Origin of the sequence: Streptosporangium roseum DSM 43021, from assembly GCF_000024865.1 — a bacterium.
In the GTDB taxonomy this organism is placed as follows: domain Bacteria; phylum Actinomycetota; class Actinomycetes; order Streptosporangiales; family Streptosporangiaceae; genus Streptosporangium; species Streptosporangium roseum.
Genome location: NC_013595.1, coordinates 8456159 through 8512868, shown reverse-complemented (window position 1 = coordinate 8512868; position 56710 = coordinate 8456159). Strand labels below are relative to the sequence as shown.

Genomic DNA, 56710 nt, shown 5'->3' with positions numbered 1-56710 from the left:
CAGCGCGCCGGTCTGCTCGGCGCCGTCGTTGAGATCGCTGGCTATCGTCAGGCCGTCGACGCTGCACGCGATGCATCCGTCCACGTCCGGGATGCGCTCCCGCAGCAACGCCATCTCCCGGCGCACCTCGTCACGTAGTTCCACTGGCATCCTCCTTCCGATCAGCTTCAGCGTCCGCAGCCTCATCGGCGCCGGACCAAGCTCACGAGAGTGCCTCCAATGCGTTTCTGAGCCGGATGAGCAGGTTCACGTCGGTGGGGTCGCCCGTCATCGGGGGGAGCGGCGCGGATGGCCCGGAGGTCTCCGTCGCGACGGCCGCGAGGCTCCTGGAGTCGTCGGTGCCGCCCTTCGTCCGCCTGGGCAGCGCCTCGGGCTCGTCGGGCCCCGCCGCGGAGGTGCGGATCAGCCCGGCCGCGGCGAGCTGCCGTACGGCGAGCAGCACCGAGTAGGCCGGGCGGCCGAGCTTGCGCGCCAGGTCACCGGGGGTCGCCGCCGAGTCGGCGCCGACCAGCACCTCCCACTGGAGCGAGGTCAGCACCACCCGCTGGCAGGGGACGCGTCCCACCGGGACGACCGGAAGCGTGTCCAGTTCGGCGGACGGCCAGGCCTGGTCCAACTGCGTCCTCCTTCGCCTGCACTCCCGGAGCAGTCCGGTCACGTCGAAGTACCACTGGGGGCCGAGCCAGTGCCGGTCGCCCGGCCGGAACCTCGGCCGGTGCCCGGTGGCGTCGAACAGGAAGTAGACGGCGTCGAGCACCGCGCTCAGCACGCAGAACTCCAGCTCGCCCCGGGTGAGCACGCCCTGGGAGACCAGCAGCTCGCCGCCCCGCCGGTCCTCGCCGGCGGACTGCCTGGCCTGCCGTACGGCGTGGGCGGAGACCCTCCGGCCGGCGGTCAGCAGATCCTCCAGCCGCGGGGCGGCCGCGCTCTCGGCGTAGGTCACCCGGCCGCCGGTGAGGTAGAACATCCCGGCCTTGCCCAGCCGCAGCGCGCCCGTGGCGCGATCGTCCGCCAGCCCGCTGAGTACGCTCTCCACGGTCGCCATGGCTTCACGTCGTTATAAGTCGGCCGGAAAGGGCCTGAAGGCGATGGCGGGCCAGAGCCAGATTCGAGCGCTCCAGATCGAGCCGTACATAAATCACCAGAGGGCCGTCGAAAACCGTTTCCAGCGGCCTTAATAAATGATGTCCGTTATCCGTTGTTATGATCATGTCGCTGATCCGGATCGTTCCGCCGGGAGAGGTCGTGGCGAGTCCGTCCAGCGTCGCCCGCAGGGTCTCGCTCAACCCCGCGGCCGACTTCTCCGTGTCGACGTGGCGGCTCCCGCCGCCGACGGCCACGGCCGTCCCGCTGGTCTGATCGATCAGGATCGCGTCCAGGGCGCCGGGGATGGCCATGACCTCAGCCAGGCAGTCTTCGATTCCGAGCACGGGCTCTCCCTCGCCAACGACTTTCGTGACGTCGCCCGGTCAGCGTAGGGATATCACCTGGAACCCAAACTGTCCTGATTGCATGTGATACACGGGGAGATAGAAGAAAAGATAACCAGGTATAAGGATCTATAACCCGAGGAGTAAAACGTCCGTCAGTCCTCGGTAATGAGCGCCTGCTCGTCCGGCTTGAAGACAAGAACGTTCTTCACATAGGAATCCACGGCGGCGGGGAGGCCGACGTCGTTGCCGGCCGCCTCGGACATGAACCAGCGGTGGTCGAGCATCTCGTGGAAGAGCTGGGCCGGTTCCAGCTTGTGCCGCAGTTCCTGCGGGACGGTCTCCACCGTGGGGTGGAAAACCTCCGCCAGCCACCGGTGGGCCACGATCGCCTCGTCCTCGTGGCGCAGGCCGTACGACACCCGGAACGAGTCGAGGTCGTTCAGCAGCCGCCTGGCCTGGTTCTCCTCCACGTCCAGACCGGTGAGCCTGAGGAGCCTGCGCTGGTGGTGGCCGGCGTCCACGACCTTGGGGCGGACGATCAGCCGGCCGGTGCCGGCCTTGCGGCGGACCATCATCTCGGCGACGTCGAAGCCGAGGGTGTTCAGCCGGCGGATCCGCTGGTCGATCATGTGCCAGTCCACCTCGTCGATGATCTCGTCGGAGGTGAGCTCGCTCCAGAGCCCGCGATAGCGCGCGCAGACCGAGTCGGCGACCTGCTCGGGGTCGATGGAGGAGTGGAGCAGGCCACCCGCCTCCAGGTCGAGCATCTCGCCGAAGATGTTGGTGTGCGCGACGTCGATGTCGTACAGCCGCTGGCCCTCGCTGATCATGGGGTGGAGCTCCCCGGTCTCGGCGTCGACCAGGTAGGCGGCGAAGGAGCCCGCGTCCCGGCGGAACAGCACGTTCGACAGCGAGCAGTCCCCCCAGTAGAAACCGGTCAGGTGCAGCCGGACCAGCAGTACGGCCAGCGCGTCGAGCAGCCGGTTGAGCGTCTCGGGCCGGACCGTGCCCGACATGACCGCCCGGTAGGGCAGGGAGAACTGCAGGTGCTGGGTGATCAGCGCGGAGTCGAGCGGCTGCCCGTCCGCGCCGGTCCGCCCGGTGACCACGGCCACCGGCTCCACCGACGGGGTGTCCAGCCGGTTCAGGTCCCACAGCAGGCGGTATTCCCGCTTGGCGTAGTACTCGCTGATCTCCTTGATCGCGTAGACCCTGCCGGAGAGCCGGGCGAAGCGCACCACGTGCCGGGAGATGCCGCGTGGCAGCGAGACCAGGTGGTGTTCGGGCCACTGCTCCAGCGGGACGTCCCAGGGGAGGCGGATCAGATCCGGGTCGCCAGGGGCGCCGGTGAGCTGGAGGGGCATGGGATCAGTCCTCGCGACGGGGGAAACGGGGAGGGGAGAAGGCGCGCTGGACCACCGCGGAGAGCTGTTCCTCGGTGAGCACCCGGGGCTCGCCGACGGACTTGGCCCGCACGTAGACCTCGCAGAGCCATTCCAGCAGCCGGGTCGCCTCGAAGGCCTTGTGCAGGTCGTCGCCGACGGTCACCCCGCCGTGGTTGGCCAGCAGCGCGGCCCGCCTGTCCTTCAGGGCGGCCCTGACGTTGGCGGCCAGCTCGGGGGTGCCGAAGGTGGCGTAGTCGGCGACCCTGACGGTCCCGCCGAGCAGCAGCGTGTTGTAGTGGATCGGCGGCAGCTCGGTCATGGTCGTGGCGACCACGGTGCCGAAGGTGGAGTGGGTGTGCACCACGGCCCGCGCGTCGGTGGTCGTATAGACCGCCAGGTGCATGGGCGTCTCGGAGGACGGCTGCAGCTCTCCCTCGACCAGGTGGCCCTCGACGTCGATCACCGGGCAGGCCTCGGGTTCCAGCCGGTCCAGGGAGACCCCGCTGGGCGTCACCGCGATCAGATCGCCGGCGCGCGCGCTCAGGTTTCCGGCAGTGCCGACCACGAGTCCGGTCTCCGCGGCCCTGCGGCCGTATTCACACAGCAGACGACGCTGCTCCGCCAGCAACATGTCAGCAAAAGTAGGGGCTTGCGGTGGTGGGCGGCAAACCATCATTATCTGGTCTAGACCGGTTGCCGCTCATGGGCCGCCGGAAGGCGTGCATCCCTTACTCTCCCGCAAGTCCCGGAGTCAATGGTCTTGCTGGGGTTATGGGGTACTGTGTGCCGATCTGTCAGGGGAATGTCCTCCTTTGACGTTTGCTTTCTACCGGAAATGTCGCGAGGACATTACGGCTCGGTCTAGACCGGCTGCGACCTCTTGACGGTGGACTCCAGGGGTACGTACCTTCGGGCAAACGTTTAGGAAACTTTCCTAATTGATCCCCCGTCCAGGAGGGTTACATGTCCAATTCGGTCGGTACGCCCGGAGATATCACCCGGCGGCAGATGCTCCGCCGGATCGGCCTGACCGCTCTGGTGGCCGGTCCCGGCGCCGGGCTCCTCAGCGCCTGTGCCACCGGTGGCGGCTCCAGCCCCGCGGCGACCACCTCCGCGGCCCCGTCCGCGGGTGGCGCGGTCTCCGCGGCCAACCCGTTCGGCGTCGCCGCCGACGCTCCGCTCGAAGTCGTCATCTTCAAGGGCGGTCTCGGCGACAGCTACGCGACCGAGGTCCACGAGCCGCTGTACAAGAAGGCCTTCCCCAAGGCCACGGTCAAGCACGTCGCCACGCAGCAGATCGCGCAGACCCTGCAGCCCCGCTTCGCCGGCGGCGACGTCCCGGACATGATCGCCAACTCGGGCACCGACCTGATGGACAACGGCGCGCTGCAGCAGGAGGGCCAGCTGCTGGAGCTCACCGAGCTGTGGGACGCCCCCTCCATCGACGACCCCGCCAAGAAGGTGCGCGACACGGTCGCGCCGGGCACCGTCGAGTCGGGTCTCATCGACAACAAGCCGTACCTGATGAACTACGTCTTCTCGGCCTACGGCCTCTGGTACGACTCGGTCCTGTTCGAGAAGAACGGCTGGACCCCGCCGAAGACCTTCGAGGAGTTCAAGGCCTTCTGTGAGAAGGCCAAGGCCGCCGGGATCACCCCCTTCGCGTACGCGGGCAAGAACGCCTCCTACTACGCCTACTGGATGATCCTCATCTCCGCCGCGAAGATCGAGGGCAACCAGCTCCTGATCGACATCGACAACCTCGTCGACGGCGTCTGGAAGCGCGACTCGGTCAAGCAGTCCGCCGCCGCCTGGGCCGAGATCGGCAAGTACATGGACAAGTCCTTCGAGGGCCTGATCCACACCGACGTGCAGACCCGGCAGAACCAGGGCAAGATCGCCCTCTACCCGACCGGCTCCTGGCTGGAGAACGAGCAGAAGAGCCAGACGCCCAAGGAGTTCAAGTACGCCCTGACGCCCACCCCGAGCGTCACCGCGGCCGACAAGCTGCCGTTCGAGGCCATCCGCGCCGCCGCCGGCGAGGCCTACATCGTCCCCGCCAAGTCCAAGAACCCCAAGGGCGGCCTGGAGTACCTGCGCATCATGCTCTCCAAGGAGGGCGCCCGCGGCTTCACCGAGAAGTCCGGCAACATCACCGTCGTCACCGGTGCCGCCGACGGCCTGGACCTGTCGCCCGGCAACGCGAGCCTCAGCGCCGCGCAGACCGCGGCCGGCTCGAACATCGTCACCCGCAGCGACTTCGAGAACTGGTACAAGGAGCTTGAGACCGACCTGCGCAAGCACACCAACGCGCTGATGTTCGGCCGCATCTCCGCCGACGAGTTCTGCGAGAAGATGCAGAAGGCCGCCGACAAGACCAAGGCCGACTCGTCCATCACCAAGCAGAACCGGACGGTGTAGGCACCAATGCAGCATGGCAGGTATCGGTTCATCGTCGGCTTCCTCGCCGCGCCGGTGCTCCTCTACGTGGTCTTCGTGATCAGCCCGTACGTCCAGGCTTTCTACATCGCGCTGACCAACTGGAAGGGCGTCTCGGCAAACCCTCAGTTCATCGGCCTGGAGAACTTCTCCCGGCTCCTGGACGACGAGGTCTTCTGGGCCGCGGTGCGTCACCACGGTGTTCTGCTGCTTGTCATGCCGCTGGTCACCATCGTGATCGCCCTGTTCTTCTCCTTCCTGCTCAACCTGAGCGGCGGGCAGAAGGGCGGTCAGATGAGCGGGATCTGGGGCTCGAAGGTCTATCGGGTGATCTTCTTCCTGCCCCAGGTCCTGGCCGTGGCCATCGTCGGCGTCCTCTTCCAGACGATCTACCGTCCGGACGAGACCGGCGTCATCAACGGCCTGCTGGGCAAGGTCGGCATCGACCCGGTCGGCTGGCTCATCGATCCGAACATCGCCCTGCTGGCGATCATCGGTGTGATGGTCTGGCAGGCGGTCGGCTTCTACGTGGTCCTGTTCTCGGCCGGCATGTCCTCCATCCCGAAGGACGTGTTCGAGGCCGCCGCCCTGGACGGGGCGGGCCGCTACACCCTCTTCTTCAAGATCACGCTCCCGCTGCTGTGGGACACCATGCAGGTCGCCTGGGTCTACCTGGGCATCGCCGCCTTCGACGCCTTCGCCCTGGTCCAGGTGCTCTCGGTCGACCGGGGCGGACCCGACAACTCCACGACGGTGCTGCCGCTGGAGATCTGGCGTACGGCGTTCAACTTCTCCAAGTTCGGCTACGCGTCGGCGATGGGTGTGGCGCTGTTCTTCATGACCATCACGTTCGCGGCACTCACTCTGCGCGTGACCCGGCGCGAGAGGATCGAGTTCTGATGGCCACGGACACGCGTTACAAGCCGTCCTCCCGGTCGGGCGCCTCCCACGGCAGGCCCAGGAAGCGGAAGAACCCGCTGGGCGTCTTCGGGGCGATGTCCCACATCGCGCTGGTGATCTGGGCGATCCTGATCATCGGCCCGATCCTGTGGACCTTCCTGGCCTCCTTCAAGAACAACACCGAGATCTTCGGCGACCCCATCACGCTCCCGTCCTCCTTCGGATGGGACGCCTGGGGCCGGGCCTGGGAGAAGGCCCACATCGGCCAGTACATGATCAACACCGTCTTCGTGGTGGTGTGCAGCACGGCCGCGACCATGCTGCTGGGCTCGATGGCCGCCTACGTGCTGTCGCGCTACACCTTCCCCGGCAACCGGGCGATCTACTTCCTGTTCGTCTCGGGCATGACCTTCCCGGTCTTCCTCGCCCTGGTCCCGCTGTTCTTCGTGGTGAAGAACCTCGGCCTGATCGACACCCACCTCGGCGTGATCCTGGTCTACACCGCCTACTCGCTCCCCTTCACGGTCTTCTTCCTGTCGGCGTTCTTCAAAACGCTGCCGACCTCGGTGGCCGAGGCGGCGATGATGGACGGCTGCTCCCATACCAGGACGTTCTTCCAGATCATGGTGCCGATGGCCAAGCCCGGCCTGGTCAGCATCACGATCTTCAACATCCTGGGCCAGTGGAACCAGTACCTCCTGCCGATCGTGCTGCTGTCCGGCAACGTCGAGGACAAGTGGCTGATCACCCAGGGTGTCGCGAACATCTCCACCAACGCCGGCTACGAGGCCGACTGGCCGGGCATGTTCGCCGCGCTGAGCATGACCATCATCCCCGTCATGATCATCTACATCATCTTCCAGCGTCAGATCCAGTCGGGTCTCACCTCCGGCGCCGTCAAATAAAGGTGCCCGGCCGGTAATCCCCCGGGGGGCCTCGGGAGTCGTCCTTAGTCGGAACGGACCCCTGCGCCCCTCGGAGACCTCTGTATGGCAGACCACGAACAGGCCTTCCCCTTCCCGTTCTTCGGGGCGGGGGAGGCCAACTACTACATGTGGGCCGAAGTCCACGTGCGCTTCGCCCGCGAGCCCACGAGCTCCCAGCGCGCGGCCATCGCCGACGCTGTGCCGGTCCCGCTGCGGGGAGCGGTCGACTGGTGCGAGGGACGCCAGCTCATGGTGGCCAGCGGCCTGTTCCTGCACGGCGCGGTGGTCCGCGCCTATCCCGCCGCCGCGGGCGAGCCCGACCGGATCGGCGAGGACGGCTGGCTCTACGCCGCCCCCTCCCGGATCGCGGCCCTCAACGCCGACATCGAGGCGTGGCTCCGCCGGATCCACGGCGAGTGCCCGGTGCTGGCCGCCTACCGTGCCGAGGACCCCGACAGCGGCGGCACCCGCCTGTCCGCGTGGCACGACTGGAGCCTCGCCCGGCTGCCCGGCCTCCTCCCGGAGCTTGAGCGGGTCCTCGACCACAGCGGCCACGCCACGTCCATGGCGCGGGGCATCATGGCCATGGCCCGGCGCGCGAGCAGGCTGCCCCGGCTTGGCGTGTTCGCCGGGGACGTGATGTCCTGGACCGATGGACCTGCTTGATGACTCCGCGGTGGACCAGAGGCTGACCGGCGTGCCCGAGTGGCGGCGCGAGGGCGACGAGATCCGCCGGACGATCAAGGCCCCCGACTTCCCGACGGCGATCCGCATCGTCGACGAGGTCGCCGTCGAGGCCGAGAAGCTCAACCACCATCCCGACATCGACATCCGCTGGCGCACCCTCCACCTGGCCCTGTCCACCCACGACGCCGGCGGCCTGACCGAGATGGACTTCACCCTCGCCGCCCGCATCGACGCCATCGCCGCATCCCACACCTGAGGCGGGCGCGGGCGCGGACACGCGGGGCCGGAACGGCCAATACCCTATGTGATCAGTTGATTACTCGTTAGAGTGGGTGCCTGTCCTGCCGTTCCTCCTCAAGGAGATGTCGGATGCGCGTCCTCGTGGCTCTCGTCGCCGTCGGTCTGCTGAGCGTGGCCTGTGGCGCGCCGGAGGCCGTCCCCCAGCCGGCCGCGCCCACCCCGGGTGCCCCGGGCGCCGCCGGGGTCCGGCTCTCCGGGGGCGGCACGCTCGCCGCGCCGGCGCCGAAGGCCTCGGCCGTCGCCTACAACGTCAGGCTGGCACCCCCCGGCGCCTCGGCCAGGCTCACGGCCGAGTCGGGGGCGGTGCTGGCCACCTCCACGCTCACGGTCGGGGGCCTGCTGCCCGAACGGACCTATGGCGCGCACCTGCACGTCAACCCGTGCGGAGCCAAGCCCGAAGACGCGGGCCCGCACTACCAGCACGCCCACAGCCACGCGAGCGCCGACAACGAGGTGTGGCTGGACTTCACCACCGACGCCCGGGGGGCGGCCACCGCCACCGCCAAGCAGGACTGGGCGTTCGTCCCCACCCGGCTGCCCCGCTCCCTGGTGATCCACGCGAAGCCGACCACCAAGACCGGGGCCGACGCGGGCACCGCCGGTCCCCGTGTCGCCTGCGTCACCCTCGCCGAGCGTTAGCCGTATCCGGCCGGCACGGTGACGCGGGCAACTGGCCGGTGGACGGGCGCCGGGGCCGCCGTGACGACACCGGGCGCCGTGGCGCCCCACCCCCGATCCCCCCTCCCGGAGGCGTGGGTCAGGGGATGCGGGACATCATCCGCTCCATGCCGTTGACCCAGTTGTCCCTCAGGGCCGCCGCCGCGCCCTCCAGGTCGCCGTCGATCAGGCGCTCGGCCACCCGGCAGTGCTCCTCGGCGGCGCGTTCCATCGGGGTGCTCTCCCCGGTCATCAGGTGGGCGTAGCGGCGCATGCCCGCCTTGACACTGGTGATCAGATCGAGCAGCCGCTCGTTGCCGCACCCGCTGAGCAGCAGGTCGTGCCACTCGTCGTCGTGGCTTTCGATGTCCTGCCGCTCGGCGATGTTGTCGGAGAAGTCCTGGGCGAGCCCGAGCAGCTCCGGGGCGATCTTCTTCAGGTAGGCCGGGTCCGAGCTCTCCAGGGCGAGCGCCTCCAGTGCCGCCACGATGGCGCACAGCTCCCGGAACTCCTTACGGCTGACCGGCGCGAACCGGAACCCTCTGCCCTGGTTGCTCTCCAGCACGCCCTCACCCGCGAGCGTGATCAGTGCCTCGCGCAGCGGGGTGCGGCTGACGCCGAGCTCCCCGGCGAGGGCGGCCTCGTTGATGTCGGTCCCCGCCGCGAAGTCTCCCCGGTCGAGCCGGAGCATGAGCTCCTCGCGGATCTGCTCGCGGAGAGGGCGCCGCTCGATCGGCATGGCACTCCTTGGATTGATCTTGTGCCAAGCGTACCCACTTGACGTGATGCAAAATACTGCACTATGAATTCTGCATACAAAATATTACATGTCATAGATCGGAGTTACGGGTGGGTCTGACCAGGGTTTCCGGTCTGCTGTTCGGTGGTGACTACAACCCCGAGCAGTGGCCGGAGCACGTCTGGGACGAGGACGTCAGGCTGATGTCCGAAGCCGGGGTCACCATGGCGACCGTCGCGGTCTTCTCCTGGTCCCGTCTCGAACCGCGCCCGGGGGAGTACGACTTCGGCTGGCTGGACCGGGTCCTGGACCTCCTCCACGAGCACGGCGTCGCCGCCGACCTGGCCACCGCCACCGCCACCCCGCCGCCCTGGCTGGTGCGCGAGCACCCGGAGGTGCTCCCGGTGGACGCCGCGGGGACCCGCCTCGACTTCGGCTCCCGCCAGAGCTACTGCCCCAGCTCGCCGGTCTTCCGCGAGGCCACGGTACGGCTGGCGCGGACGATGGCCGAGCGCTACGCCGGCCACCCGGCGCTGGCCATGTGGCACATCGGCAACGAGTACGCCGACCACACCCTCGAATGCTTCTGCGAGGAGTCCGCCCGCCACTTCCGGCGCTGGCTGCGGGACCGCCACGGGTCGGTCGACGGCCTGAACGCCGCCTGGGGCACCTCCTGCTGGGGTCAGCACTACACCGCGTTCGACCAGGTCAACCCGCCGCGCAAGGCGCCGGGCCCGGTGAACCCCGCCCAGGTCCTCGACTGGCGCCGCTTCAGCTCCGACGCGCTGCTGGAGTGCTTCGAGCTGGAGAAGGCCGTGCTGCGCGAGGTCACCCCGGACGTCCCGGTGACCACCAACTTCATGAGCATCCTGCACGGCCTGGACTACTGGAAGTGGGCCGCGGCCGAGGACGTCGTCAGCGACGACGCCTACCCCGACCCTGCCGACCCCTCCTCGCACGTGGCCGTCGCGCTCAGCTACGACCTGATGCGCTCGCTGAAGCAGCGGCCGTGGATCCTGCTGGAGCAGGCGTCGAGCGCGGTGAGCTGGCGCGAGGTCAACGCTCCCAAACCGCCGGGGATGATGCGCCTGCACAGCCTCCAGGCGCTGGCCCACGGCGCGGACGGCGCGATGTTCTTCCAGTGGCGGCAGGCCAAGTACGGTCCGGAGAAGTTCCACTCCGCGCTGCTCCCGCACGGCGGCACCGCCTCGCGCGGCTGGCAGGACACGGTACGGCTCGGCGCCGACCTCAGGCGTCTCGCCGAGATCGCCGGGTCCGGGACGCACGCCGACGTCGCGCTGGTCCTCGACTGGGACAGCTGGTGGGGCCTGGAGGCTCCCGAGTCGATGCCGTCCGACCGGCTCAGGCTCAAGGAGCTCCTGCAGGCCTGGTACGCGCCGATGCACGCCCGCGGCATCGCGGTGGACCTCGTCCCGGCGGGCCGCGACCTGTCCGGCTACCGCGTGGTGATCGCCCCCAACCTCTACATGTGCACCGAGGAGCAGGCCGGTCACCTGGCCGCCTTCGACGGGCACCTCGTCGTCGGCCCGTTCAGCGGCGTCGTCGACCCGGCCGACCAGGTCCACGACGGCGGCGCCCCCGGCCCGCTGCGCGAGCTGCTCGGCCTGACGGTGGACGAGTTCTGGCCGCTCCCCGACGGCCTGACCCAGCGGGTACGGCTCGCGCCGGGGCTGCGGGGGGACGGGCCGCCGGCCGTACCGGCGCGGACCTGGGCCGAATGGCTCCGCGTCGAGGACGCCGAGGTGCTCGCCCGTTACGAGGGCGGCGACCTGGACGGGCAGGCGGCGATCACCCGGCGCGGGAACGCCACCTACCTGAGCTGCCTGCTCGACGACGTCACCCCCGTCCTGACCGAGGTCCTGGCGGCCGCGGGCGTCCGGCCGGTGGCCGACGTGCCCGAGGGCGTGGAGGCCACCCGCCGGGGCCGCTACCTCTTCCTGCTCAACCACGCGACGACCCCCGCCCGGGTGGACCTCCGGGAGCCGGGGACCGACCTGCTCACCGGCCGCGACCTGCGGGGCCGGATCGACATCCCGCCCCGCGACGCCGTGGTGCTCCGCACCGGAGCCGAGCCAACCGAAGGAGAACGGTGACACACCCCTACATCCCGAACGCCGAACCGGGCGTGCGGGCCGAGATGCTCGCCGCCATCGGCGCCGCGAGCGTCGAGGAGTTCTACGCGGCCATCCCGGCGGGCCTCCGCCTGGACCGCCCGCTGGACCTGCCCGCGCCGATGGCGTCCGAGCATGAGCTGGTCACGCACATGCGCGGGCTGCTGGCACGCAACACCGACACCACCGAGGCGCTCAGCTTCCTGGGCCACGGCTGCTACCCGCACCACGTCCCGGCCGTCTGCGACGAGGTCAACGGGCGCAGCGAGTTCCTCACCGCCTACGCGGGCGAGCCGTACGAGGACCACGGCCGCTTCCAGGCCATGTTCGAGTACGTCAGCATGATGGCCGAACTGCTGGAGATGGACGTCGTCAACGTCCCGACCTACGACGGCTACCAGGCGTCCGGGACCGCCATCCGGATGGCGGCCCGCTACACCGGCCGCTCGAAGGTGCTGGTCAGCGGGGCCGTCAGCGCGGACAAGATGAGCAAGCTCCGCGACTTCCTCGCCCACGACATCGAGATCGTCGTCGCCCCGGTCGGGGCGGGCGGCGAGATCGGCGACGTGGAGATCGACGAGACCTTCGCCGCGATCTACCTGGAGACCCCGAACGTCTACGGGGTCGTGGAGACGCGGGGCCGCGAGCTCGCCGACCTGGCGCACGGCGCCGGCGCGCTCCTGGTCGTCTCGGCCGACCCGATCTCGCTGGGCGTGCTCGCCCCGCCCGCCGCCTACGGCGCGGACATCGCCTGCGGCGACATCCAGTCGCTCGGCATGCACCAGAGCTACGGCGGCGGCCACGCCGGCTACATCGCCACCCGCGACGAGGAGCGCCTGGTCGCCGAGTTCCCCTCGCGGCTGTTCGGCATCGCGCCCACCGCGGTCCCCGGCGAGTACGGCTTCGGCGACGTCTTCTACGACCGGACCTCCTTCGCCCACCGCGAGGAGGGCAAGGAATGGGTGGGCACCGCCGCCGCCCTGTGGGGCATCACGGCCGGGGTCTACCTCGCGCTGATGGGCCCCGAGGGCATGCGCGAGCTCGGCGAGACGGTCCTGGCCCGCACCCGCTACGCGATGGACCGGCTCGCCGCCGCCGGAGCCCGGGTGCTGCACCCGGGCGCCGTCCACTTCCGCGAGTTCGCGATCGAGGTGCCCTCGGCCGACGATCTCCTGGCCGCGCTGCGCGGGCACGGCATTTTCGGCGGCGTCCGGCTGGACGACCGCACGCTGCTGGTCTGCGTGACCGAGCGGCACTCCAAGGACGACATCGACCGGCTGGCGGCAGCCGTACAGGAGGAACTGTCGTGAGTGGGCACTCAGGAGAGTCGTTCGCCGAGCTGCCGGTCGCGCCCAAGCCGCCGCTGCGCCGGTTCCACCAGGCCCGCTGGGACGAGCCGATCATCTTCGAGCAGTCGCGTCCCGGCCGCCGGGGCATCGCCGTACCGGCCGCGGGGGTGCCCGCGGTGGAACTGCCCGAGTCGGTACGGCGGGCCGAGCCGCCCAAGCTGCCCGAGATGGCGCAGCTCCACGTGCTGCGGCACTACGTCCGGCTGTCGCAGGAGAACCTGGGCGTCGACCAGGCCATCGCGGTCGGCCAGGGCACCTGCACCATGAAGTACAGCCCCAAGGTCAACGACCGCTTCGTCAGCGACCCCAAGGTGGCCGAGCTCCACCCGCTCCAGCCCGACGACACCGTGCAGGGCGTCCTGGAGGTCTACTGGCGGATGGAGAGGATGCTGGCCGAGATCTCCGGCATGCACCGGGTCTCGCTCCAGCCCGCCTCCGGGTCGGCCGCGATCTACGCCAACATCGCGATGATCCGCGCCTACCACGCCTCGCGCGGCGAGGGGCGGCAGCGCGACCAGGTCATCACCACGATGTTCTCCCACCCCTCCAACGCGGCCTGCGCCAAGACCGCCGGGTACGAGGTCATCACGTTGATGCCGGACGAGAACGGCTACCCCGACATCGAGGCACTGCGCGCCGCCGTCGGTCCCCGCACCGCGGCCCTGATGATCACCAACCCCGAGGACACGGGCATCTTCAACCCGCGCATCGAGGAGTTCGTCTCGCTGGTGCACGAGGCCGGGGGGCTGGCCTGCTACGACCAGGCCAACGCCAACGGCCTCCTGGGCATCACCCGCGCCGCCGACGCCGGGTTCGACCTGTGCCACTTCAACCTGCACAAGACCTTCTCCACCCCGCACATGTGCGGCGGCCCGGCCGGGGGCGCCAGCTGCGTCTCCGAGGCGCTCGCCCCCTTCCTGCCGGGCCCGGTCGTCGAGTTCGACGGAGAGAGGTACCACCTCGACGCCGACAGGCCGCTGTCGGTCGGCAAGACGCGCCCCTTCCTCGGCGTCACCCCGAACGTGGTCCGCGCCTACGCCTGGGTCATGGCGCTGGGCGCCGAGGGCCTGCGCGAGGTCGCCGAGACCGCGGTGCTCAACAACAACTACCTGATGCACAGGATCCTCCAGATCCCCGGCGCCTCCGCCCACTGGGGCGGGGGCCGCCTGGAGCAGGTCCGCTACTCCTGGCAGGGCCTGTTCGAGGAGACGGGCGTGCACTCGGAGGAGATCGGCGTCCGAGCCGCCGACTTCGGCGTGCACTACTGGACCAGCCACCACCCCTATCTGGTCCCCGAGCCCTTCACCCTGGAGCCGACCGAGTCCTACTCCCAGGAGGACCTCGACGAGTACGCCGCGATCCTCGCCCACGTCGCCGACGAGGCCCGCCGCGATCCCGAGTACGTCAGGGGCGCTCCTTACAACCAGACGGTCCACAAGATCGATCAGACGTCGCTGGACGACCCCAAGCAGTGGTCGCCCACCTGGCGCGCCTACACCCGCAAGCACCTGGCGTGACCACCGACCGGCCGGCCGCTCCCGCCACGTCCCCGACCCCCTCGGCGCCGGCGGCCTCCGCCACGCCCCCGGCGTCCGTGCCCCCGGGCGGCGGGGACCTCCTGGTCGGGCTGATCGTCAACCCGGTCGCGGGCATCGGCGGCCCGGCCGGTCTCAAGGGCAGCGACGGCCCCGACGTCCAGCGGGAGGCCCTGGCCAGAGGGGCCTCCCCCCGGGCCGGGGACCGCGCGGCGCAGGCCGTGCGGACCCTGATGGCCCGGCGTCCCGGCACGAGGATCCTCACCGTCGCCGGTCCGATGGGCGAGCACAGCGCGCGGGCGGCCGGGGCCGTCCCGGAGCTCCTGCGGCTCCCGCCCGGCGACCCGTCGTCCCCGCGGGACACGACGGCGGCCGTCGCGGCCATGAAGGACGTCGACCTGCTGCTGTTCGCCGGGGGAGACGGCACCGCCAGGGACGTGCTCGACGGCTCGCCGTCCTGCCCGGTGCTCGGCGTCCCGGCGGGGGTGAAGGTCTACTCCGGATGCTTCGCGGTCAGCCCCGCCACGGCGGGGGACATGGCCGCCGGGTTCGGCCGGGACGTCGCCGGGACGGTCGAGGCCGAGGTGGTGGACCTCGACGAGGAGGCCTACCGGCGGGGCCGGGTCGGTCCCCGGCTCTACGGCACCCTGCGCGTGCCCGCCGCCCGGACACGACTGTCGGGCCGCAAGGTCGGCTCGTCCTCGGCCGCCCCCGGATCGGCCGAGGGCATCGCCCGGGAGGTCGTGGCCCGGATGCGGCCCGGCGCCCGCTACGTCCTCGGCCCCGGCGCCACCACCATGGCCGTCGGCCGGCGGCTCGGCCTGGCCACCACGCTGCTCGGCGTGGACGTGGTCCAGGACGGTGAGCTGGTCGCCGCCGACGTCACCGAGCGGCAGCTCGCCGATCTCGTCGACGGGTGCGAGAGCCACGCCGTCGTCTCGGTGATCGGCGGGCAGGGGTTCGTGCTCGGCCGGGGCAACCAGCAGATCAGCCCGGCCGTACTGAAAAAGATCATGGCCTCCGGAGGGCTGGTCGTCCTGGCCACCCAGCAGAAGCTCGCCGGCCTCGGCGGGCGGCCGCTGCTGGCCGACACCGGAGACCCGGAGGCGGACGCCCTCGTCGGCGGCCACGTCTCCGTCATCACCGGATATCGCGAGAGCGCGATGTACCGGATCCGTTCCGCGATCGAGGAGTTCCCCGCATGACCACCCTGACTGACAAGGTCGCCATCGTCACCGGCGGCGCGTCCGGCATCGGCCGGGCCACCGCGCTGCTCTTCGCCCGCCAGGGCGCGGCCGTCGTGGTCGCCGACCTCGACGCCCCCGGTGCCGCGAAGGTGGTCGGGGAGATCGAGGCCGAGGGCGGCAGGGCCGTGGCGGTCAGGACCGACGTGGCCTCCGAGGCCGACTGCGAGCGGGCCGTACGGACCGCCGTGGAGACCTTCGGCGGGCTGCACGTGCTGTTCAACAACGCCGGGATCATCCGCCGGACCACCGCCCTGGACATCACGGCCGACGAGTGGGACCGGGTCATGGCGGTCAACGTCCGCTCGGTCTTCCTCATGTGCAAGCACGCGATCCCCGCCATGAAGGACGGCGGCTCGATCGTGAACACCGGCTCCGGCTGGGGTCTCAAGGGCGGCGGCAACGCCATCTCCTACTGCGCCTCCAAGGCCGCCGTGGTCAACATGACCCGCGCCCTGGCCATCGACCACGCCAAGGCCGGCATCCGCGTCAACTCGGTCAACCCGGGTGACACCGACACCCCCATGCTCCGCGAGGAGGCCCGCCAGCTCTCGGAGGACTGGGCCGCCTTCGCCGCCGACGCCGCCGACCGCCCGATGGGCCGCGCGGGCAGTCCCGACGAGATCGCCCAGGCCGTCCTCTTCCTGGCGAGCGACGCCGCCAGCTACGTCACCGGCGCGGCCCTGGTCGTCGACGGTGGCGGACTCGCCTAACCCACCCCCCCGAAAATCACACCCCCAGGAGGCACACCGTGTCTTTCCCCATCTCCAAAAAAGCCCTGGCCGCAGCGGCCCTGGCCCTGACCGCCACCGTCACCGCCGCGTGCAGCGGCAGCGGCGGCGGCACGACCAGCGGCGGCGCGTCCGCCGGCGGAAAGGTCACCATCCGGTGGTCGACCTGGGGCTCGGCCGAGGACGTCGCGCTCTACAAGGGCTTCAACGACGACTTCATGAAGCGCCACCCGAACATCGTGCTGAAGATGGAGACGGTCCCCAAGTACGAGGAGTACCACCCCAAGCTCCTCACCCAGCTCACCTCCAAGACCGCGCCCGACGTCTTCTTCGTCGGAGACGACAACGTCGGCAAGTTCGTCGCCGCCGGGGTGCTCGCCCCGCTCAACGACAAGCTCGCCGGCCCGGACAGCAAGAGCAAGCCCGAGGACTACTTCGAGGGCATCTACGGCGGGGCCAAGAAGGACGGCCAGATCTACGGCATCCCGAACGACACCAGCCCCGAGGTCCTCTGGTACGGCAAGAAGGCGCTCAAGGAGGCCGGGATCACCGAGGACCCGGCCGAGCTGAACGCGGCCGGCAAGTGGACCATGGCCAAATACCTGGAGATGAACGCCAAGCTCAAGGCCGCGGGCAAGGCCGGCTCCCTCTTCTGGAACTGGTACGGCTCGACCTACAGCATGATCGGCGGCTTCGGCGGCAAGGTCTGGGACGGCGGCAAGTTCGTCGCCACCACCGACCCCAAGTCCCGTAAGGCCCTGGAGACCCTCGCCAAGGGGTACGCGGACAAGACCTTCCTGTCGGTCGACGTGCTGCCCGCCAGCAACGGCGCCAACACCCAGTTCCTGCGGGGCAAGGCCGGCTTCTACGCCGGCGGCCGGTGGGTGATCGACGTGGTCAAGAAGGGCGGCGACCTGCCCAACTACGACATCGTGCCGTTCCCGTCGGAGACCGGCCAGCCGATGCCCGGCGCGGTCGCGGCCTCCTACCTCGCGCTGAACAAGGACTCCAAGAACGCCAAGGAGGCCTTCACCTTCCTGACCGAGTTCGTCAGCAAGGAGGGGCAGCTCCAGCGGCTCAAGGGCGGCGGCGCGGTCCCCTCGGTCAAGGGCGCCGAGCAGATCGTGCTGGAGGACAACTACCCGGCGCACGCCCAGACGCTCCTGGACGTCCGTGACACCGGCTTCGCCAACTACCCCGAGGAGGTCGCCGTGCCGGGTCTCACCAAGGACATCAACGACCACCTGCTGAAGGTCTGGACCGGCAAGGTCGCCTTCGAGCAGGGCATGACCGAGCTCCAGGCCATCGTCGACGGCAAGATCGGTTAGCGGCGGTGGGCGTCGTCACCCCGGCGCGCCCCGCCGCGAAGACCCGGTCCGCACGCGCGGCGACGCGCGTGCGGAACCGGGACGGCTGGTGGGCCACGCTGTTCCTCGCTCCGCAGGTCCTCGGCCTGCTGGCGTTCCTGGTCTTCCCGCTCGGGTTCGCGGTCGTGCTCGCGTTCATGAAGTGGGACGGGCTCGGCGAGAAGTCCTGGGCCGGCTTCGACAACTTCGCCGCCCAGCTCTCCGACCCCGCCTTCGGCACGGCCGTCTGGAACACCGTCAAGCTCGCCTTCCTGACGGTCCCGGTCGGCCTGGCGCTCGCGCTGCTCATCGCCCTCGCGCTGAACCAGGTCAGGGGCAAGACCTTCTACCGGGTCGTCTATTTCCTGCCGGTGGTCACCAGCTCGGTGGCGGTGGCCGTGATGTGGCAGGTCATCCTGGCCAGCGGCGACTACGGCGTCCTCAACAGGACCGTGCACGACTGGTTCGGGATCGCGCTGCCCGACTGGCTTGAGGACCCGGGCTGGGTCATCGTGGCCATCGCGGTCGTGACCATCTGGTCCTCGCTCGGCCTCAACGTCGTGATCTTCCTGGCCGGGCTGCAGACCATCCCGCCCGCCCTGATGGAGGCCGCCCGCATCGACGGGGCGGGCCCGATCCGCATCTTCCGCTCGGTGACACTGCCCATGATCTCCCCGACCGTCTTCTTCTCCACCGTGGTCGCGGTGATCAGCTCGTTCCAGGCGTTCGACCAGATCTACGTGCTGGTCGACCCCGACCACAACGACGGCGCCCGCACGATCGTCTACCAGATCTACGACCTGGGCTTCAAGAACTTCGAGTTCGGCATGAGCAGCGCCGCCGCGCTGATCCTGCTCGCACTGACGCTGCTCGTCACCCTCGTCCAGTTCGGAGTGCAGAAGCGCTTCGTCCACTACGACTCCTAAGGGGACCGTCGATGGCTGTGATCCCCGGGTCCCCCGGCACCCCCGCCTCCCGCCGCCTGGGCCGGATCGCCCTGCACGCCGTGCTCATCGCCGGCGGGCTGGCGATGCTGTTCCCGTTCGTCTGGATGCTGCTGACGTCGTTCAAGGGCGCGCGCCAGATGCTCAACGCGCCGCTGGACTGGCTGCCCAACCCCTGGCGGGCGCAGAACTACCCCGACGCGTTCGGCGCGCTGCCCTTCGCCCAGGCGTACTGGAACAGCTTCTACATCGCGGTCCTCAACGTGGTCCTCACCCTGAGCACCTCCGCCATGGCCGCCTACGCCTTCGCGAGAATTCGCTTCCGCGGCTCGGGCCTGCTGTTCGGCCTGTTCCTGGCGACCCAGATGGTGCCGGCGCAGGTGACCGTCGTCCCGCTCTACCTGATGCTGGCGGAGCTGGGCTGGATCGACTCCCACCTGGCGCTGATCGTGCCCGGCTTCGTCAATCCCTTCGCGGTCTTCCTGCTGCGCCAGTTCATCCGGGCGGTCCCGATCGAGCTGGAGGAGGCGGCCCGCCTCGACGGCGCCAACCGCTGGACGATCTTCTGGCGGGTCGTGCTGCCCAACGTCCGGCCCGGCATGGGCGCGCTGGGCATCATCGTCTTCCTGGCGAGCTGGAACAGCTTCTTCTTCCCGCTGATCTTCCTGAATTCGCCGGAGCTGGCCACCGTGCCGCTGCTGGTCAGCCAGTTCGCCGGGCAGCACGGCGCCACCGACTACGGTCTCACCCTCGCCGCCTCGGCCATCTCGGTCGTCCCGATGATGATCGCCTTCCTGATCGGCCAGCGGCGCATTCTCAACAGCATGGCCATGTCCGGCCTGGGAGGACGCTGACGATGTTCGAACTGCGTGACCTTCGGACGACTCCCTTCACCGAGCGGGGTTCCCGGCTGCTGGTGATGGCCGCCGAGGACGGCTCGCTCTGGATCGCCCGCGCCGAGTACGAGACCCGGCTGTCGGAGACGACCGTCCTGACCGGCCTGCGGCTGTTCCGCGGCGACGCCGAGCTGCCCGTACGGCATGCGCGCCCCGACCGGATCTCCTTCGAGGGAGGCGTGGACCTGGTCTTCGCCGACGCCGGGACGCTGGTGCTGACCGGCTCGGCGGCGCGGGCGGTCTGGGACGGCGGCGCCGGCGACGTCGACGGGACCCTCGTGCTGGTGGGGGAGGCGCGCCCGTACGACGGCGCGGCACTGCTGGAGGCGGCCGCGCGGCGCCGTCAGGAGTGGGCCGATCGGATGCCGGCCGTGCCGGAGGGGCTGCGGGAGCGGGCCGAGCAGGCATGGTGGACGCTGGGCGTGAACCTGCTGCCCATCGCGTTCGCGGGCGGCCGGGAGGGCGTCGTCCCCTCCAAGTTCGGATATGTCGGCATCTGGAACTGGGATGCGTACTTCCACGCCGTCGGCCTGCGCCATGCCGACCCCGGCCTCGCCCGCGACCAGATCCGCATCCTCCTGGACCACCAGCGCCCCGACGGCCTCATCCCCGACGTGGTCCACGACCTGGGCGTGCTCGCCGAGACCACCGACCTGCCCCGCTCCGACCACGCCCGCCTGGCCCAGCACGTCGGCCAGGCCGGCGGAACGGAGCGGGGGGCCGGCTCCCCGGAGGAGGGGCCGATCGGCGGCGTCGTCCCGGTGACCAAGCCCCCGCTCGCCGCGTGGGCCGTCTGGAAGATCCACGAGGTCGCCCCGGACCCGGGGTTCCTCGAGGAGGTGTACGAGCCGATCGCCCGCTCGCACGAGTGGTGGCTGACCGTCTCCGACCCCGACGGGGACGGGCTCGCCGAGTATCTCCACCCGTACTCGTCCGGCCTGGACGACAGCCCGATCTGGGACCACGGCCCTCGCGCCGAGCCCCCGGACCTCAACTCCTACCTGGCCCTGCAGGCCGACCGGCTGGGCGACATCGCCGAGGCGCTGGGCCGTACCGAGGAGGCGGCGGCCTGGCGGAAGCGGGCGGCCGAGCACGTGGAGCTGCTGGTGGCCGGGCGCTGGAACGGCAGGCGGTTCGTCACCCTGGCCAAGTCCGCATCCGGCCCCTCGGGCCCGGCCGGCGCCGTGACCGAGGTGGCGACCCGGACCCCGCTGGAGCTGCTGCCGCTGCTCACCGGCCGCCTCCCCGGGGAGATCGCCGGGCGCCTGGTGGCCGACCTGCTCTCCCCGTCCTTCTGGGGCGAGCGGCCGGTGCCCACGGTCGCCTTCGACGACCCGGACTTCGACCCCGACGCCATGTGGCGCGGCCCGGTCTGGCTCAACGTCAACTACCTGCTGATCGAGGGCCTGCGCCGCTCCGGCTACGCCGAGGTGGCCGACGAGCTGACCCGGCGGACCCTGGACATGGTGAACGCCGGTGGCGGCCTGTACGAATACTGGAACCCGCTCACCGGCGCCCGCGCGGCCCGAGCGACCAGCGGCTTCGGCTGGTCGTCCGCGCTCTTCCTCGATCTGGCCTCAGGTCAGGCGTGACCGGCCGTGTAAGACAGTTCGTGTTACATTGACGGCATGACGACGGTGACGGTGCGTCTTGACGAGAAGACGCGCAAAGAACTTGAGCAGGTCGCCGAGGAGATGGGCGAATCGATCTCGGAGGTCGTTCGCAAGGCCATCCACCTCGCGTGGTTCACCACCATGCAAGAGCGGATGCGGAAGGAGTCGGCCGAGATCGCCAGCGATCCGGCCGAGCGGGAAGAGGCCGAGCGGATCAGGGAGTGGGCCCGCTACCTTGCTTCGTAAGGGGTCCGTCTTCCATGTGACTCTCCCCGCCCGTTCCTCGGACCACACACAGCAGGGGCGGCGATACGCCGTCGTGGTGACCGCCACGAGCTTCATCGGATCGGTTGTGACGGTGGCGCCTACGTCGACCTCCGCCCGGGCGAGCTTGACCCGCCCGGAGGCGGAGATCGACGGCCGCAAATGCCGGATCCTGCTTGAGCAGATGCTCGCGGTGGACATCGCCAAGCTCACGCAGTGGGTCGGAATCCTGGAGGACGACGAGCTGGACGCACTGGATGACGCGCTGAGGCTGTATCACGGCCTCCTGTGATCCGTGCTCGTGCCTCCTCCTCGATCTGGCCTCAGGTCAGGCGTGACCGGCCGGGATGGTGCCGAGGCGGCCGGCCTGGTAGTCCTCGAACGCCTTGGCGAGCTCCTCCTGGGTGTTCATCACGAACGGGCCGTAGTGCGCGACCGGCTCGCCGATCGGGCGGCCGCCCAGCACGATGACCTCCAGGTTGGGGCTGCGGCTCTCCTGGCTCCCGGAGGCCCAGAGGGTGAGGCCCTCCCCCTCGGTGCCGAGGCCGGGGACGGCGCCGAAGCCGTCGAAGACCGCCAGCTGGCCCGACTCGATCGGCTGCCTGTCGGCGCCGACCCCGCCCCGCCCGGAGAGGACGTAGGCGAGCGCGTTGAAGTCCTTGCGCCAGGGCAGCGTGAGACGGGAGCCGGGGCTGAGAGAGGCGTGCAGCAGGGTGATCGGGGTCCTCGTGCTGCCGGGGCCGGTGAACCCGGCGACCTCGCCCGCGATCAGGCGGACCAGCGCTCCGCCGTCGTGGCTGCTGAGCAGGACGACGTTGGACCTGCCGATGTCCTGGTAGTTGGGCGCGACCATCTTCTGGCTGCCCGGCAGGTTGACCCAGAGCTGGATGCCGTGGAACAGGCCGCCCTTCTGGACCAGCCACTCCGGGGGAGCCTCCTTGTGCAGGATGCCTCCGCCGGCGGTCATCCACTGCGTGTCGCCGTCGGAGATCGTGCCGCCGCCGCCGTGGGAGTCGGCGTGGTCCATCACGCCGTCGATCATGTAGGTGACGGTCTCGAAGCCCCGGTGCGGGTGCCAGGGGGTGCCCTTGGGCTCGCCCGGCGCGTAGTCCACCTCGCCCATCTGGTCCATCATGATGAACGGGTCGAGGTACTGGGGCTTGATCGTCGCCAGGGCCTTCCGCACGGGGAAGCCCTCGCCCTCGAATCCGCTGGGCGCGGTCGTCACGGCCAGCACCTCGCGCTCGCGCACCGCGCCGAGAGGCTGGGGCAGCCGGGGCAGGGTCAACGGGTTCTCTACGGTCACGGCGGGCATTTCGGACTCCTTCCTGCGGGGTTCGCTGGTACCAACTCAGTTGATTGTTCAACTATTCCGCAGTGGCCGAGGCCGTGGCGCGGGGAGCGCCACGGCCTCGGAACCGCCCGGGCCGCATCCCCGGGCCTATCGGGTCATCCGGCCTTGACCAGGGCGAACGCGCCCCGGCTCAGGGAGATGAGCTCGGGGACGGTCGTGGCCTCGTTGAGCGCCGTCCGGGGGTCGTTGGTCAGGGCGGTGACCACGTAGGTCTTCCCGCCGGCCTTCCGGGTGGAGCCGGCGAGGTAGCTCAGGTCCAGGACGCCGGGCTCGGAGCCGCCCTTGAACCAGGGGGCCTTCCACTTCGCCGGGTCGAGCTGCAGGCCGCCGGCATTGGCCGACATCGCCTCGTGCAGCCGCCTGGAGTTCAGTGCGGCCAGGCCCGCGTAGGCGCGGCAGACGTCACGCGGGGAGCCGAACCACTCCAGCGTGCCGATCTCCCGGGGCCTGTCCCAGAACTCGATGTCCGACAGCGACTGCCTGGCGACCGTGCCGTCCAGGTAGGCGCGCTTCTTCGCGGGGCCGAGCGCGAGGTAGGACCGGGCCTGCTCGGGATAGTTCACGCCCTTGAGCAGGAACAGCTCGCGCGTGGTGAGGAAGGGGATGTTCCGCTCGGCGTGGCCGGACCACTGGCGCACCTTGGCCTCGACGGCCTTGCGCCCGACCGTGTGGAGGAGGATGTCGGCGGCGGTGTTGTCGCTGATCGAGATCATCAGCTTCGCGGCCTCGTGGACCGTCGTGGTGCTGTTGTCGGGGCGGTCCGCCAGGCCGCCCGCGCCGAGGCTCTTCCACTCGGGCTTGACGGTGAGCTCGGTGTTCCAGCTCAGTCCGCCGTCGTGGATCTTCTGGGCCACCGCGCCCAGCACGTAGAGCTTGAAGATCGAGCCCAGCGGCCGCGGTCTGTCCGGCGCCACGGCATGAATGATCTTGCACTGGCCCCGGGAGCCGATCTCGGCGGCGAGGAAGCCGACCTCGGGTGCGACCTTGCGGAGCCGGCCGTCGAGCTCGTTCCAGCTCCCGGGCGCCGGCGGCACGGGCACCTCCGGAGGGGCCACGCGCAGTGTGTCGATCTTTCCGTCGCCGTCCACGGAGATCGTGAGGACGAAGCCCTGCCCGGCGATCGTCACCTGGCCGACCAGGAGATCGGGCTTGACGGTGGTCAGCTTCTCCAGCGTCATCCCCTTGAGCTGCCCGGTGAAGGCGTTGAGGTCGTCGGCGGGGATCGAGGTGAGGAAGTCCGTACTGAAGTGCTCCTTGAGCTCGCTCTCGGCGATGGGCACCCTGGGCACGGCGTCGAGATACCAGCTCAGCTGCCTGCCGGCCGGGCTGTCGGGGATGACCGGGGCGGCCGTGACCGCCGGAGCGGCGGAGGCGGCCGCCGCCTGCCCGCCGCCCGCGAGCGTCGTCAGCGGGACGGTCGCGGTGACGAGCGCGAGGGCCAGGACGCGTGCCTGTCTGAACGGAAGTCGCACGGGAAACTCCTTGTCGGACTGCGGATCGCCGCCGCCTCTCCGGCGGCTCTGGTCCCAAAACTAGGTAGGGGCGCACCGCCGCGACACCCGGCCACCCTCCGTCCCGCGGGGTGCGGCAAACTGCAGCGGATGTGCGGACAACCCCATAGACGGCGGCTTCCGCGGCAGGTCACGCTGCGTTTCATGACTGGCGTACCCTCCTCCCGCGTGCTCGCCGCGTCGCTGGCCGCGGTGGCCGCGGCCGGGATCGTCGCGGGCGCGCTGCTGGAGACCGGCCTGCCCGCGCCGTTCAGCCAGTGGCTGTTCATCGCGGTGTGCCTGACCGTGCCCGCGATCGGCTGGCTCATCGCGGCCAGGCGCCCCGACAACGTGTACGGCTGGCTGCTGCTGGCCGCCGCCGGCTGCCTGGGCTCCGGCGCACTCGGCACCGCCCTCCTGCTGAGGGAGACCGTTCACGGCCCGCTCGCCGGCGTCGCCACCGTGCTCGCCTCGCTGTTCACCGTCTTCTACGGCCTGTCCTGGGTCTTCATCCCTCTGCTGTTCCCCGACGGGCGGCTGCCCTCGCGCCGCTGGCGTGCCGGGGCCTGGATCGCGGGGACGGCGATCACCGCTCACTGGGCGGGCGTCCTGCTCAGCCCCGACGAGCTCTACAGCATCTTCCCCTCCGGCAACCCCTTCGGCCTCAGCGGGACGGCCGGGCTGGTCGTCGCGGGCGTGGGCGGGCTGGGGCAGGTCGTGACCTTCCTGGTGGCGCTGGCGGTGCTGGTCTCCCTCATCCGGCGCCGGCGGCGGAGCGACCCCGCCGAGCGCCGCCGGCTCCGCTGGATGATCGCCGGGGCCGTGGGCACCCTGGGCGGCTTCGTGCTGATGGGTTTCTCCGATCCCCTGAGTCCCAATCCGGGGCTCTGGGGCGGGGGCCTCATCGCCCTGGCCTCGCTGCCCGTGGTGATCGCGGCCGTCGTTTTCCGGCACAACCTCCTCGACGTCAGGGTGGGGATCCGGGGCTCCCGGCTCTTCCTCGTCTTCGACCTGCGGCCCACGGTGGACGAGCTGCTGACGGAGCTCGGCCCGGCGCTGGAGGAGGCGGAGCCGGCGGAGCAGCTCGGCAGGCTGGCCGGAGCCGTACGGGCCGGGCTGGAGACCAGGTGGGCCGCCGTCGCGCTCGCGGACGGCACCCGGGTGGTGGCGGGCAGGGAGGACGGTCCGGCCGTGCTCACCGTGCCCGCCGGGCTGGGACACATCGCGTGCGGACCCAGGACGGCAGGGCGCTTCACCACCGAGGACCGCCGCCTGCTCGGGGCGCTGGCGGTGCCGATCGGACTGGCGATCCAGAGCGCGGGGCTGGCGGCCCGGCTGGTCAACGCGGAGGAGGCCGAGCGGCGGCGGATCGAGCGCAACATCCACGACGGGGTCCAGCAGCAGCTCGTGGCGCTGATCGCGGGGCTGGAACTGGCCCGGGCGACGGGCGGCGGCCCCGAGGGTCTGGCACTCCTGCGCGAGCAGGCCCGGCAGACGCTCACCGACCTGCGGGAGCTCGCGGCGGGCATCCACCCGTCCGTGCTCAGCCAGGGCGGGCTGGTGGAGGCGGTCGAGGAGCGCTGCTCACGACTGCCGGTGACCACGACCGTGGCGGCCGACGCGGAGCTGCGGGCACGGCGCTTCTCCGACGAGATCGAGGGCGCGCTGTACTTCACGGTGAGCGAGGCGATCGCCAACGCGCTCAAGCACGCCGCGGCCTCCCGGATCGAGGTACGGCTGACGCACGCCGGCGGGCGGCTCCAGGCGGCGGTCTCGGACGACGGGAAGGGCTTCGACCCGGCGGCTGCCGGACGGGGCGGGCTGGGCCCGCTGGCCGACCGGATGACCGCCCTCGGCGGGGGACTGGAGCTGGCCGGCGGGCCGGGGGAGGGGACGCGCCTGCGGGCCTGGGTGCCCGTCCCCGCCTGAAGGCGTCCAGGCGGAGGGGACGCCGGACGGCCCGGCCCGCGGGCGGCGGTCACTCCCGGGGCTTGCCCCTCTGGACCGAGCCGACCATGAGCTTGCTGATCAGCTGGTTCAACGTGGGCGCCAGATCCGTCCCGTCCTTGCCGCTCATCGCGTTGTTCGCGACGGTGTAGGCGTTCGATCCGATGTAGAACGAGGCGAAGTCCCCCAGGTCGTTGTCGAGCTTCTTGCCCAGGGGGCCGACCCGGGTGATGTCCCAGACGCCGAAGAAGACCAGGCAGGAGGCGAAGTCCTTCAGGGTCATCACCGCGTTGTCCTTGAACGAGCCGGGACCGTCACCGTAGGCCGCCTTGGCGCCGATCGCCAGGGTCGTGTCGGCGAGCGCGAAGAAGGCGCTGCCGGCCATGTACTCCGCCATCTTCTTGCGCAGGATCTCGGAGACGTATCTCTGCAGCAGCATCATCAGGTAGTCGATCTGGTACTGCCTGCGCAGCTTCTCCGCCGCCCATTTGATGGCGGCGGCGCCGGGGCCGCCGACCCACGGCCAGGCGCCGGCGAACGCCAGCTGCGCCATGCTGGTCGTCGCGATGACCATGAGCGCGTGCCGGGCCGCCTCGACCACCTCGGCGTACTCCTCGCACGCCTCCGCCACGCGCTCGGCGTGGGCGGACACCGCCTCGGCGTAGTCGGCGAACGAGAAGCTCGGGTTCGGGCCCTGGACGCCGGCCGGCATGGCACTGAAGAGGCCGCCCGACCAGAAGGCGCGGAAGGCCTCGCTGCCCGCGCTGGGGTGGTCCCGCCACACCCGCATGGCCACCGGCTGGATGTTCCCGGAGGAGGTGCTCACCAGCGCGCCGACCGACCTCCAGACGGCGGCGGCGTCGCGCGCCTTGTCCGGGTCGCCCTTGGGCCAGCGCTGGTAGACGTCGTAGAGGACGTATCCCATCAGGCCCGTCATGCCCACTCCGGCCAGCGCGCCCCGCGCTCCGGCACCGAGGTTCAAGGAGGCCATCACTCGGGGACCCTGGGCATCTCGCCGATGGTGCGCCACTCGGCGACCTCCACGTTCCTCCCCATGTCGTAGAGGCGGTCCCCCACCTGGACGTAGAAGAGCGAGATGGCGCTCGCCTCTGTCGCGACCCCCTCGACCATGGAGGCGTAACCGGGGAGGTCGGCGTCGCCGTTGTAGAACTTCGCGCCCGTGCTGTCGTCGCCCCAGAAGTTGCCCACCGCGAGGAGCTCGTTCATCTTCGCCACGAGGGCCCTGCCCAGCTCGCCGCCCTCGGTGTCGAAGGCCCTGGAGATGGTCGACTTGAGGTCGTCCGGGGCCACGTCCATCTGGCCGAGGGGCCCCTGCCAGGAGCGAGGAGCGGCGGCCGGACCCCGACCGGACGCGGGCGGAAAACCGTCGGAAGAATCTTGGGACATGCACCCTCCCGTGCTGTGAGCCATGGACACGGACCGCCGGTGACGGCTGCCGGAGCGACAGATAACAGTGTTTACCGGTCGGAAATACCAAGATTACACCGTCCGGGCCGCGGGGCGATCACCGGCCGGCGGCCGGGGGCCGTCCGGTCAGCCGAAGACTCCCGGCGGCGGGACGGGGACGACGACGGCGTCGCCGTCGTTGAGCGGCGGAGCTCCGGCGACGAACCTGGTCAGGTCCTCGCCGTACACGCACCGGGCCTGCGTGATGCCGCCGGCGGCCCGCCGGGTCAGGCCGGTGAGGGGCAGGCCGGCGCGGGAGGCGGCGACGATGAGGTTGCCGAAGCGGCGCCCCCGCATGACGCCGGGGTCGGCGAGCAGCGCCATGTGGGGGAAGGTGCCGCCGACGGTGGCGAGCACCCGACGGGCGAAGGCCAGGCCCTTGCCGTCGGCGATGTTGATCAGCAGGGTCCCGTCCGGGCGCAGGACGCGGGCGACGTCGCCCATGTACTCGGAGGTGGCCAGGTCGAGCGGCATCGCGGCACCGCTGAAGGCGTCCAGCACGATCAGGTCGGCCGAGACGTCCTGGAGTCCGGCGGTCGCCGTACGGCCGTCGAGGATCTTCACCTTGAGCCGGGGCACCGACTTCAGCCTGAGCTGGTCCCTGACGAGCTGGACGAGGCCCCCGTCCGGCTCGGCGACGATCTGCCGGGACCCCGGGCGGGTCGCCGCCACATAGCGGGGGAGAGTGCAGGCGCAGCCCCCCACGTGCACGGCGTCCAAGGGGCCCTCGTCGAGCAGGTCGATCACGGCGGCCATCAGCTGGACGTATTCGAAGTCGAGATAGGTCGGATCCTCCAGATCCACATAGGACTGGGGCACGCCGTCCTTGGAGATCACCCAGCCGGAGGGACGGTCCAGATCCCCGAGGAGCTCGACCTCGCCGAAGGTCACCGGATAACGGCCCGGCATCGGCCCCCTCGGTTCCCGCCTGACCATCACCTTTGATCCTCTTTCCTCTGATATACAACCCGGGGGACACCCTTGGGAGAAACCGTATGCGCAGTCGAGCGGTCCTCACACTCATCATCGTCGTTCTCGCCGTCATCGGCGCCGGGCTCTACGTGCTGGTGCGCCCCACGGGGGCGGAGAGCCGGCCGGTGGCCGGTCCCGGGGAGACGGCGACGGCCTATCTGGCGGCCTGGGAGGGCAGCGACCTCGGTGCGATGAGCCGCCTGGTCGCCGACGCGCCCGACGACTTCGCCGAGCGGCATCTCGCCTTCTCCCGCGACCTGGACATCGAGTCGCTGGACCTCATCCCGGGCACGCTGAGGCGGCACGGGGGACAGTTGGCCGAGCTGCCGTTCCAGGGGGTCAGGAAGATCAGGGACCTCGGGGCGTGGCCGTTCGCCTCGACGCTGCGGCTGGTCCTGCGGGACGGGCGCTGGAAGGTGCTCTGGGCGCCGGAGACGCTCCATCCGGCGCTGAAGGACGGTGGGCGGATCCGGCTGAAGGAGGTCCCGGGGCCCGCGGCCGAGCCGGTCACCCGCTCCGGCACGCGGTTCCCGCGCGACAGCGGGGCCGAGAGCTACTTCGGCATGCTCGGTGCCGACCTGGAGGGGGACGGCAGCGGCTACGCCCTGGAGGCGGTCCGGACGGACGGGACGGCCCGGGAGCTGGTGGCGTTCGCGCCGCCGTCCGCCAAGAAGATCCGTACCACCTTCTCCCGGCCGGTCCAGGCCGCGGCGGCCCGCGCGCTGGACGGCGTGGACAGCCCCGCGGCGATCGTCGCGGTCAAGGCCGACACCGGCGAGGTGCTCGCGCTCGCCGACCGGCTGGGCGGGGAACTGGGCGGGCAGGGCGCCATCCGCGGCCTCTACCCGCCGGGTTCGACGTTCAAGGTGGTCACCGCCGCCGCCCTGCTCTCCCGGGGCCTGACCCCGGACTCGCGGGTGTCCTGCCCCGCGACCTACACGCCTCCGAACGGCCGTCCGTTCACCAACGCCGGGGGACACGCCGCCCCCGGAACCACCACGCTGACCGGTGCCTTCGCGGTCTCCTGCAACACGACCTTCGTCGAGCGGTCGGTCCGGATGCTGTCGGCCGGCGGCCTGGTGGGCGCCGCCGAACTGTTCGGGTTCAACAAGGACATCGAGGGCCCGGGGGTCTGCGGCACCGTGAAGCCCCACGGGAGCGCCGACGAGCTGGGCGCCGACGCCATCGGCCAGAACTCGGTGGTGGCCAGCCCGCTCTGCATGGCCCTGGTCGCCGCCGCCGTGCAGGACGGTTCCTGGCACCAGCCGGTCATGACGGGACGGCCGGGTAAGGGCGGGAGGGGGGCCGCCCTGCCGCGGGACGTCGTCGCGGGCCTGCGCGCGATGATGCGGGCGGTCGTGTCGACCGGCACCGCCTCGTCCGCCGGTTTCCCCCCGGGTACGGCGGGCAAGACGGGGACCGCCGAAACGGGCGGGGGGCGGGAGCACGCGTGGTTCATCGGATACCACGGCAAGGTCGCCTTCGCCGTCCTGGTGAAGAACGGCGGGAGCGGCGCGGAGGCGGCGGTGCCCATCGCGTCGCGCTTCCTGCGGGCGCTCTGAAGGCGTCTCCGGGTCCATGGCGGATCGCCCGGCAGTGCTGAAGGCGTCTCCGGGTCCATGGCGGATCGCCCGGCGCTGACGGAGGCGTCCCCGGGCCACGGTGGATCGGCCGGCCCTGTCCGAGGACACCCCCCGGCCGGCGGCGGATCGCCCGGTTCTGTAGGGCAGATCACAACCTACGCTGTCGTAAGTTACGGTAGCGTAGGTTCATGACCACGACCGCTGCCGAGAGGTTCACGCTCCCGGAGTCGATCAAGCCTCGCCTCCGGGGCTGGCTGCACGCCGGAGCCCTGCCTGTCGCACTCATCGCCGGATTCGTCCTCGTGGCCCTGGGGCCTACGCTGCAGGCGCGGCTCGCCGCCGCGATCTACGCGATCACCTCCGGCCTCCTGTTCGGCATCTCGGCCACCTACCATCGGGGCACGCTCTCGCCGCGCCTGGAAGAGGTGTTGCGCCGTCTCGACCACGCCAACATCTACCTGATCATCGCGGGGACCTACACGCCGTTCGCGATGCTCGCCCTGGACGGGCCGGCCAGAGCGGTGGTGCTCGGCGTGATCTGGACCGGCGCGGTCGCCGGGGTGCTGTTCCGGGTGCTGTGGACCGGCGCTCCCCGCTGGCTGTCCACCGCCCTCTACATCGGCCTCGGCTGGACGGCCGTCTTCGTGCTGCCCCAGCTGCTGGAGGGCGCGGGGGCGGCCGCGGTGGCCCTGGTCTTCGTGGGCGGGCTGCTCTACACGGCGGGCGGGGTCGTCTACGGCCTGCGCCGCCCCGATCCCTCACCCCGCTGGTTCGGCTTCCACGAGGTCTTCCACGCCTTCACCGTCGCCGCCTACCTGGTCCAGTACGTAGCGGTGTCGCTGGTGGTCTACGCGGCGGCGTAATGTGCCGGGCATGACGACGATCGAGGATCTGAGCGCCGAGCAGTACGTCTGCCTGACGACGTTCAGGAAGAACGGGACGGCGGTCCCGACGCCGGTGTGGGCGGCGGCCGACGGCGATGCCCTGGTGGTCTGGACCCAGGCGGAGTCGGGCAAGGTGAAGCGGATCCGCGGCAACCCCGGGGTCGTCGTGGCGGCCTGTGACATGCGGGGGAACACGCGCGGCGAGCAGGTCGAGGGCCGCGCGCGGGAGCTGTCCGCCGGGGAGACCGAGCGGGTCCGCCGCCTGATCGTGAAGAAGTACGGCCTGACCGCCAGGGCGCTCATACTCGGCAGCAGGCTCCGCCGGGGCAGGGACGGCACCGTGGCCATCCGGATCGCCCCGGCGGGCTGAGCGCCCCGGGCCGGGGTCAGCCCGGGACGGGCCTCGGGGTTGGGCCGGGCCGGATCAGCTCGGGGCGGGCCTCGGGGTTGGGTCGGGCCGGATCAGCTCGGGGCGGGCCTCCGGGCCGGGTCAGTCCGGGGTGGGCCTCGGGCCGAGGCCGGGCCGGGTCAGTTCGGGGCGAGGCCGAGACGGCGTACCGCCAGCTCCGCGTAGAGCGCGGCGCCGTCGGGCAGCACGGCGTCGTCGAACCGCGCCCCGGGGGCGTGGTTGTAGGCGGCCTTGCCCGGGTCGGCGTCCGGCGGGCACGCGCCGAGCGCCACGAACGCCGACGGCACCTGGTCGGAGACGAACGAGAAGTCCTCCGAGCCGGTGAACGGCTGGGGGGCCTTGATGAACCGCTGCTCGCCGTACACCTCGCGGACGGTCGCGCCGACGAACTCGGCCTCGGTGCCGTTGTTGACCGTCACCGGGTAGTTGACCTGGTAGTCGGCCTCCACGTCCAGCCCGTAGGCGGCCGCGATGCCCTTGACCAGGGTCACCGCCCGCTCCTGGATCCGCGTGTGGGAGGACTTGGAGAACGACCGGATCGTCGCCTCGAACCGGGCCTCCTCCGGGATCACGTTGTCGGCGGTGCCGGCGTGGAAGCTGCCGACGGTGACGACCACCGGGTCGAACACGTCGAACCCCCGCGTCACCATGGTCTGCAGCGCGGTGACCATCTCGCACGCGACGGGGATCGGGTCCTTGGCCCGGTGCGGCGCCGAGCCGTGGCCGCCGGCGCCGCGCACGGTCACGACGAGCTTGTCGGCGGCGGCCATCATCGGGCCGCCTTTGGTGATGAACACCCCCCGGGGGAGCACCGCGCTGATCACGTGCAGGGCGTAGGCCGCGACCGGGCGCTCGCCCGCCGCGTCCAGCACCCCCTCGTCGATCATGATCTTCGCGCCGCCCTGCCCCTCCTCGCCCGGCTGGAACATGAAGATCACGTTCCCGACGAGCTGGTCCCGTCTGGCCGCCAGCAGGTGTGCCGCCCCGGCCAGCATGGTGGTGTGCAGGTCGTGGCCGCACGCGTGCATCCGGCCCTCCACCTGCGAGGTGACCTCCGCGCCGCTGTGCTCGGAGACCGGCAGGGCGTCCATGTCACCGCGGAGCAGCACGGTCGGGCCCGGCTGGGCGCCTCTCAGTACGGCCGTGACCGAGCTCAGCCGCTCGCCGAGCCGTATCTCCAGGGGAAGGCCCGCCAGCGCCGCCAGCACCTTCTCCTGGGTCCGTGGCAGATCGAGGCCGAGCTCGGGCTGCCGGTGCAGGGCGTGGCGGAGACGGGTCAGCTCGTCCCGCATGTCGGCGGCGGATTCGCGAAGGGACACGGGCACTCCTCCTGGCGATTGTGGGGCCTGGACGCACGATAGCCCTGATTTGACCGATTTGTGGTCTCGTGTTGGCGATCTTCTGGAAAGGAACCGATCACACGAGGAGGGCACATGGAAGAGCTGTCTCGGACCTGGTGGGTGTATCTGATCCGTGGGCTGTGCGCGATCCTGTTCGGCCTGCTGGCGATCGTCTGGCCGGGGATAACAATCTACGCGCTGGTCATCGTCTTCGGCGCCTATGCCGTCGTCAACGGGGTGTTCGCGCTGTTCAGCACGGGGCGCGGCGGCTCCCGGCTGTGGATGATCGTCTACGGCGTCATCAGCATCCTGGCCGGAATCCTGGCCTTCGTCTGGCCGAATATAACCGCGCTCGCCCTGCTGTTCCTCATCGCGGGCTGGGCGGTCGTCACCGGCATCGCCGAGATCGTGGCGGCGATCCGGCTGCGCAAGGCCATGGAGGGGGAGTGGATGTTCATCGTCAGCGGCGTGCTGTCGGTGCTGTTCGGCATCCTGCTGTTCGTCTGGCCCAGCTCGGGTGCGCTGGCCGTCGTCTGGCTCATCGGCACCATGGCCATCGTGTACGGCATCGCGCTGCTGGGGCTGGCCTTCAAGGTCAAGGCACTCGGCGCCCACCGGCCGGGGCCGGGGACCAGCCCGCGTGTCGCGTGACCAGCGCAGATCCATCACGCGACCATCGGGAAGCATCACGTAGCCACCGGAGAATCTTCACAAAAATCGGTCTGTATACGTAATGTCTCCATATGGATGCCTCGTTGACGGGGAATCATCTGTCCGACTCACTGTGGAGGGGACATGGACGTGCACGGCCGTCTCGCTCGCCATCTGCTCGTCGACGGCTACCGGCTGGAGCTGGACCTCGAACGGAGCCGGGGTTCCCGGCTCGTCGACGCCCGCACCGGCCGGAGCTACCTGGACTTCTACACCTTCTTCGCCTCGGCGCCACTGGGTGTGAACCCGTTCGACGACGACCCGGACTTCCTCGCCCTGCTCGGCCGGATCGCCGCGAACAAGCCCGCCAACTCCGACCTCTACACCAGCCACCTCGCCGACTTCATCGAGACGTTCAACCGGGTCCTCGGTGACCCCGAACTGCCGCACCTGTTCTTCGTGGAGGGCGGCGCGCTCGCCGTCGAGAACGCCCTGAAGTGCGCGTTCGACTGGAAGAGCCGGCACAACGAGATCAACGGCCGTTCCCCGGAGCTCGGCACCAAAGTGCTCCACCTCACCCGCGCCTTCCATGGCCGCAGCGGCTACACCCTCTCGCTGACCAACACCGACCCGGTCAAGACCGATCGCTACCCGACGTTCGGCTGGCCCCGGATCGAGGTGCCCGCCATTCATCTCGGCGACGTCGAGGCGGCCGAGGAACGGGCACTGGCCCAGGCGCGGGCGGCCTTCGAGCGCCACCCGCACGACATCGCCTGCTTCATCGCCGAGCCCATCCAGGGCGAGGGCGGCGACAACCACATGCGGGCCGAGTTCCTGCAGGCCATGGAGGCGCTCTGCCACGAGCACGACGCGCTGCTCGTCATGGACGAGGTCCAGACCGGCGCCGGGATCACGGGCACCCCATGGGCGCACCAGCAGCTCGGCCTCCGTCCCGACCTGGTGGCATTCGCCAAGAAGGTCCAGGTCGGCGGGGTCATGGCGGGCCGCAGGGTCGACCTGGTGCCGGACAACGTCTTCCAGGTCAGCGGCCGGATCAACTCCACCTGGGGCGGCGGTCTGGTCGACATGGTCCGCTCCCGCCGGATGCTGGAGATCGTGGAACGCGACGGCCTGATCCCGCGCGCCGGGGAGCTCGGCCACGGACTCCTCACCATGCTGCTGAAGATCCAGGCCCAGTTCCCGGAAGCGGTGGAGAACGTCCGGGGCCGCGGCCTCATGTGCGCCTTCGACCTGCCGGATCCGGCCGAGCGCGACCGCATGGTGTCCGGGCTCAGGTGCGACGAGGGCGTGCTCGTCCTGCCCTGCGGTGAGCGGTCGGTACGGCTCCGCCCGGCCCTGTCGGTCACTCCGGAGGAACTGGAGGAGGGCGCGGCCGCCATCGGGCGGGCGCTGGCGGCCTCCCGGGACCTGCGGCTGTCGGCCTAGAGGCGTCTCTCCCGCCTCACAGGCGCGGAGGATCCTCACGGGTGGCCCGTTCCAGCCAGAGGCCGATCGCGGTCACCCGTGAGTCCACGCCGAGCTTGGCGTAGATCCGGTTCACGTGGTTCTTCACGGTCTTCTCGCTGAGAAAAAGGTGCTGGGCTATCTGCCCGTTGGAGCGACCCGTGGCGATCAGCTCCATGACCTCGGTCTCGCGCCTGCTCAGGCCCGTCTCGACTCTGGGCTGTGCGTCGAACGGGGCATCGTCGACTCTCATACGGCCTCCGCGGCAGCAACACGGTCAGGTCGCCGAAACCCCCGGTCTTACGGCGTAGCGATAGCAGCGAGCATAACCCGCAATATCCATTTTTGGTGGGTAAGTCGAAAGTGAGGAAAAACAGAACGGCCGGTCCCGCAGGACCGGCCGTTCTTCTGGGGTGAGCGAGGGGACTTGAACCCCCGGCATCTAGGACCACAACCTAGCGCTCTGCCAACTGAGCTACGCCCACCATGTCTGCCGCAGCAGCACATGAAAAGTGTAGCGGTTTCTGGGAGTCGTTTCGCACCAGGTTTCCGGCGGCGGATCAGGTGGCGCGGGTGGACACTCCCTCGGCCAGCTTCCGGGCGGTGGCGGAATCCGGGCCGGGCTGGGCCACGAAGACCGCCGCGCGGTAGTAGCGCAGCTCACGGATGCTCTCGGTGATGTCGGCCAGAGCCCGATGACCGCCCTGCTTCTCGGGCGAGGCGAAGTAGACCCGTGGATACCACCGGCGGGCGAGCTCCTTCACCGAGGACACGTCGATCATGCGGTAGTGCAGGAACATGTCCACGGCCGGCATGTCGCGCGCGATGAACGAGCGGTCGGTGGAGATGGAGTTGCCGCACAGCGGCGCCTTCTTCGGCTCCGGGATGTGGCCCTTGATGTATTCGAGCACCAGTGCCTCGGCCTCGGCCAACGTGACACCGCCGCCCAGCACCTCCAGCAGGCCGGAGGCGGTGTGCATCTCCCGGACCACCTCCGACATCTGCTCCAGCGCCTCGGGCGGAGGCTTGATGACCACGTCCACACCCTCGTCAAGCTGGTTCAGCTCGCCGTCGGTGACCACGCAGGCCACCTCGACAAGCGCGTCCCGGCCGAGGTCGAGCCCGGTCATCTCACAGTCGATCCAGACCAGCAGGTCACTCATAGCCTTCAGGGTAGTACTCCCTTCAGGAGAGCTTGAGCGAGTCGAGCACTCGGTCGACCACTGAGACGTCCAGGTTGTCGGGCACGGACACGTACACCAGCCCCGGGCGCGCGCCCGCCCCCCGGTCCACGATCACGAAGGCGCCCCGCTCCTTCTTCCACTTCCAGCCGTTGGCCTTGGACTCCTTGGAGAAGTCCAGGTCGAACATCAACAGCCACGCGTCCTTGCCGTCCACCTTGATGGCCTTGTCCTGCACGATCTTCCGCCCGTGGGTGGGACTGTAGAAGGACTCCTCGGTGGCGTGCAGCAGTGTCGCGGCGGTCGCCCGCATGCTCGGGATCCCGTCGTAGCCGAACTTGTCGGGCAGCTCGCCGACGAAGACGTTGCCGCTCCAGTTGTTGCCCTGGCCGTCGTAGTTCTCCTGGGAGGTCGCCAGGGCCGCGCTGGTCCACATGAACTCGAGCGGACCGCCGCCGACGCTCTCGGGCACCCTCCACGGGGCCCCCGGGAATTCGTAGGACAGGCCGGTCACGGGGTCCTTGAGACGCCCGCCCTCCGGCTGCGGCAGGCCGGTGGCGCGGTCCGGCTGCTCGGGGGACGGCGAAGCCGGCGGATCGGGCGTCGGCTGGGAGGTCGGTTCCTGCGTCGTCGCCTCCGGGGCGGGGGTGGGGTCGCCGGCGACCAGCCGGCCCCGGGGATCGAACAGGAACATCGCGGCGACCACGACCCCGATGATCGCGATCACCACTGCGCCGCCGCCCAGGATCCAGGGCCAGGGGCTGCTCCTGCGCGGAGGCGCCCCGGCCGGCAGGCCGTACCCGCCCGCGGGCATCTGCATCGTGGTCCCGTGCGGGGGAACGGAACCCCACTGCGGCTGCTCCACCTGGGCCGCCCCCGGCCCTTGGTGCTGGACGGAAGGCTGGTTCCACGGACCTGTGGACCCGGACGGCTGGGATGACGGACCCGTCTGCCCGGAAGGCTGGTTCCACGGACCCGTCCCCCCGGACGGCGGCCCGGACGGCTGGTTCCACGGACCTGTGGACCCGGACGGCTGGGATGACGGACCCGTCTGCCCGGAAGGCTGGTTCCACGGACCCGTCCCCCCGGACGGCGGCCCGGCCTGCTGGGGTGACGGCCCGGTCTGCGGCGTCTGGTGCGTGCCCTGTCCGGCGGGGGCGTCCGCCGGGTGGGTGGCGTCAGTCCACTGGTTGCCGTCCCACCATCGCAACTGTGGCGAACCGTAGGGGTCGGGATACCAGCCGGAGGGGGTCTGCGTGGTCATGGCCGCCAGAGTAGTAAGAACCGGTTTGCCGTGCATTGTGGACCTTGATGGCGATATATCAACACTTAAAGTTAAAAGTCGCCTTGTCCTGGAGCTTCTTGCCCTCAGGCAGCGGAGAGAGCAGCCGGAGAGTCGCCGTTCCCTTGAAGCTCCCCTCCCCCTTGACCGACCACTGGAGGATCACCTCGTGCGAGGTCTTCCCGGACGCCACGGTGTCGGTCTGCTCGATGGTGTCCTTGCGGTCGCTCCGCTTCCACTGGTAGCGGATCTCTCCGGCCGAGCCGTTGGTGGTGAGCAGGCCCTTGATCTTGACGGTCGCGCCGCACCCCTGTGTCTTCTTCGGCGCGACCACGTCCAGCCCCGTCACCGCCAGCGGGACCGCCGAGGAGCGGAGCAGCCAGGCCACCAGGGCGGCCACCACCATCAGCGCGAGGATCGCCGAGGAGACGGCCGCACGGCGACGGCGCCGCCGGGCCGGGGCGCCCAGCACCCGGAGCCTGTCGGAGGGGGGCTCGGTCTGCTGCTGGTCCCGGCCTGCCCGCCAGAGCTGGGCGGCGGTGGTCTCCACGGGCACACCGGGACCGAACCGCATGACCACGTCCTCGGTCCGGCTCTCGCCGCTCCTCGGCACGTGCAGCAGCGTGACGATGTCGCCCTCGTCCGGAGCGGGCAACGCCGGTGCCGGCGGCGGTGCCGACGCCTGCCGCCCGTCCCGGGCCCGCACGTCGTGTGCCGCCCACAGGTGCAGGGTCTCCAGCAGCCTGTCCCGGGTGTCGAACCCCGGCGGCAGCAGGTCGCGCCCGGTGATCAGGACGTCGCGGGCCGGGGCGAGCCCGTGCGTGGAGGCCGTCGCCGCCGCCCGTTCGAACAGCCCGGCCGCCCCCGGTGAGGACGCGGCCCAGCTCGCGGCCAGGCCCCTGGAGAGCGAGGACCAGGCCGCGACGTCACGTTCCGGCGCGGGGGGACGGCCGTGTATCGCGTCGGCCAGCCCGCGTTCGACGAGCCGGGCGGAACCGTCCGCGGCGATCACGACGGTGCCGGGGTGCAGCGCCCCGTGGGCGAGCCCGGCGGCGTGCACCGCCAGCAGCGTCTGCGCGATCTCCACCAGGACGCCGGCCGCGCTGCCCGCGTCGGGCCGGGGGACGCCGGGCGTCTCGGACAGCAGGTCGGCCACGGTCGGGTTGACCGGCTCCGCGGTGAGCAGCCAGACCTCGCCCTGCGCGGCGATCAGGTCGGCGATCGGGACCAGCCCGGTCACGCCGGCCTGGGCCAGCCCGCGGTCGGCGATCACGGCCCCGGCCAGGCGCTCACGTGTCGCGGGATCGGCGATCAGCCGTGGGTCGAAGCTGAGCGCGCCCGCCGGCCGGCCGTCGGCGGCGACCGCCGACGACCAGGTTCCCAGCTCGTCGGTCCAGGTCCGGTGGGTCAGCCGGAATCCGGCCAGACCTCCCCGGTCGGTGTTCACGATGGTTCCCGTCCCGCCATCTACCGCCGCCTCCGGTGCCGTCCGGCCACTCCCCGCTTCACCGCAAGTGTGAACGGGACCGCGCCGCTCGTCACCAGCCCGAAGGCGAGGAGCGCCGACGGAACCGTCTCGATCGGAGGCGTGGGCGAGGAGGTCAGGCTCGGCGACCCCCCATCGGTGGGGGTCTGCCCGCCGCCGCTCCCCGTCGGCTCCGGTCCGTTGGTGGTGGTCGGTGTCTCGGAGGGGGAGGTCGTGTTCGTCGGTCGCGTCGTCTGCGTCGGCCTGGTCGTCTGGGTCGGGGCGGCCGTCTGGGTGGGGGTGGGCTTCGGCGACGGGCTCTTCGACGGAGGATCGTCCGCGCTGTCGAGAGTGGAGCTCTCCTCGGTCGAGGGGGTCGGTGAGGACGACGCGGTCGGCTTCCTCGTCGGCGCTCTCGTCGGCTTCCTGGAGCGCGACGGCGACGGCTTGGGGGTCGCGGTCGGCTCCCGGGTGGGCGCGGCCGTCGGCGGGCCTGCGGTGGGGCTCGCGGTCTGCGTCGGCTCGGCGGTGGGCTCCGCCGACGGCTCCTGCGACGGTTCTCCGGTGGGCTCGTCGGTCTCGTCGGCCGGGATGACCGACTCCACCGGGTCCGAGGAGGCTGTCGGGGTCTGCGTGGTGACCGAGCCCGCCCGGATCGGGGTGCTGTCGCCGGAGTTGACCAGCACCGCGCTCACGCCGCTGATCACCGCGATGCACCCGATGCCGATCAGGACCTTGACGCCCGTCTTGCCCAGCAGGGACGTCTTGTTGATCGTGGACCTGGCGGCGCGCCCGCCGATCTCCGTCTCGGCCAGGGAGGTGCTGGTCTCGGGCTTCTGCATCTCCAGGGGGAGCAGCGAGGCCATGATCCCGATGAGGCCGGCCAGACGGCGGCGGCCGCGCTCCTGCCAGTCGGGGCCGTAGGCGTCGGCGGCGACCGCCTCCAGCTCGGTGAGGAAGGCGGTGGCGGTCGGCGGCCGGTCCGCCGGATGCTTGGCCATGCCCCGCTCGACCAGCCCCTGCAGCGCCGGCGGCACCTCCTCGACGGGCGGGGGCATGGCCTGGTGCTGCCTGGCCAGCGCGGCGATGTTCGTCGCGCGGAAGGGCCTGGTGCCCGTCAGGCACTCGAAGAACACGATGGTGGCGGCGTAGACGTCGGTGGACGGCCCCGCCGGGGAGCCGGTCCACTGCTCGGGGGCCATGTAGGGCGGCGTGCCCGCGGGGGTGTCCCCGTCGCCGGAGCGGACCGCGATGCCGAAGTCGACGAGCCTGCTCGTGCCGTCGGCCTCGACCATCACGTTCTCTGGCTTGAAGTCGCGGTGCACGATGCCCGCCGTGTGCGCGGTCGCCAGCCCGAGGAGGGCGCCCTTGAGCACGAGCAGCGCGGCCTCGGGGCCGGTCGGTCCCTCCGAGCGGAGGATCGCGCGCAGGGCGACGCCGTCCACCAGCTCCATGACGATGGCCGCGCCCTCGCCGGTCTCGACGTAGTCGTACAGCCGGACGGCATGAGGGCTGTCCAGGGTGTTGAGCACCCGTGCCTCGTGCCGGAACCGCGCCACGAACCCGACGTCGCTCCTGAGCTCGTCGGACAGATATTTGATCGCTACCAGGATGTCATCGGCGTCATGCCGTGCCATCACCACGCGCCCGGCGGCGCCCGCACCCAACTCGCGAATCTCGGTATACCCGGGGACTCGCCAGGCTGATGGCGTGCCGTACATAACGGTCTCCTCAGATGTCTGGGCCCCCACCCATAACAGACGGACCGTAGCTTAGCGATAGATCATCAATTTCTGCTCATCAATCGCTAAACGGTCTAATGCAGTCGGAATAATCAGTTGTCGTCCGATGGGGCCGGCCCCTCGGCGTCCTCCGTGGACGGGTCGGGGCTCTCTCCCGGAGCGGGGTCCGCAGGAGGGGCCGGCCGTACCGTCCGGGTCGTTCCGGGGGGCGGCTGGACGGTCTCCGACGGTTCCTCCGGCTCCCGGGTCGGTCCGGGGCCCTCCCTCGTGGCCGTCGGGCTGGGGGTCTCCGCCGGGCCGGGAGGCTCCGTCGGGCCGGGGGTCCGTGTCGGACCGGGCGTCGGCTCGGGACACGGGGCGGTTCTGCCGCTCGCGCGGGCGGCGCCGCCCGGCGGGGCGCTCGTCGCCGTCACGCTCCAGGTCGACCCGCAGGGCACCCTCGGGAAGGTGAACCTGACCGTCCGCGTGTAGCTCGTCCCGCCGGACAGCGGCACGGTCACCTGCCGTGCCGCCCGGCCCACCCGGAAGACCACGCGGATGCGCACCTGCCGGGGATCGCCGGTGTCCACCGCGACCGTGGCCGCGGCCGCACCGCGCGCGTTGACGCCGGCCCGCAGCATCTCCACCCGCCGCACCTCCGGCGCGGGCGGAGTGGGCGTGGGAGTCGGAGTGGGGGTGGGGGTGCGCGGCGGACTGGGCGTGGGAGTCGGAGTCGGAGTGGGAGTGGGGGTGCGCGGGGGTGTGGGAGTCGGGGTGGGGGTGCGCGGCGGTGTGGAGGTGGGCGTCGGCTCCGGGGACGGTGCGGGGGAGGGGGGCCGGGTGGTCGTGAGGGTGGGCTTGGGGGTCCTGACCGGCGGCTCGGCGGGCGTGGCGGAGGGAGGCGCGGGAGGGGGCTCGACGACCTCGGGGGAGACCGAGGGCGACGCGGAGGGCGACGGCGGCGGTGAGAAGGCCGCCGGGCCGGACGGCTCGGGGGAGGGCGACGCGGACGGTTCGGCGGCGGCGATCTCGATCCGCTGGACCTCCGGCGCCCGCTCACCGGCCAGCACGTACACGCTGACGCCGCCCGCGATCACCACCAGCCCCGCCCCGGCCGCGACCCCCGCGGCCTTCCTGCGCAGCGTGCCGAGGACGGTGCGGAACAGCGTGGTCCCGGCCGTCGGATCGGGGCCGCGGAGCCGGAACAGCAGCGGCAGCAGCGCGGCCAGCGCGACCAGCTTGCTCCTGCCCCGCTCCTCCCAGTCCCGGCCGTAACCGGCGACGGCCGCGGCCTCCAGTTCGGCCACGAACCCGGCGGCGGTGGCCGGCCGGTCCATCGGGTCCTTGGCCAGCCCCCTGGCCACCAGATCCCTGAGCGGCTCCGGAACCTCTCCCACCGGGATCGGCGCACGGTGGTGCTGGTGCCGCAGCACGGCCGGATCGATCGCCCGGTACGGCCGGCGCCCGGTCAGGCACTCGAAGAAAACCGCCGTCGCGGCGTACACGTCCGTGGCCGGTGACGCGGGGCCGCCGGCCCACTGCTCGGGCGCCATGTAGGGAGGGGTGCCCGCGGGACGGTCCACCGCTCCCGCCGGTACGGCGATGCCGAAGTCGACCAGTTTGCTGGTGCCGTCCGCCTGGACGAGCACGTTCTCCGGCTTGTAGTCCCGGTGCACCAGGCCGGTCAGATGGGCGGCGGACAGGCCCATGAGCGAGCCCTTGAGCACGACGAGGGCCGCCTCGGGCCCGGTCGAGCCGTGCTCGCGGAGCAGTTCCCGCAGGGAGACGGCGTCGATGGCCTCCATGACGATGGCGGCGCCCCCGGCCGCCTCGACGTATTCGTAGAGCCGGACCACGTTGTCGTCGGCCAGCTCCACCAGGAGCCTGGCCTCGGCCCGGAACCGGGCGAGGAAGTCCGGATCCCGCCTGAGCCGCTCGGAAAGGTATTTGATCGCGACCTGGACGCCCGACCCGTCGTGCCGGGCGAGGACCACCCGGCCGCCGCCGCCCGCGCCGAGATCCCTCAGCTCGGTGTAGCCGGGGAGGTGCCATCCACTGACCGTCATCGCCGCCCTCCAGGGTTCCGGGTGAAGGTCCTCCCCATGAGACGTGCGTTCCGCGGTCCGGGTTGGCCGGACGGGGCTTACCGAATAGGTATGGTTCGGGTGGCGATGTGCGGGGGGACGTCCAGATCCACGATCGAGGCGGGGTCTGCCTCGGGGGCGCCCCAGGACGAACGGAGCGGCAGGACCCCCGCCCAGACGGGCAGGGCGTAGTCCTCCTCCTCGTCGACCGGCGGCCCCTGCCGCACCTTCACCGACGCCTCGGCCAGGGAGAGGGCGAGCACGGCGGTCGCGGCGAGTTCCTTCCTGTTCGGCGGGCGCGCGGCGCTCCACTGGCCCGGGGCGAGCTGCTCGGTGATCGCGCGCAGGCCGGCCAGGCGCTCCTCGTCATCCTCGACGAGGCGGGGGCGGCCGTAGATCATGGCGGAGCGGTAGTTGACCGAGTGGTGGAAGACCGAGCGGGCCAGCACGACGCCGTCCACGTGGGTCACCGTGACGCAGACCTCGCCGGTGCCGCGCAGGGAGGTGGAGCCGGTGGACCCGTGCAGGTAGAGGGTGTCGCCGATCCGGCCGTAGCCGGTGGGGACCACCATCGGGGAACCGCCGGCCATGACGCCCAGGTGGCAGATGAGCCCGGCGTCCAGCACCGCGTACAGGTCCTCGCGGTCGGTCCGGCCCCGTTCCTTCGAGCGGCCGAGAGTGGTGCGGGGAGTCGGAGAGAGCATGCCTCTAATCTAGGAAGAAGTGGACATCGAGCACACATCCACTTCCTGTCGCTTCCGGGAGACCACTTTGCCGCGCACCTGCGTTGACCTGCCCGTCTCGGTGGACCGTGAGGCTCCTGTGGCCCTCACCGTCCAGCTCGGCGACCGGCTCCGTACCGCCATGCGCGACGGCACCCTCAAATCCGGCGAGCGCCTGCCCTCCACCCGCGCCCTGGCCCGCCAGCTCTCCATCAGCCGCACCGTCGTCACCGAGGCCTACCAGCAGCTCTACGCCGAGGGCTGGCTCGACGGCCGCCACGGCTCCGGCACCTATGTGGCCGACCTGGTCATCCACACCCCCGCCACCGCGCGGAGCGGTTCCGCCGTCCCCGGTTCCCGGGGCGCCCTCGCCGGGGGCGGGCATGGGTACGGCGACGGCTCCGCGCCGGCCGGCGGCCCGGCCGTACCGCTCCCGGCCGGCGGGCGCGGGCACGGCGAGCAGATGATCGATCTGCGGCCCGGCCGCCCGTGGGTCCGCGACTACGACCGGGCGGCCTGGCGCAGGGCCTGGCGCAAGGCGGCCGATCTGCCACCGGGGGACAGGCCCGACCCCCACGGTGTCCCGAGGCTCCGCGAGGCCCTGGCCGAGCACCTCCGCAGGACCCGGACGATCGCCGTCGGCCCGGAGGACATCATGGTCACCCGGAGCACCGGCAACGGCCTCGACCTCGTCGCCGCCACGCTCCTGCGCCCCGGGGACCGGGCGGGCGTCGAGGACCCCGGCTACCGGGTCGCCAGGAACGTCTTCGCCGCGCGAGGCGCCGAGATCGTGCCCTGCCCGGTCGACGAGGACGGTGTCGTCGTCGACGGGCTCCCCGACGACCTGCGCGTCCTCTACACCACCCCCGCCCACCAGTACCCCCTGGGGGGACGCATGCCCATCTCGCGCAGGGAGCGCCTGCTGGCCTGGGCCCGCCGTACCGGGGCGATCATCGTGGAGGACGACTACGACGCCGAGTTCCGCTACGACGTAGCCCCGCTGCCCGCGCTCCACGGCCTCGACCCGGACCGGGTGGTCCTGCTCGGCACGCTCTCCAAGTCCCTCGCCCCCGATATCGGCGTCGGCTGGCTGGTCGCCGCGCCGGAGCTGCTCGCCGCCATCGTCAGAACCCGCCAGAATCTGAGCGACCGCACCAGCGGCCCGGCCCAGCAGGCGGTGGCCGTCATGATGGAGCAGGGCGATCTGGACCGCCACCTGCGCCGCATGCGGCTGGAGTACGCCCGCCGCCGCGCCGCCGTCGTGGACGTCCTCGGCCCCATGGTCACCGGCGACACCGCGGGGCTGCACGTCATGGTCGAGCTCCCCGGCGAGATCATCCCGTCCATCCTGGAGGAGGCGAGGGAGCGCGGCGTGCTGCTGGACTCGACGTCGACCCGGCACCACCACGGGGAGGTGCGCAGGCACGGGCTGGTGATCGGGTACGGCTCCGCCTCCCTGGCCGAGATCCGGCGGGGGGCCGCGGTGGTCGCCGAGCTGATCGGGCCCCGGCTGGCGGATGAAAGCCGAGTGGCGTTCTAATAGTTGGCTATGAGCACGCCTGGTATCAACTGGTCCCGTCTCGTCGCCTGGATGGCCGCCAACGTCGACGAGGTGGGGGAGCCCACCGGCGTCTCCCTCATCTCCGGCGGCAGGTCCAACCTGACCTACCGGATCGAGACGCAGGCCCGTCCCCTGGTGCTGCGCCGTCCCCCTCTCGGTCACGTGCTGCCCACGGCCCACGACATGCGCCGGGAGTGGCGGGTCATCTCGGCGCTGGCGGGGACGGAGGTGCCGGTGCCCGAGCCGGTGGCGCTCTGCGCCGACGAGGACGTGATCGGGGCGCCCTTCTACCTGATGGGGTACGTCGAGGGCGCGGCCGTCCGCAGCCGTGACGAGACGGAGCTGTCACCGGCCCAGGCCAGGGCGCTGTCGGAGCGGCTCGCCGAGGTGCTCGCGGCCGTGCACGCCGTGGACTACGGCGCGGTCGGCCTGGGCGACTTCGGCCGCCCCGACGGCTACATGGCCCGCCAGCTCGAACGGTGGGGCCAGCAGTGGACGCGTTCGAAGACCCGTGAGCTCCCCGAGTACGACCGGCTCGCCGCCCGCCTGCTGCGGCGCCTGCCCGACCGCTCCCCGGCCGCCCTCCTGCACGGGGACTACCGGCTCGACAACACGCTGGTACGGCTGGCACAGGGCGCCGACCCCGAGATCCGGGCGGTGGTCGACTGGGAGATGTCGACCCTGGGAGACCCGATCGCCGACCTCGGCCTCACCCTGACCTACTGGCAGGACCCGGGAGACGCCGAGCGCTCCTCCATCCCGCTGGCGGGCGACATCACGCTCACCCCGGGTTTCCTCGACACCGGGGAGTTCGCCGCGCACTACGCCCGGGTGTCCGGGGCGGACCTGACCGACCTGGACTTCTACGTGGCGTTCGGCAACTTCAAGCTGGCGGTCATCGTCGAGGGGATCCACGCCCGGTTCATGCAGGGCAAGACCGTCGGCGAGGGCTTCGAGCACGTCGGCGCCTCCGTGCCGACGCTGATCGCCAGGGCGCACCGGGCGCTCGACGGGCACGGCCAGGCCCTGTCCGGATGACCGTCGTCTGCGGCCACCGTACCATGGAAGTCGAGCGGCAGACCTCTGATCACGGTTGCGGCCCGGTCGTCGCCGCACATCGCCGGCTCTGTCCCGGCCTGTCGTCCCAGGGGGACGTGCCGGACGGCGAGGACGGGAACCGCTACGGCAGGCCTGCGGCCGCGGTGGCGGGCAGCCCGTACGTGACGCCGGTGAGGCGTTCGGACACCTCCCACAGCCGGTCGGCCGTGACGGCGTCACGGATGGCGCGCTCGCGGGTACGGCGGGTCGGCTCGCCACGGAGCTGCAAGGGTCCGTCGGGCACGATGTAGCTGCCGCCCGGCAGGTCCGGGACGGTGGCCGCGTACAGGGAGGTCTTCGCCCCTTCCGGAGTAGGGCGGAAGGCCGTACGCACGAGCAGGCGGACAGCAGTCGCATACAGCCGCCCCCGGCCGCTGTTGGCGCCGCCGGTCAGGACGTTGGTCCGGGTGAGTCCGGGGGCGACCGCCATGCTGCGCAGCCGGAGTCCGGCGGCGTCCGCCCTGCGCTGCAGTTCCGTGGCGAAGTAGAGGTTGGCCCGCTTGGACCGCACGTAGGCGAATGCCGTGCGGTAGGTGCGTTCGGCGTTGAGGTTGTCCAGGTCGAAGCGGGCGAAACGCTGGCCCTCGCTGCTGATGGTGACCACGCGCGGCTCGGGTGCGGCAAGCAGGTGAGGCAGGAGCAGACCGGTCAAGGCGAAGGTGCCCAGGTGGTTTATGCCGAACTGAGACTCGAATCCGTCCGCGGTCAGGCCGAACGGCACCATCGCGACTCCGGCGTTGTTGATCAGCAGGTCCAGCCGGTCGTGATCCCATCCGGCGGCGAACTCGCGGATGGAAGCCAGGTCGGCCAGGTCCACGCGGCGCAGCTCCAGGCGCGCGTGGGGCACCTCGTTCCGCAGGCGGGCGAGGGCGGCCCGGCCGCGTTCGGGGTCACGGCAGGCCAGCACGGTGTGGGCGCCGCGGCGGGCCAGTTCGCGGGCCGTGACGTAGCCGATGCCGCTGTTGGCCCCGGTCACCACCGCCAGCCGTCCGGTCTGGTCAGGTATGGCATGCAGGGTCCAAGGGGGAGGGTTTCGCATGATGCCGCCTCGGGGGACGTCGACAGGAAATATCGCAACTTAAAGTTGCGATAGGTCGATCCTGTCACCCTCTCTCGGGTATCGCAACTCAAAGTTGCAATAGAGTCGGATCGCTCCGCCGCCCGGCCGCGGGCGGCGGCCTCGCCGGGCGTCGCCTCCATCGGTGAATCCGCAACCTCGCGTCCCCGACCTCACGGGGCAGTACGCCTAGGGTGCGCGCCCGGCGGAGGCCCGGCGGGCGCGCCGCGCCGTGAGCAGCGCGGTGACCAGCGCCCCCAGGGCCGCCGCCGAGGTGACGGCGGCCAGCGCCGTCACCGTCGCGGGCATCGTGAACGTGCCGCTCAGGAAGAACGCCTCGCTCACGATCACGCCCGCCGAGACGCTGAGCGCCACCGTCAGTGCCATGCTCTCCATGGCGTCCCCCGTGTGGTCGCGGCGGCCGAGCAGGGGACGGGCCAGGGCCAGCAGGGCGGCGCCCGGACAGGTGAGCAGGAAGGCCACCGACACGGTGACGCGCAACGGGCCGGCACCCGCGACCTGCGTCACGAGCAGTGCGAGCCACCCGGACGCGGCGAGCAGCAGCAGAGGCAGGCGTGAGGCGCTCATGGTCTCCTCGGGACGAGTTCGTAGACGACACCGCCGGAATTGCGCGCCAGCACCCTGAAACGGCCCGACGCGGCGACCTCCCGGCCCAGCCGGTCGACCGTCCCCCGGGGGAAGATCCCCGCGGTCTCGGTGGCGCTCCTCTGCGCGCGGTTGAGCACCAGGTACGCCTTGGCCCCCGGAGGCACCTTCGACATGAGGCCGACCAGTGACGGCAGCGGATCGCGGACCAGCTCCGGCAGGGTGGGAACATGCTGCGGCAGCCCCCGTACGGCGGTGCGCGACGGCGGCAGCTCGTCCAGCCAGGTGTGCTCGTAGCGCTCGTAGTAGTCGTAGGCCGCGGGGAGGAAGAACGTGGGCGCCACGATCAGCGAGCCCGGCGGCGCCACCCGATGGACCTCCCGGACGAGCCGGACCTCGTCCGCGGTGAAGTAGTTCGACTGCTCCTTGCCGTAGTTCCCGAAGAAGAAGCCCGTGACCATGAGCAGCAGGACAGGGAGCAGGACCAGCGCGCGGACCCAGGCCCGGCGGGAGGGCAGGAAGAAGGCCGCGGCCAGGAACGCCGTCAGCGGCAGCGTGAAGAGGTAGACCCGGAAGATGATCTCGCCGCCGTAGCTCCCCGCGGCGAGGAACAGCAGGGGGCTCAGCCCGATCATGAGAAGGGGCAGCCCCGACCGCCTGAGCCACCCGCGGCGTACGATGGCGCCGGCGAAGGCCAGCAGCCACACCCCGCCGGAGAGGGCGCGATCGGCGTAGGCGACGATCACCTGGCCGGGGGCGGCCGACCCGAGGGTGATGAAACCGTCGTCCAGGTTGCCGCCGGCATCGCCCAGCGAGTCGACGATGTCGCCGAACCTGCTCTCCAGGAGCCGCCAGGCGGCCACGGCGTCCCAGGTCGCCACGGCGAGGCCGGTGACGAGCAGGATGCCCAGGTTCCGGTGCCGCCGCAGCGGGAACAGGGCGACGAGCCCGACCGTCAGCACCAGCGGTGTGAGCTGGTGGGACGAGGCGATCGCGACGACCGGGACGATCAGCAGGCACGTCCAGACCAGGCGGGTGAAGGTGCCGGAGACGGGCGGCGGCTCCGCGGCCAGCCCCCGCGGGTCGTCACCCGCCCGGACCGGCCCCCGCCGGAAGCGCCGCACCACGACCGCGAGGACGGTCAGATACAGGACCAGCGTGGTGGCCTGGGGGGAGAAGTAGTCCTGCCCGACCCAGGAACAGGAGAAGTAGACCCATACCGCGCCCCAGACCAGCTGGCGGTCGCGTGTCACCGTCCGGAAGAGCAGCAGCAGCGGCAGGAGGATCGCGGCGTTGAAGGCGGCCGGCCCCCAGACGGCGATGCCCAGCGCGTCGTCCAGCCCGGCCATCTCCGTCATCAGGGAGAAGAAGGAGAAGAATCCGGGCCACTGGTGATAGGCGGACAGCGGCCCGACCTCCGGGTCGGTCGCGCCGTGCCGGATCAGGTAGTCGATGACCGAGACGTGTTTCCAGGCCCACGAGTAGCGCAGGGACGGGTACAGCAGGGCGGGTGTCGCGTGCAGCACGGCGATCAGCGCCAGCACGTATCCCGCGTGCCAGAGTTCGAGGGCCCGCCGGTCGCCGAGCAGGGCGACGAACCCGGCGACCAGGACCGCGACCGCGCCCCAGAACGTGGCGGGCAGGACGGTGAGCAGTCCCAGGTCGGTCATCCGGTCGAGGTGGACCTGACGCAGTGACAGTCCCCAGAGCACAGCGGCGACCGGCAGCGCCGCACGGGCGAAGAACCGCGTCCAGGCGCTCGCCCGCCGGGCCGTCCGGTCGGTCCGCGTCGCGCGCAGCCGCTCGGCCGCGTAACCGGCGCCGGCCGCCGCCAGGCCGAGGAGCATGACCAGCAGGGCCTTCCAGCCCTTGACGTCGGCCGGCCCGGTGAAGGTGACCGCGCGGAACACGGCCCTGGGCAGCCCTCTCCTGACCGGGGCCAGGTGCGCCCTCAGCCCCTCCCGCCCGCCGGCGCGCTGCGGGACGCCGGCCTGTGACCGGCCCTCGGCCGCGCACCGGGACAGGAAATAGGACAGCCGGGCCCGGTGTGCGGGCACGTCCAGCCGCACGATCGCCGAGGGCTGGTGGAGCAGCTTCGCGCCGGGGCGCAGCTTCCGCAGCCGGGACCGGAGCTCGGTCGCCGCCCCACCGGCGGGCCCGGCCACGATGTTGGGCCGCCGGCCGGGCCTCTCCGGGAAACCGTCCGCGTTCTCCGGGAAGCCGCCCGCCTCGGCGAGCGCCTCACGCCGGAAGGACAGGGCGCCGCCGTACAGGTCGTCGATCTGGCCCGCCTCGGCGGGTGAGCCGGTGCACGGCACCCCCAGCACCCACGCCAGCTCGGCGGGGAACCAGTCGGGCTTGCCCGTGCTCCAGCGCACCGCGACCCGGCCGCGCACCCCGATCACGTCGTCGTCGGCATAGGCCGCCAGCAGGGACTCCGTCCAGCCGGGGCCGGGAGAGGAGTCGTCGTCGAGAAAGGCGACCACGTCGCCCCGCGCGCTCGCCAGCCCCAGGTTCCGCGCCGCGGCCGCGCCGGCGACCTCCTGGTTGTGCACGACCACGACGCCGTCGAGCGCGGCCTCGGCCCACGCGACCAGCTCGGGGCCGTCCTCGACGACCAGCACGATCTCCTCCGGAGCCGGCCGCTGGGCACGTAACGCCCTGACCAGGATGGGCAGGCGGGCACGTGAGCCGGGAGAACCGCCGACGATGACGACCGACAGGGACGGGTCGGCGGCCTTCCCGGCGGGAGGCTCCTCGCGGCGCGCGGGGATGCGCCAGGTGATGACGGCCGAGATGTCCTCGGTGGGTGGTGGGGCGGTGGCCGTGTCGTCGGTGGTCTGGCTGTCCGCTGTCTTTTGCGTGGTGCCGGTGTTGTCTGTGGTGTCTGTGTCTTCGGTGGGTGGTGGGGCGGTGGCCGTGTCGTCGGTGGTCTGGCTGTCCGCCGTCTCTTCCGCGGTATCCGGCTTCTTCGCGCTGTCGCTTCCTTCTGCGGCCTCTTTCGCCGTCTTTTGCGTGGTGCCCGCCACCGTTTTCTCATCGGAGTGTCCGGTGGCGTCGGCCTCGCGCCGCCCGAGCTCGCCGGGGCGGACGCGTCGCATGGTGAGGGTGGGGGAGTCGTCGGCCTCCTCCGGGGCCTCCGCCGCGGAGGTTTCCCCGAAGTCCCCGGTCTTTTCGGGGTCCGCGGCCCCGGCGGGGCCTTCGGGCGTGCTGGGGGCGGGGGCCGGATCCCCGGTGTCCTGCGGCTCTCCCGGATCCTCGGGGACCCGGGGCCCGGGGCGGTCGCCTCCGGGGGGCGGGGCCGGGGTGGAGGCCGGTCGTCTCATCGGGCGGGTGATCGATCCGTCGATCACCTCTTCGGCCTCCCTGCCCTCCACGCGCACCCTTTCCTGGTTTGGTCGATGCGAATGTCTGGCGCTGACTTTACTCCGGGGGATTCCTCTCCGTCCCCTGTCGGCTGAGGCCTTTGCCGGAGGGGGTCCGCACTGTTCCGCACTGTTCGGAACAGCAATGATCTTGTGGTCCCTGCTGTTTATCGCGCACTATCCATCTTGTTTCTCTCTATTCGGCGGAATGTCGCTATCAGGGCATAACGCGGAGGTTGCATTTGAAGAGATCGTTCACACGGAGGCGTGCCGGGGCTCTGCTCGCCGCCACCGTCGTTGCACGGGCGACGGCGGCGGTACCGCATCCGGCGACTGCGGCGGTCACGGGGCCACAGCCGCAGGTGTCTTCGTTCGATCGGAGATGCCGGGCGCGGACCCCTGGCTTTCAGTCATGGGGGGTGAGTCCGGCGTGGGAAGGTGCTCCAGCGCCTGAGTGTGCCTTGACCGGAATCGGCTGCAGCGCGCCACGCGCTGGTACAGTCGGTCGCGGTCGAACACGTGAGCGATAACCAATCTCGCAGCTTTGGCCGTTACTCACCGCCGGGAGGGCGGAGCCCGCGTCACCCGGAACGGGATCGTGGGCTGGGGCGTGGAAACCCGTGTAAACGGGGCCGGAAGGTGAACCGCCAAGCAACAGCGTCGCGACCGTGCGCAGAGCCGCACGGTTGGGATGGCTGGAATCCCCCGGATTCATCCGTGGGGAGCGCTTCAACACGTTCTGCACCGGAACGACGGGCTGTTGAAAGCCTTTCGTTCCGTCGAGAGAGAAGGCATCCCGGGGCGGCCGGCCAGGGCCATGGCGATGATGAACATCGCCATGCGCGACGTGAACTGGCCGGCCGCCCCGAGAACCTGTCCCAGGATCACGCAGCGGAATCCGAACGACTCGGTAGAGGCGACCATGGACGCCGCCGCGCACGGCGTCCTGAAAAGCCTCTTCCCCAACTTCGATTTCATGCCGGCTCTGAACGCCGCGACCGGACAGATCCCTTCCTGGGGCGATCCCGCCCATGTCTCGGGTGGAAAGGCCGAGGGAGCGGAGATCGCCACTCCGGTGGTCGCGGAACGCTCGGGGGACGGGCCCGCCTTCTCGCCCGCCCACACCCCGGACGGAGTGCCGGGGCACTGGCGCCCGACCGGTCCGGCGAACGCGCTCGACCCGAACCTGGGGTGGCTCAAGCCGTTCGCCATGACATCGGGCATGCAGTTCCGGCCGCCGCTGCCGGGAGGGTTCACCTCCTACGATCAGCTTCTGCGTAGCCCGGAGTATGCGGCCCAGGTCAACGAGGTCAAGGCGCTCGGGTCCGGACGCGCGCAGCCGGGCCTGTCTTGGCGCGCGCTACCAGTGGGACGCCGGCGGGCCGGAGTCCGGCCTCGATCTCGGCGAGTCCGTCTCCATTGCCTGCCGGGACCGGTGAACGGCCAGGCGGGAGCGGCATATAGGCGATAAGTGAATCCCGGAGCCCTCCGGGTCAGCGTGGAGTCCACAAGGATTCCACTTTGACCTGGAGGGTGGCCTTTTGTCACCGATGCGGGTTAGTGTTCCGCTGGTCAATCATCGTCGGTGATCGGGGAGGCTGCGTTGTCGTCCACAATCGGCGCTCCCCCCGGGCCGGAGGACGCCACCAGCCCGGCGGAGTTCGTCATGGCGCTGGGGCGGCTGCGGCAGTGGGCGGGCCTGAGCTACCGGCAGCTCGCGGCCAAGGCGGAGGCGTCGGGCGACGTCCTGCCGCCCAGCACCGCGGTCGGTGCGCTCAGCCGGGCCGCGCTGCCGAGAGAAGAGCTGGTCGCCGCCTTCGTCCGGGCCTGCGGGATGGACGAGGCGGACGTCGCCCGCTGGCTCGTCGTCCGGAGGCATCTCGCCGTCTCCGCGGTCCCGCGGCCACCGCTGGCCGTCGAGGATGCCGGTGGCACCCCGGCCCTCACCGGACCGCAGCGGAACGGCATCCCGGACCCTCCCGGCCCCGTTTCTCCTGGACCTCCTTCGGATTCCGTTTATCCAGAATTTTCCTCTATTGGGGCTGTTTCTCCCGTTTCTGATCCCGCCGGGCCGCCTTTTTCCGGCTCTGATACCTCCGAATTCCGGGCGGATCTGAATTCCCTCGGCCCTGCCTCCGCCGGATCGGATTCCCGCCCGTTCGAACCCGCCGGATCCGGATCGAACGCTCACGACCTTGGCCTCGTCCCGAATCCCGCAACCTCACATCCTGCCGGTCCGGCTTCCCCTGCCTCGGATGCCACCGGCCCGAATCCCCCCGGTTCCGGCCCCGCCCGCCCGGGTCCCGCCACTTCGGGTCCTGCCGATCCGGACCCCGCCGGCCCGGGCCCTGCCCGCCCGGGTTCCGCCGGTCCGGACCCCGTCCGGCCGGAGCTCGCCGTCCCGGCGGGGAGGCCGCGGCGGCGACGGCCCACGGTGGCGGTGCTGGTCGGGGGGGTCGCGGCGGTGCTGGTCATGATCGGTGTCACGGTGGCGGCCCTGGAGGGCGCCCTGGCGACCGGCCCTCCGGCGGCACGGACGCCGGGCCCCGTGACGGCGGGCCCCATAACGGCGGGATCCGTGCTCGCCGACGGCCGGTACCGCATGGTCCCCTCCCACGTCGCCGACCGCGACCTGTGCGTGGGAGAGGGGCGTGAGCGTAACCGCCGTACCAACCGGGAGCTGGCCGTCCAGCGGCCCTGCCGGGGTCTCTCCCCCGACACCTACCTGACCGCCGTCGGGCGCGACGTCTACCAGATCGAGTGGCACCATCCCGCCCACGGCGTCGGCTGCCTGACGGTCGACCAGGCGGCCGCCGGCGCCGAGGTGCTGATCGCGCCGGCGAACTGCACCGGGGCCGCCCACCAGCGCTTCCTCCTGGAGCGGGCCGGCCCGCGGGCATCCGGCGGTTTCGTGCTCAGGCCGGTGCACAGCAGCCTGTGCGTCGGCGCCCTGCACGGCGTGGCCGACGTGGACGTCGGGGCCGAGCTGGCCCAGCACACCTGCACCGGCCAGGCCGACCAGGTCTTCCTCTTCATCTCCGCCCCGGAGCCGGAAACGGGCGGGTAGGCGCCCGCTCCCGGGTCTCTCCTCAGCCGGCCGGTTGCGGGGTCATGGGCTGCCGGAAGTAGGGATCCCTGCCCGCCTCGGCGAACGAGTCCAGGACACCGGGGCCGGTGAGGGAGAAGTCGCAGTCGTCCGCGTCGGTGTTGTTCCACTGGACGATCGCCTTGAGGTTGGGCATCGCCTTCATCGCCTCGGGGATGTCGCGGTACCACTCGGCGCGTGCGGAGGTGTCGTTCTGGTGGCTCTCCGTGCCGTACTCGGCGAGGATCAGCGGCTTGGCGGCGAAGCCGTTCTGCTGGAACCACTCGTAGGTCGGCTGCACGGTCTCCTTGAAGTCCTGCCAGGTGGCGCCGCGGCAGATCGCGAAGTTGTAGGGGTCGTAGCTGATCCAGTCGACGTAGGCGTCACCCGGGTAGTAGGCCTTCCACCGGTCCCGGAACGGGTAGTAGCCGGTGACGCCCCAGACCCAGAGCGCGTTGGTCGCACCCTCCTGCCGGAAGCCGTCGACGATGCGCTTGTAGGCCGCGACGTACTCGGCCGGGGTCTGGCCGCTCTCGTCGCGGTCCTTCTCCCCGTCGAAGCCGACCAGGACCGGCCTGCCGTACTTCCTGACCCGGGCGGCCTGGTCGGCGATCGCCCGGTCGTAGTGGCCGGCCGCGATGTCGCGCCAGGCGATGTCGACGTCCTCGTCCCAGATCCGCGACTCCCAGCCGAGGAACAGGATGCGGTCGGCGCCGAGATCGCTCTCGTCGTCGCGGAGGAACCGTCCGGCGTCGCTGTTGGACATGTCGTGGTAGCTGATGGTGATGTCGAGCCTGCGCCCGATCTTCTGCTCCATCGCGGTCACGTCGGGAACCAGCCTGCGGTCGCCGTCCGGCGGCACGTGCATGCCCCACCAGGCCCCGCAGGGCGGCACCAGCTTGGAGGTCGGGGCGCACGATCCGGGCGTGCTCCGGGCTCCCGGCACCACCGGCGCCCCGCTGCCCGGGGTCTGCCGACCGGAGGAGGTGCACGCGTAGATGCCCGTCGTGGCCACGAGGGCACCGGCCAGGCCGATGAGGATCCATCGCGACACCGAGAGCTTCCCCGCCGTCCGGACGGGCCTTCTCCTACCGGGCAGAGTCATGTGATCATCCAGGCGTCTGGTGCCGGCAGACCGGTTATGGTCAACATGGGTCGCGACTTTCCGCTTGTTTGAATTTTAATTAATTTTCTACCGGATCGTGGCTGCCGACGGCTATGGTCCGCATAAGGAGAATCGTCGGCGTCACAGACGGATCACTGTCAGTGACCTTACGCGTTCCGTCCCGGTTCGGCGGCCGCGTGGACATTCAGCCTGGTCAGCAGCGTGGCGACACGTTCGGCGCGGAGCGGGTCCACGGGGAGCACATGGCCCGTCCACCAGCGTGCGATCTCGGGGGTGGGGCCGGGCGCGAGAAGGTCCAGATAGTCGTCCAGCGGCGGGTCGTAGATGAATCCGGGCACGACGCCGTACCGCTCCAGGCGGGCGACGACCCCGTCACGGTCCTCGACCACCAGAGGGACGCGCAGCAGCGGCTGAGGCGGCGCCTCACGCACGCCCCGCGCCGCCCAGGGCAGGCCGCGGAGCAGCTCGACGCCCGCGAGCCGGCGCTCCCGCTCCCGGTCGATCACCCGGAAGCGGGAACGGAGATAACCGCGCAGCAGCGGCCCCTGCCGCATCCTCCAGTCGTCGAGATCGATCCTCATCCAGTAGTCGAGCGCGGTGAGTCCCGCCGCCGGCTCCAGGGCGGCCCGAAGCTCCTCCTCCCGGGGAGCCTGGCGGTGTCCCGTCCACTCGATCACGCCGAGCGCCCGCAGCGCCCGCCACACCGGCCGGACCAGCCCGGTCCGGTAGACCGTCTCCCGCAGCATCGGGCGGAGCGTGCCGAGAACCTGCCCGCGCAGCCCGCCGTCGAGCAGCAGCCCGTCACGCAGCCTGGCCAGCTCCGGCAGCTCGCCGGGGTCCTCCACGGCGAGGAACCCGCCGGACATCGCCCTGCCGTGCTTGGCCAGGCTGAACACCCCCGCCGTGCCGAAGGTGCCCGCCGGGCGGCCGTCCACCGTCGTCAGCATGGCGTGCGCGGCGTCGTCGATCAGTGTCAGGCCGCGGCGGTCGCATTCGGCCCGTAGCCCGCCGACCTGGTCGGGCTGGCCGTACAGGTGCGTGGTGAGGACGCCGGCCAGGCCGTTCCAGTCCACCCGGGACGGGTCGATGTTGCCGTCGAGGGCGGACACCGGCGCCATGACCGGCCGCAGGCCCGCCGCGAGCGCGACGAACAGCACGGTCTCACAGTTGGTCGGGGCGATCAGCACCCGGTCGCCCGCCTCGAACCAGTGCCGCAGGGCGAGATAGAGCCCGAACCGGGCCGAGGGCACGTGAAGGCACTCGGCGCCGACGCGGT

Annotated in this window: 51 protein-coding genes, 1 tRNA gene and 1 pseudogene (2 of these 53 cut by a window edge); 27 read left to right on the top strand and 26 right to left on the bottom strand. The window is 71.1% G+C overall.

What is annotated here, in order from left to right; all coding sequences use genetic code 11:
* The 5 genes from SROS_RS37225 to SROS_RS37205 all read right to left on the bottom strand — a co-directional run.
* Positions 1-150, bottom strand: partial view of a roadblock/LC7 domain-containing protein gene (locus tag SROS_RS37225; protein WP_425358623.1) — the beginning only. 237 nt of this gene lie to the left of the window's left edge; the window shows 150 of its 387 coding nt (coding positions 1-150); it begins with the start codon at positions 148-150; its stop codon lies off the left edge, out of view.
* 52 nt (positions 151-202) lie between these two features.
* Entirely contained in the window at positions 203-1045 is an 843-nt protein-coding gene (locus tag SROS_RS37220) for a MarR family transcriptional regulator (protein WP_012894112.1), read from the bottom strand.
* Positions 1046-1049: 4 nt separating this feature from the next.
* Positions 1050-1430, bottom strand: coding sequence for a hypothetical protein (locus SROS_RS37215; RefSeq protein WP_012894111.1), 381 nt, complete (start codon positions 1428-1430; stop codon positions 1050-1052).
* A gap of 155 nt (positions 1431-1585) precedes the next feature.
* Entirely contained in the window at positions 1586-2797 is a 1212-nt protein-coding gene (locus SROS_RS37210) for a DUF4032 domain-containing protein (RefSeq protein ID WP_012894110.1), read from the bottom strand.
* Positions 2798-2801: 4 nt separating this feature from the next.
* Positions 2802-3449 (bottom strand): class II aldolase/adducin family protein, encoded by a 648-nt coding sequence (locus SROS_RS37205; protein ID WP_012894109.1) that lies wholly within the window; start codon positions 3447-3449, stop codon positions 2802-2804.
* A gap of 332 nt (positions 3450-3781) precedes the next feature.
* Here SROS_RS37205 and ngcE point away from each other — a divergent pair, with 332 nt between their 5' ends.
* From ngcE to SROS_RS46495, 6 genes are all read left to right on the top strand, one after another.
* Entirely contained in the window at positions 3782-5239 is a 1458-nt protein-coding gene (gene ngcE, locus SROS_RS37200) for an N-acetylglucosamine/diacetylchitobiose ABC transporter substrate-binding protein (RefSeq protein ID WP_012894108.1), read from the top strand.
* Positions 5240-5245: 6 nt separating this feature from the next.
* On the top strand, positions 5246-6157 hold the full coding sequence (locus SROS_RS37195) for a carbohydrate ABC transporter permease (protein ID WP_012894107.1): 912 nt from the start codon (positions 5246-5248) through the stop codon (positions 6155-6157).
* Positions 6157-7062 carry a carbohydrate ABC transporter permease gene (locus SROS_RS37190; RefSeq protein WP_012894106.1) on the top strand — a complete coding sequence of 302 codons (906 nt, stop codon included), beginning with the start codon at positions 6157-6159 and terminating at the stop codon, positions 7060-7062. The genes SROS_RS37195 and SROS_RS37190 overlap by 1 nt, the downstream gene beginning before the upstream one ends.
* A gap of 84 nt (positions 7063-7146) precedes the next feature.
* Positions 7147-7749, top strand: a complete 603-nt coding sequence (locus SROS_RS37185; RefSeq protein WP_012894105.1) for a hypothetical protein — start codon at positions 7147-7149, stop codon at positions 7747-7749.
* Positions 7736-8026 (top strand): 4a-hydroxytetrahydrobiopterin dehydratase, encoded by a 291-nt coding sequence (locus SROS_RS37180; protein ID WP_012894104.1) that lies wholly within the window; start codon positions 7736-7738, stop codon positions 8024-8026. The genes SROS_RS37185 and SROS_RS37180 overlap by 14 nt, the downstream gene beginning before the upstream one ends.
* Before the next feature lie 113 nt (positions 8027-8139).
* Positions 8140-8709, top strand: a complete 570-nt coding sequence (locus SROS_RS46495) for a superoxide dismutase family protein (protein ID WP_012894103.1) — start codon at positions 8140-8142, stop codon at positions 8707-8709.
* A 118-nt stretch (positions 8710-8827) separates the two neighbouring features.
* Here SROS_RS46495 and SROS_RS37170 read toward each other — a convergent pair whose 3' ends face one another.
* A complete protein-coding gene (locus SROS_RS37170) occupies positions 8828-9466 on the bottom strand; it encodes a GntR family transcriptional regulator (RefSeq protein WP_012894102.1) in 639 nt (212 codons plus the stop codon).
* A 110-nt stretch (positions 9467-9576) separates the two neighbouring features.
* Between SROS_RS37170 and SROS_RS37165 the strand changes: the two genes are divergently transcribed.
* The 11 genes from SROS_RS37165 to SROS_RS37115 are packed head-to-tail and all read left to right on the top strand — an operon-like array spanning position 9577 to position 21812.
* Positions 9577-11580, top strand: coding sequence for a beta-galactosidase (locus tag SROS_RS37165; RefSeq protein ID WP_012894101.1), 2004 nt, complete (start codon positions 9577-9579; stop codon positions 11578-11580).
* A complete protein-coding gene (gene gcvPA / locus SROS_RS37160; RefSeq protein WP_012894100.1) occupies positions 11577-12908 on the top strand; it encodes an aminomethyl-transferring glycine dehydrogenase subunit GcvPA in 1332 nt (443 codons plus the stop codon). Before SROS_RS37165 ends, gcvPA begins: the two co-directional genes overlap by 4 nt.
* A complete protein-coding gene (gene gcvPB, locus SROS_RS37155; protein ID WP_012894099.1) occupies positions 12905-14464 on the top strand; it encodes an aminomethyl-transferring glycine dehydrogenase subunit GcvPB in 1560 nt (519 codons plus the stop codon). The genes gcvPA and gcvPB overlap by 4 nt, the downstream gene beginning before the upstream one ends.
* Entirely contained in the window at positions 14461-15687 is a 1227-nt protein-coding gene (locus SROS_RS37150; protein WP_012894098.1) for an ATP-NAD kinase family protein, read from the top strand. The genes gcvPB and SROS_RS37150 overlap by 4 nt, the downstream gene beginning before the upstream one ends.
* A complete protein-coding gene (locus tag SROS_RS37145; RefSeq protein ID WP_012894097.1) occupies positions 15684-16439 on the top strand; it encodes an SDR family NAD(P)-dependent oxidoreductase in 756 nt (251 codons plus the stop codon). The genes SROS_RS37150 and SROS_RS37145 overlap by 4 nt, the downstream gene beginning before the upstream one ends.
* Before the next feature lie 38 nt (positions 16440-16477).
* Positions 16478-17785, top strand: a complete 1308-nt coding sequence (locus SROS_RS37140) for an ABC transporter substrate-binding protein (protein WP_012894096.1) — start codon at positions 16478-16480, stop codon at positions 17783-17785.
* 5 nt (positions 17786-17790) lie between these two features.
* The gene (locus SROS_RS37135; RefSeq protein WP_012894095.1) at positions 17791-18729 is read left to right on the top strand and encodes a carbohydrate ABC transporter permease; all 939 of its coding nucleotides are present in this window, start codon (positions 17791-17793) and stop codon (positions 18727-18729) included.
* A gap of 11 nt (positions 18730-18740) precedes the next feature.
* Positions 18741-19601, top strand: coding sequence for a carbohydrate ABC transporter permease (locus SROS_RS37130; protein WP_012894094.1), 861 nt, complete (start codon positions 18741-18743; stop codon positions 19599-19601).
* Positions 19602-19603: 2 nt separating this feature from the next.
* Positions 19604-21235, top strand: coding sequence for an amylo-alpha-1,6-glucosidase (locus tag SROS_RS37125; protein ID WP_012894093.1), 1632 nt, complete (start codon positions 19604-19606; stop codon positions 21233-21235).
* 36 nt (positions 21236-21271) lie between these two features.
* Positions 21272-21502: a DUF6290 family protein gene (locus tag SROS_RS37120; RefSeq protein ID WP_012894092.1), complete on the top strand. Its 231-nt coding sequence runs from the start codon at positions 21272-21274 to the stop codon at positions 21500-21502.
* Complete coding sequence (locus tag SROS_RS37115) at positions 21492-21812, top strand: type II toxin-antitoxin system PemK/MazF family toxin (RefSeq protein WP_012894091.1); 321 nt, start codon at positions 21492-21494, stop codon at positions 21810-21812. The genes SROS_RS37120 and SROS_RS37115 overlap by 11 nt, the downstream gene beginning before the upstream one ends.
* Positions 21813-21848: 36 nt before the next feature.
* On the opposite strand, the gene SROS_RS37110 is transcribed toward SROS_RS37115, so the two are convergent.
* Positions 21849-22835: a pirin family protein gene (locus tag SROS_RS37110; protein WP_012894090.1), complete on the bottom strand. Its 987-nt coding sequence runs from the start codon at positions 22833-22835 to the stop codon at positions 21849-21851.
* A gap of 134 nt (positions 22836-22969) precedes the next feature.
* Positions 22970-24346, bottom strand: a complete 1377-nt coding sequence (locus tag SROS_RS46490; RefSeq protein ID WP_012894089.1) for a Cpe/LpqF family protein — start codon at positions 24344-24346, stop codon at positions 22970-22972.
* A gap of 183 nt (positions 24347-24529) precedes the next feature.
* On the opposite strand from SROS_RS46490, the gene SROS_RS46485 reads away from it, so the two are divergent.
* Entirely contained in the window at positions 24530-26293 is a 1764-nt protein-coding gene (locus tag SROS_RS46485; protein ID WP_012894088.1) for a sensor histidine kinase, read from the top strand.
* Positions 26294-26342: 49 nt separating this feature from the next.
* Here SROS_RS46485 and SROS_RS37095 read toward each other — a convergent pair whose 3' ends face one another.
* The 3 genes from SROS_RS37095 to SROS_RS37085 form a co-directional block, all read right to left on the bottom strand.
* Positions 26343-27302 carry a WXG100-like domain-containing protein gene (locus SROS_RS37095; RefSeq protein ID WP_012894087.1) on the bottom strand — a complete coding sequence of 320 codons (960 nt, stop codon included), beginning with the start codon at positions 27300-27302 and terminating at the stop codon, positions 26343-26345.
* Positions 27302-27628 (bottom strand): hypothetical protein, encoded by a 327-nt coding sequence (locus SROS_RS37090; RefSeq protein ID WP_148269318.1) that lies wholly within the window; start codon positions 27626-27628, stop codon positions 27302-27304. Before SROS_RS37090 ends, SROS_RS37095 begins: the two co-directional genes overlap by 1 nt.
* 237 nt (positions 27629-27865) lie before the next feature.
* The gene (locus SROS_RS37085) at positions 27866-28687 is read right to left on the bottom strand and encodes a spermidine synthase (protein ID WP_012894085.1); all 822 of its coding nucleotides are present in this window, start codon (positions 28685-28687) and stop codon (positions 27866-27868) included.
* Positions 28688-28773: 86 nt separating this feature from the next.
* On the opposite strand from SROS_RS37085, the gene SROS_RS37080 reads away from it, so the two are divergent.
* From SROS_RS37080 to SROS_RS37070, 3 genes are all read left to right on the top strand, one after another.
* Positions 28774-30312 carry a penicillin-binding transpeptidase domain-containing protein gene (locus SROS_RS37080; RefSeq protein ID WP_012894084.1) on the top strand — a complete coding sequence of 513 codons (1539 nt, stop codon included), beginning with the start codon at positions 28774-28776 and terminating at the stop codon, positions 30310-30312.
* Between the two features lie 209 nt (positions 30313-30521).
* Complete coding sequence (gene trhA, locus SROS_RS37075; protein ID WP_012894083.1) at positions 30522-31196, top strand: PAQR family membrane homeostasis protein TrhA; 675 nt, start codon at positions 30522-30524, stop codon at positions 31194-31196.
* Positions 31197-31206: 10 nt separating this feature from the next.
* Positions 31207-31587 carry a PPOX class F420-dependent oxidoreductase gene (locus tag SROS_RS37070; protein WP_012894082.1) on the top strand — a complete coding sequence of 127 codons (381 nt, stop codon included), beginning with the start codon at positions 31207-31209 and terminating at the stop codon, positions 31585-31587.
* Between the two features lie 158 nt (positions 31588-31745).
* Here SROS_RS37070 and SROS_RS37065 read toward each other — a convergent pair whose 3' ends face one another.
* Positions 31746-32945 carry a M20 metallopeptidase family protein gene (locus tag SROS_RS37065; protein ID WP_012894081.1) on the bottom strand — a complete coding sequence of 400 codons (1200 nt, stop codon included), beginning with the start codon at positions 32943-32945 and terminating at the stop codon, positions 31746-31748.
* A 114-nt stretch (positions 32946-33059) separates the two neighbouring features.
* Between SROS_RS37065 and SROS_RS37060 the strand changes: the two genes are divergently transcribed.
* Positions 33060-33617, top strand: a complete 558-nt coding sequence (locus tag SROS_RS37060; RefSeq protein WP_012894080.1) for an HdeD family acid-resistance protein — start codon at positions 33060-33062, stop codon at positions 33615-33617.
* A gap of 144 nt (positions 33618-33761) precedes the next feature.
* The gene (lat, locus tag SROS_RS37055; RefSeq protein WP_012894079.1) at positions 33762-35063 is read left to right on the top strand and encodes an L-lysine 6-transaminase; all 1302 of its coding nucleotides are present in this window, start codon (positions 33762-33764) and stop codon (positions 35061-35063) included.
* Positions 35064-35079: 16 nt separating this feature from the next.
* Here lat and SROS_RS37050 read toward each other — a convergent pair whose 3' ends face one another.
* From SROS_RS37050 to SROS_RS37015, 9 genes and pseudogenes are all read right to left on the bottom strand, one after another.
* On the bottom strand, positions 35080-35334 hold the full coding sequence (locus tag SROS_RS37050) for a helix-turn-helix domain-containing protein (protein ID WP_031167083.1): 255 nt from the start codon (positions 35332-35334) through the stop codon (positions 35080-35082).
* Between the two features lie 156 nt (positions 35335-35490).
* A tRNA-His gene (locus SROS_RS37045) sits at positions 35491-35566 on the bottom strand.
* Between the two features lie 75 nt (positions 35567-35641).
* Positions 35642-36244 carry an oligoribonuclease gene (gene orn, locus SROS_RS37040; RefSeq protein ID WP_012894078.1) on the bottom strand — a complete coding sequence of 201 codons (603 nt, stop codon included), beginning with the start codon at positions 36242-36244 and terminating at the stop codon, positions 35642-35644.
* Positions 36245-36266: 22 nt separating this feature from the next.
* The gene (locus tag SROS_RS48910; RefSeq protein ID WP_245564420.1) at positions 36267-37127 is read right to left on the bottom strand and encodes an APA family fibronectin-binding glycoprotein; all 861 of its coding nucleotides are present in this window, start codon (positions 37125-37127) and stop codon (positions 36267-36269) included.
* A 297-nt stretch (positions 37128-37424) separates the two neighbouring features.
* A pseudogene (locus SROS_RS54640) lies at positions 37425-37526 on the bottom strand (DUF2510 domain-containing protein); the annotation flags it as partial.
* A 58-nt stretch (positions 37527-37584) separates the two neighbouring features.
* Complete coding sequence (locus tag SROS_RS37030) at positions 37585-38991, bottom strand: protein kinase family protein (protein ID WP_012894076.1); 1407 nt, start codon at positions 38989-38991, stop codon at positions 37585-37587.
* Between the two features lie 20 nt (positions 38992-39011).
* On the bottom strand, positions 39012-40730 hold the full coding sequence (locus SROS_RS37025; RefSeq protein ID WP_012894075.1) for a serine/threonine-protein kinase: 1719 nt from the start codon (positions 40728-40730) through the stop codon (positions 39012-39014).
* A gap of 113 nt (positions 40731-40843) precedes the next feature.
* The gene (locus SROS_RS37020) at positions 40844-42796 is read right to left on the bottom strand and encodes a serine/threonine-protein kinase (RefSeq protein ID WP_012894074.1); all 1953 of its coding nucleotides are present in this window, start codon (positions 42794-42796) and stop codon (positions 40844-40846) included.
* 77 nt (positions 42797-42873) lie between these two features.
* On the bottom strand, positions 42874-43518 hold the full coding sequence (locus SROS_RS37015) for a pyridoxamine 5'-phosphate oxidase family protein (RefSeq protein WP_012894073.1): 645 nt from the start codon (positions 43516-43518) through the stop codon (positions 42874-42876).
* A 67-nt stretch (positions 43519-43585) separates the two neighbouring features.
* On the opposite strand from SROS_RS37015, the gene pdxR reads away from it, so the two are divergent.
* A complete protein-coding gene (gene pdxR, locus SROS_RS37010; RefSeq protein ID WP_012894072.1) occupies positions 43586-45076 on the top strand; it encodes a MocR-like pyridoxine biosynthesis transcription factor PdxR in 1491 nt (496 codons plus the stop codon).
* Between the two features lie 9 nt (positions 45077-45085).
* On the top strand, positions 45086-46135 hold the full coding sequence (locus tag SROS_RS37005; protein ID WP_012894071.1) for a phosphotransferase family protein: 1050 nt from the start codon (positions 45086-45088) through the stop codon (positions 46133-46135).
* 142 nt (positions 46136-46277) lie between these two features.
* Here SROS_RS37005 and SROS_RS37000 read toward each other — a convergent pair whose 3' ends face one another.
* The 3 genes from SROS_RS37000 to SROS_RS46475 form a co-directional block, all read right to left on the bottom strand.
* A complete protein-coding gene (locus tag SROS_RS37000; protein WP_012894070.1) occupies positions 46278-47234 on the bottom strand; it encodes an oxidoreductase in 957 nt (318 codons plus the stop codon).
* Between the two features lie 207 nt (positions 47235-47441).
* Positions 47442-47840, bottom strand: coding sequence for a hypothetical protein (locus SROS_RS36995; RefSeq protein WP_052317118.1), 399 nt, complete (start codon positions 47838-47840; stop codon positions 47442-47444).
* Positions 47837-51235, bottom strand: a complete 3399-nt coding sequence (locus tag SROS_RS46475; RefSeq protein WP_012894069.1) for a glycosyltransferase — start codon at positions 51233-51235, stop codon at positions 47837-47839. The genes SROS_RS36995 and SROS_RS46475 overlap by 4 nt, the downstream gene beginning before the upstream one ends.
* A 679-nt stretch (positions 51236-51914) precedes the next feature.
* On the opposite strand from SROS_RS46475, the gene SROS_RS50285 reads away from it, so the two are divergent.
* Complete coding sequence (locus SROS_RS50285) at positions 51915-52694, top strand: hypothetical protein (RefSeq protein ID WP_148269317.1); 780 nt, start codon at positions 51915-51917, stop codon at positions 52692-52694.
* Between the two features lie 969 nt (positions 52695-53663).
* Entirely contained in the window at positions 53664-54290 is a 627-nt protein-coding gene (locus SROS_RS36975; RefSeq protein ID WP_148269316.1) for an RICIN domain-containing protein, read from the top strand.
* A gap of 22 nt (positions 54291-54312) precedes the next feature.
* Here the strand turns inward: SROS_RS36975 and SROS_RS36970 are convergent, their stop codons facing one another.
* A complete protein-coding gene (locus SROS_RS36970) occupies positions 54313-55362 on the bottom strand; it encodes a glycoside hydrolase family 26 protein (RefSeq protein ID WP_052317117.1) in 1050 nt (349 codons plus the stop codon).
* 218 nt (positions 55363-55580) lie between these two features.
* A protein-coding gene (locus SROS_RS36965) for a DegT/DnrJ/EryC1/StrS family aminotransferase (RefSeq protein ID WP_012894065.1) crosses the window boundary here: on the bottom strand, positions 55581-56710 show its 3' portion. It continues 31 nt past the right edge of the window; only the last 1130 of its 1161 coding nucleotides appear in the window; its start codon lies beyond the right edge, outside the window; it ends in the stop codon at positions 55581-55583.

What these genes read in the sequence shown, in the direction of transcription:
- SROS_RS37190 (WP_012894106.1), top strand. Translation starts at nt 6,157, where the DNA reads ATGGCCACGGACACGCGTTACAAGCCGTCCTCCCGGTCGGGCGCCTCC.
- SROS_RS50285 (WP_148269317.1), top strand. Translation starts at nt 51,915, where the DNA reads ATGGCTGGAATCCCCCGGATTCATCCGTGGGGAGCGCTTCAACACGTT.
- SROS_RS37060 (WP_012894080.1), top strand. Translation starts at nt 33,060, where the DNA reads ATGGAAGAGCTGTCTCGGACCTGGTGGGTGTATCTGATCCGTGGGCTG.
- SROS_RS37110 (WP_012894090.1), bottom strand. Translation starts at nt 22,835, where the DNA reads ATGCCCGCCGTGACCGTAGAGAACCCGTTGACCCTGCCCCGGCTGCCC.
- SROS_RS37130 (WP_012894094.1), top strand. Translation starts at nt 18,741, where the DNA reads ATGGCTGTGATCCCCGGGTCCCCCGGCACCCCCGCCTCCCGCCGCCTG.
- SROS_RS37220 (WP_012894112.1), bottom strand. Translation starts at nt 1,045, where the DNA reads ATGGCGACCGTGGAGAGCGTACTCAGCGGGCTGGCGGACGATCGCGCC.
- SROS_RS36995 (WP_052317118.1), bottom strand. Translation starts at nt 47,840, where the DNA reads ATGAGCGCCTCACGCCTGCCTCTGCTGCTGCTCGCCGCGTCCGGGTGG.
- SROS_RS46485 (WP_012894088.1), top strand. Translation starts at nt 24,530, where the DNA reads ATGACTGGCGTACCCTCCTCCCGCGTGCTCGCCGCGTCGCTGGCCGCG.
- SROS_RS37180 (WP_012894104.1), top strand. Translation starts at nt 7,736, where the DNA reads ATGGACCTGCTTGATGACTCCGCGGTGGACCAGAGGCTGACCGGCGTG.
- ngcE (WP_012894108.1), top strand. Translation starts at nt 3,782, where the DNA reads ATGTCCAATTCGGTCGGTACGCCCGGAGATATCACCCGGCGGCAGATG.
- SROS_RS37085 (WP_012894085.1), bottom strand. Translation starts at nt 28,687, where the DNA reads ATGCCGGGCCGTTATCCGGTGACCTTCGGCGAGGTCGAGCTCCTCGGG.
- SROS_RS37050 (WP_031167083.1), bottom strand. Translation starts at nt 35,334, where the DNA reads ATGAGAGTCGACGATGCCCCGTTCGACGCACAGCCCAGAGTCGAGACG.
- SROS_RS37195 (WP_012894107.1), top strand. Translation starts at nt 5,246, where the DNA reads ATGCAGCATGGCAGGTATCGGTTCATCGTCGGCTTCCTCGCCGCGCCG.
- SROS_RS37205 (WP_012894109.1), bottom strand. Translation starts at nt 3,449, where the DNA reads ATGTTGCTGGCGGAGCAGCGTCGTCTGCTGTGTGAATACGGCCGCAGG.
- SROS_RS37125 (WP_012894093.1), top strand. Translation starts at nt 19,604, where the DNA reads ATGTTCGAACTGCGTGACCTTCGGACGACTCCCTTCACCGAGCGGGGT.
- SROS_RS37145 (WP_012894097.1), top strand. Translation starts at nt 15,684, where the DNA reads ATGACCACCCTGACTGACAAGGTCGCCATCGTCACCGGCGGCGCGTCC.
- SROS_RS37025 (WP_012894075.1), bottom strand. Translation starts at nt 40,730, where the DNA reads ATGTACGGCACGCCATCAGCCTGGCGAGTCCCCGGGTATACCGAGATT.
- SROS_RS37210 (WP_012894110.1), bottom strand. Translation starts at nt 2,797, where the DNA reads ATGCCCCTCCAGCTCACCGGCGCCCCTGGCGACCCGGATCTGATCCGC.
- SROS_RS37080 (WP_012894084.1), top strand. Translation starts at nt 28,774, where the DNA reads ATGCGCAGTCGAGCGGTCCTCACACTCATCATCGTCGTTCTCGCCGTC.
- SROS_RS37005 (WP_012894071.1), top strand. Translation starts at nt 45,086, where the DNA reads ATGAGCACGCCTGGTATCAACTGGTCCCGTCTCGTCGCCTGGATGGCC.
- lat (WP_012894079.1), top strand. Translation starts at nt 33,762, where the DNA reads ATGGACGTGCACGGCCGTCTCGCTCGCCATCTGCTCGTCGACGGCTAC.
- SROS_RS37020 (WP_012894074.1), bottom strand. Translation starts at nt 42,796, where the DNA reads ATGACGGTCAGTGGATGGCACCTCCCCGGCTACACCGAGCTGAGGGAT.
- orn (WP_012894078.1), bottom strand. Translation starts at nt 36,244, where the DNA reads ATGAGTGACCTGCTGGTCTGGATCGACTGTGAGATGACCGGGCTCGAC.
- SROS_RS37170 (WP_012894102.1), bottom strand. Translation starts at nt 9,466, where the DNA reads ATGCCGATCGAGCGGCGCCCTCTCCGCGAGCAGATCCGCGAGGAGCTC.
- SROS_RS37000 (WP_012894070.1), bottom strand. Translation starts at nt 47,234, where the DNA reads ATGCGAAACCCTCCCCCTTGGACCCTGCATGCCATACCTGACCAGACC.
- SROS_RS37070 (WP_012894082.1), top strand. Translation starts at nt 31,207, where the DNA reads ATGACGACGATCGAGGATCTGAGCGCCGAGCAGTACGTCTGCCTGACG.
- SROS_RS37185 (WP_012894105.1), top strand. Translation starts at nt 7,147, where the DNA reads ATGGCAGACCACGAACAGGCCTTCCCCTTCCCGTTCTTCGGGGCGGGG.
- SROS_RS37015 (WP_012894073.1), bottom strand. Translation starts at nt 43,518, where the DNA reads ATGCTCTCTCCGACTCCCCGCACCACTCTCGGCCGCTCGAAGGAACGG.
- trhA (WP_012894083.1), top strand. Translation starts at nt 30,522, where the DNA reads ATGACCACGACCGCTGCCGAGAGGTTCACGCTCCCGGAGTCGATCAAG.
- SROS_RS37120 (WP_012894092.1), top strand. Translation starts at nt 21,272, where the DNA reads ATGACGACGGTGACGGTGCGTCTTGACGAGAAGACGCGCAAAGAACTT.
- SROS_RS37090 (WP_148269318.1), bottom strand. Translation starts at nt 27,628, where the DNA reads ATGGACGTGGCCCCGGACGACCTCAAGTCGACCATCTCCAGGGCCTTC.
- SROS_RS37095 (WP_012894087.1), bottom strand. Translation starts at nt 27,302, where the DNA reads ATGGCCTCCTTGAACCTCGGTGCCGGAGCGCGGGGCGCGCTGGCCGGA.
- SROS_RS46495 (WP_012894103.1), top strand. Translation starts at nt 8,140, where the DNA reads ATGCGCGTCCTCGTGGCTCTCGTCGCCGTCGGTCTGCTGAGCGTGGCC.